At 53.8% G+C, this 57,671-nt stretch carries 49 protein-coding genes, 1 pseudogene and 1 other annotated feature (2 of these 51 running past the window's edge); of the genes and pseudogenes, 44 read left to right on the plus strand and 6 right to left on the minus strand.

The features are described from left to right. The 3 genes from MKY58_RS11370 to MKY58_RS11380 all read left to right on the plus strand — a co-directional run. Positions 1–4,666, plus strand: the 3' portion of a protein-coding gene (locus MKY58_RS11370) for a discoidin domain-containing protein (protein ID WP_339324612.1). It extends 983 nt beyond the left edge of the window; only the last 4,666 of its 5,649 coding nucleotides appear in the window; its start codon lies off the left edge, out of view; its stop codon occupies positions 4,664–4,666. 152 nt (positions 4,667–4,818) lie between these two features. After that, positions 4,819–7,146, plus strand: coding sequence for a helix-turn-helix domain-containing protein (locus tag MKY58_RS11375; protein WP_339325124.1), 2,328 nt, complete (start codon positions 4,819–4,821; stop codon positions 7,144–7,146). Positions 7,147–7,297: 151 nt separating this feature from the next. After that, on the plus strand, positions 7,298–8,095 hold the full coding sequence (locus MKY58_RS11380; protein ID WP_036714044.1) for a polysaccharide deacetylase family protein: 798 nt from the start codon (positions 7,298–7,300) through the stop codon (positions 8,093–8,095). A gap of 44 nt (positions 8,096–8,139) precedes the next feature. On the opposite strand, the gene MKY58_RS11385 is transcribed toward MKY58_RS11380, so the two are convergent. Then, the gene (locus tag MKY58_RS11385; protein WP_212950721.1) at positions 8,140–9,186 is read right to left on the minus strand and encodes a PocR ligand-binding domain-containing protein; all 1,047 of its coding nucleotides are present in this window, start codon (positions 9,184–9,186) and stop codon (positions 8,140–8,142) included. A 260-nt stretch (positions 9,187–9,446) separates the two neighbouring features. Here MKY58_RS11385 and MKY58_RS11390 point away from each other — a divergent pair, with 260 nt between their 5' ends. From MKY58_RS11390 to MKY58_RS11490, 21 genes and pseudogenes are all read left to right on the plus strand, one after another. After that, a complete protein-coding gene (locus MKY58_RS11390; protein WP_339324613.1) occupies positions 9,447–10,592 on the plus strand; it encodes a glycerol dehydrogenase in 1,146 nt (381 codons plus the stop codon). Further along, on the plus strand, positions 10,589–12,349 hold the full coding sequence (gene dhaK, locus MKY58_RS11395; RefSeq protein ID WP_339324614.1) for a dihydroxyacetone kinase subunit DhaK: 1,761 nt from the start codon (positions 10,589–10,591) through the stop codon (positions 12,347–12,349). Before MKY58_RS11390 ends, dhaK begins: the two co-directional genes overlap by 4 nt. Before the next feature lie 209 nt (positions 12,350–12,558). Next, a complete protein-coding gene (locus tag MKY58_RS11400; RefSeq protein WP_339324615.1) occupies positions 12,559–13,236 on the plus strand; it encodes a response regulator transcription factor in 678 nt (225 codons plus the stop codon). Further along, the gene (locus tag MKY58_RS11405; RefSeq protein ID WP_339324616.1) at positions 13,233–15,059 is read left to right on the plus strand and encodes a HAMP domain-containing sensor histidine kinase; all 1,827 of its coding nucleotides are present in this window, start codon (positions 13,233–13,235) and stop codon (positions 15,057–15,059) included. Before MKY58_RS11400 ends, MKY58_RS11405 begins: the two co-directional genes overlap by 4 nt. A gap of 39 nt (positions 15,060–15,098) precedes the next feature. After that, positions 15,099–15,260, plus strand: a pseudogene (locus tag MKY58_RS11410) (polysaccharide deacetylase); the annotation flags it as partial. 201 nt (positions 15,261–15,461) lie between these two features. Next, complete coding sequence (locus MKY58_RS11415) at positions 15,462–16,169, plus strand: N-acetylmuramoyl-L-alanine amidase (protein WP_339324617.1); 708 nt, start codon at positions 15,462–15,464, stop codon at positions 16,167–16,169. Between the two features lie 33 nt (positions 16,170–16,202). Next, the gene (locus tag MKY58_RS11420) at positions 16,203–16,889 is read left to right on the plus strand and encodes a GDSL-type esterase/lipase family protein (protein WP_339324618.1); all 687 of its coding nucleotides are present in this window, start codon (positions 16,203–16,205) and stop codon (positions 16,887–16,889) included. A gap of 38 nt (positions 16,890–16,927) precedes the next feature. Beyond that, positions 16,928–18,334 carry an MBOAT family protein gene (locus MKY58_RS11425; RefSeq protein ID WP_339324619.1) on the plus strand — a complete coding sequence of 469 codons (1,407 nt, stop codon included), beginning with the start codon at positions 16,928–16,930 and terminating at the stop codon, positions 18,332–18,334. A 12-nt stretch (positions 18,335–18,346) separates the two neighbouring features. Further along, positions 18,347–19,486, plus strand: a complete 1,140-nt coding sequence (locus MKY58_RS11430; protein ID WP_339324620.1) for a DHHW family protein — start codon at positions 18,347–18,349, stop codon at positions 19,484–19,486. 4 nt (positions 19,487–19,490) lie between these two features. After that, on the plus strand, positions 19,491–19,988 hold the full coding sequence (locus tag MKY58_RS11435) for a DUF4358 domain-containing protein (RefSeq protein ID WP_339324621.1): 498 nt from the start codon (positions 19,491–19,493) through the stop codon (positions 19,986–19,988). Between the two features lie 583 nt (positions 19,989–20,571). Further along, complete coding sequence (locus MKY58_RS11440) at positions 20,572–21,384, plus strand: VOC family protein (protein ID WP_339324622.1); 813 nt, start codon at positions 20,572–20,574, stop codon at positions 21,382–21,384. A 21-nt stretch (positions 21,385–21,405) separates the two neighbouring features. Further along, positions 21,406–22,191 (plus strand): VOC family protein, encoded by a 786-nt coding sequence (locus MKY58_RS11445; RefSeq protein ID WP_339324623.1) that lies wholly within the window; start codon positions 21,406–21,408, stop codon positions 22,189–22,191. Positions 22,192–22,258: 67 nt separating this feature from the next. Then, the gene (locus MKY58_RS11450; protein ID WP_339324624.1) at positions 22,259–22,516 is read left to right on the plus strand and encodes a hypothetical protein; all 258 of its coding nucleotides are present in this window, start codon (positions 22,259–22,261) and stop codon (positions 22,514–22,516) included. A gap of 1 nt (position 22,517) precedes the next feature. After that, positions 22,518–22,616 carry a hypothetical protein gene (locus MKY58_RS11455; protein ID WP_339325125.1) on the plus strand — a complete coding sequence of 33 codons (99 nt, stop codon included), beginning with the start codon at positions 22,518–22,520 and terminating at the stop codon, positions 22,614–22,616. 204 nt (positions 22,617–22,820) lie between these two features. Then, positions 22,821–23,228, plus strand: coding sequence for a DoxX family protein (locus MKY58_RS11460; protein ID WP_339324625.1), 408 nt, complete (start codon positions 22,821–22,823; stop codon positions 23,226–23,228). Between the two features lie 25 nt (positions 23,229–23,253). Further along, positions 23,254–24,105, plus strand: coding sequence for a VOC family protein (locus tag MKY58_RS11465; RefSeq protein WP_339324626.1), 852 nt, complete (start codon positions 23,254–23,256; stop codon positions 24,103–24,105). 283 nt (positions 24,106–24,388) lie between these two features. Further along, positions 24,389–25,189, plus strand: coding sequence for a Nif3-like dinuclear metal center hexameric protein (locus MKY58_RS11470; RefSeq protein WP_339324627.1), 801 nt, complete (start codon positions 24,389–24,391; stop codon positions 25,187–25,189). Between the two features lie 39 nt (positions 25,190–25,228). Next, positions 25,229–25,903, plus strand: coding sequence for a GntR family transcriptional regulator (locus MKY58_RS11475; protein ID WP_339324628.1), 675 nt, complete (start codon positions 25,229–25,231; stop codon positions 25,901–25,903). A 37-nt stretch (positions 25,904–25,940) separates the two neighbouring features. After that, positions 25,941–28,019: an alpha-glucuronidase family glycosyl hydrolase gene (locus MKY58_RS11480; RefSeq protein WP_339324629.1), complete on the plus strand. Its 2,079-nt coding sequence runs from the start codon at positions 25,941–25,943 to the stop codon at positions 28,017–28,019. Positions 28,020–28,204: 185 nt separating this feature from the next. After that, a complete protein-coding gene (locus MKY58_RS11485) occupies positions 28,205–30,277 on the plus strand; it encodes a serine hydrolase domain-containing protein (RefSeq protein ID WP_339324630.1) in 2,073 nt (690 codons plus the stop codon). 294 nt (positions 30,278–30,571) lie between these two features. Continuing rightward, positions 30,572–31,408 (plus strand): hypothetical protein, encoded by an 837-nt coding sequence (locus tag MKY58_RS11490; protein WP_339324631.1) that lies wholly within the window; start codon positions 30,572–30,574, stop codon positions 31,406–31,408. 194 nt (positions 31,409–31,602) lie between these two features. Here the strand turns inward: MKY58_RS11490 and MKY58_RS11495 are convergent, their stop codons facing one another. Further along, positions 31,603–31,992, minus strand: a complete 390-nt coding sequence (locus MKY58_RS11495) for a hypothetical protein (protein ID WP_339324632.1) — start codon at positions 31,990–31,992, stop codon at positions 31,603–31,605. A 363-nt stretch (positions 31,993–32,355) separates the two neighbouring features. On the opposite strand from MKY58_RS11495, the gene pepF reads away from it, so the two are divergent. Beyond that, positions 32,356–34,155 (plus strand): oligoendopeptidase F, encoded by a 1,800-nt coding sequence (pepF, locus tag MKY58_RS11500; RefSeq protein ID WP_339324633.1) that lies wholly within the window; start codon positions 32,356–32,358, stop codon positions 34,153–34,155. Between the two features lie 126 nt (positions 34,156–34,281). Here the strand turns inward: pepF and MKY58_RS11505 are convergent, their stop codons facing one another. Continuing rightward, complete coding sequence (locus MKY58_RS11505) at positions 34,282–35,565, minus strand: MFS transporter (protein WP_339324634.1); 1,284 nt, start codon at positions 35,563–35,565, stop codon at positions 34,282–34,284. A gap of 15 nt (positions 35,566–35,580) precedes the next feature. Then, positions 35,581–36,396: an MBL fold metallo-hydrolase gene (locus tag MKY58_RS11510; protein WP_339324635.1), complete on the minus strand. Its 816-nt coding sequence runs from the start codon at positions 36,394–36,396 to the stop codon at positions 35,581–35,583. A gap of 182 nt (positions 36,397–36,578) precedes the next feature. Then, positions 36,579–36,829, plus strand: a binding site (T-box leader). A gap of 56 nt (positions 36,830–36,885) precedes the next feature. On the opposite strand from MKY58_RS11510, the gene tyrS reads away from it, so the two are divergent. The 7 genes from tyrS to MKY58_RS11545 all read left to right on the plus strand — a co-directional run bounded on the left by tyrS (position 36,886) and on the right by MKY58_RS11545 (position 43,223). Then, entirely contained in the window at positions 36,886–38,157 is a 1,272-nt protein-coding gene (gene tyrS, locus MKY58_RS11515) for a tyrosine--tRNA ligase (RefSeq protein ID WP_339324636.1), read from the plus strand. Between the two features lie 31 nt (positions 38,158–38,188). Further along, positions 38,189–38,659, plus strand: a complete 471-nt coding sequence (locus tag MKY58_RS11520; protein WP_339324637.1) for an ankyrin repeat domain-containing protein — start codon at positions 38,189–38,191, stop codon at positions 38,657–38,659. A gap of 193 nt (positions 38,660–38,852) precedes the next feature. Next, positions 38,853–39,266 (plus strand): GNAT family N-acetyltransferase, encoded by a 414-nt coding sequence (locus tag MKY58_RS11525; RefSeq protein WP_339324638.1) that lies wholly within the window; start codon positions 38,853–38,855, stop codon positions 39,264–39,266. 183 nt (positions 39,267–39,449) lie between these two features. Then, positions 39,450–40,034, plus strand: coding sequence for a TetR/AcrR family transcriptional regulator (locus MKY58_RS11530; protein ID WP_339324639.1), 585 nt, complete (start codon positions 39,450–39,452; stop codon positions 40,032–40,034). A gap of 112 nt (positions 40,035–40,146) precedes the next feature. After that, positions 40,147–41,625: an MFS transporter gene (locus MKY58_RS11535; protein ID WP_339324640.1), complete on the plus strand. Its 1,479-nt coding sequence runs from the start codon at positions 40,147–40,149 to the stop codon at positions 41,623–41,625. Beyond that, complete coding sequence (locus MKY58_RS11540) at positions 41,615–42,472, plus strand: NAD-dependent epimerase/dehydratase family protein (protein ID WP_339324641.1); 858 nt, start codon at positions 41,615–41,617, stop codon at positions 42,470–42,472. The genes MKY58_RS11535 and MKY58_RS11540 overlap by 11 nt, the downstream gene beginning before the upstream one ends. Before the next feature lie 175 nt (positions 42,473–42,647). Continuing rightward, positions 42,648–43,223: a YdhK family protein gene (locus MKY58_RS11545; protein ID WP_339324642.1), complete on the plus strand. Its 576-nt coding sequence runs from the start codon at positions 42,648–42,650 to the stop codon at positions 43,221–43,223. A gap of 157 nt (positions 43,224–43,380) precedes the next feature. Here the strand turns inward: MKY58_RS11545 and MKY58_RS11550 are convergent, their stop codons facing one another. Continuing rightward, positions 43,381–44,790, minus strand: a complete 1,410-nt coding sequence (locus MKY58_RS11550; RefSeq protein WP_339324643.1) for an amino acid permease — start codon at positions 44,788–44,790, stop codon at positions 43,381–43,383. Between the two features lie 214 nt (positions 44,791–45,004). Here MKY58_RS11550 and MKY58_RS11555 point away from each other — a divergent pair, with 214 nt between their 5' ends. The 10 genes from MKY58_RS11555 (at position 45,005) to MKY58_RS11600 (ending at position 54,915) form a co-directional block, all read left to right on the plus strand. Continuing rightward, a complete protein-coding gene (locus MKY58_RS11555; protein ID WP_339324644.1) occupies positions 45,005–45,292 on the plus strand; it encodes a GNAT family N-acetyltransferase in 288 nt (95 codons plus the stop codon). A gap of 23 nt (positions 45,293–45,315) precedes the next feature. Next, positions 45,316–46,122 carry an NAD(P)-dependent oxidoreductase gene (locus MKY58_RS11560; RefSeq protein WP_339324645.1) on the plus strand — a complete coding sequence of 269 codons (807 nt, stop codon included), beginning with the start codon at positions 45,316–45,318 and terminating at the stop codon, positions 46,120–46,122. 155 nt (positions 46,123–46,277) lie between these two features. Beyond that, positions 46,278–46,613, plus strand: coding sequence for a zf-TFIIB domain-containing protein (locus MKY58_RS11565; protein WP_339324646.1), 336 nt, complete (start codon positions 46,278–46,280; stop codon positions 46,611–46,613). A gap of 272 nt (positions 46,614–46,885) precedes the next feature. After that, the gene (locus MKY58_RS11570; RefSeq protein ID WP_339324647.1) at positions 46,886–48,013 is read left to right on the plus strand and encodes a glycoside hydrolase family 88 protein; all 1,128 of its coding nucleotides are present in this window, start codon (positions 46,886–46,888) and stop codon (positions 48,011–48,013) included. 97 nt (positions 48,014–48,110) lie between these two features. Beyond that, on the plus strand, positions 48,111–49,835 hold the full coding sequence (locus tag MKY58_RS11575) for a histidine kinase (RefSeq protein ID WP_339324648.1): 1,725 nt from the start codon (positions 48,111–48,113) through the stop codon (positions 49,833–49,835). Next, positions 49,835–51,280 (plus strand): response regulator, encoded by a 1,446-nt coding sequence (locus tag MKY58_RS11580; protein WP_339324649.1) that lies wholly within the window; start codon positions 49,835–49,837, stop codon positions 51,278–51,280. The genes MKY58_RS11575 and MKY58_RS11580 overlap by 1 nt, the downstream gene beginning before the upstream one ends. Beyond that, positions 51,259–51,429 (plus strand): AraC family transcriptional regulator, encoded by a 171-nt coding sequence (locus MKY58_RS11585; protein ID WP_339324650.1) that lies wholly within the window; start codon positions 51,259–51,261, stop codon positions 51,427–51,429. The genes MKY58_RS11580 and MKY58_RS11585 overlap by 22 nt, the downstream gene beginning before the upstream one ends. Before the next feature lie 186 nt (positions 51,430–51,615). Next, positions 51,616–52,554 carry a sugar ABC transporter permease gene (locus tag MKY58_RS11590; protein WP_339325126.1) on the plus strand — a complete coding sequence of 313 codons (939 nt, stop codon included), beginning with the start codon at positions 51,616–51,618 and terminating at the stop codon, positions 52,552–52,554. 18 nt (positions 52,555–52,572) lie between these two features. Then, a complete protein-coding gene (locus MKY58_RS11595; protein WP_212950785.1) occupies positions 52,573–53,409 on the plus strand; it encodes a carbohydrate ABC transporter permease in 837 nt (278 codons plus the stop codon). 135 nt (positions 53,410–53,544) lie between these two features. Further along, on the plus strand, positions 53,545–54,915 hold the full coding sequence (locus MKY58_RS11600) for an extracellular solute-binding protein (protein ID WP_339324651.1): 1,371 nt from the start codon (positions 53,545–53,547) through the stop codon (positions 54,913–54,915). Between the two features lie 97 nt (positions 54,916–55,012). Here MKY58_RS11600 and MKY58_RS11605 read toward each other — a convergent pair whose 3' ends face one another. Further along, on the minus strand, positions 55,013–56,341 hold the full coding sequence (locus MKY58_RS11605) for an NCS2 family permease (protein ID WP_339324652.1): 1,329 nt from the start codon (positions 56,339–56,341) through the stop codon (positions 55,013–55,015). A gap of 285 nt (positions 56,342–56,626) precedes the next feature. On the opposite strand from MKY58_RS11605, the gene MKY58_RS11610 reads away from it, so the two are divergent. Together MKY58_RS11610 and MKY58_RS11615 are read left to right on the plus strand one after the other, a co-directional pair. After that, on the plus strand, positions 56,627–57,193 hold the full coding sequence (locus MKY58_RS11610; RefSeq protein WP_339324653.1) for a SurA N-terminal domain-containing protein: 567 nt from the start codon (positions 56,627–56,629) through the stop codon (positions 57,191–57,193). Beyond that, on the plus strand, positions 57,154–57,671 hold the 5' portion of the coding sequence (locus MKY58_RS11615; protein WP_339324654.1) for a peptidylprolyl isomerase. Its footprint extends 37 nt past the window's final position; only the first 518 of its 555 coding nucleotides appear in the window; it begins with the start codon at positions 57,154–57,156; its stop codon lies beyond the right edge, outside the window. The genes MKY58_RS11610 and MKY58_RS11615 overlap by 40 nt, the downstream gene beginning before the upstream one ends.

A 57,671-nucleotide genomic window follows, 5' to 3' on the forward strand; every position in this document is an offset into this window, starting at 1 on the left:
TGCCGTCGACGAAAAGGGAGGGGGCGTCAGCGAGGTCGGAAGCTTTGAATACCGGGTTCCCAAGGAGGATTTGTCCCAATATCCGAACCTCGCGCTGACGGCCACGGCGGAAATGTCGTCCCCGGCAGGCTGGGGCAATGTCGCCGGACGCGCCATTGACGGCAACCCCGGGACGTATGCCCAACCGGAACAAAACGTGCTGTGGGATTTGACCGTCGATCTGGGCAGCAGCCAGCCGGTCAATTATGCGGTCCTTCGCAAAAATCCGGATCACGTCAACTACGTGACGAAATTTACGATCGACGTATCGGAAGATGGGGAGCGCTGGACGACGGTGGCCGAAGAAACCGGCAATGACGACTCCAAGGATCAGATATACGGTTTCGCCCCGGCGAAGGCGCGTTACGTCAGGCTTCATCAGTTGGACAAAACCGGCATCGCCGCGGCCATATGGGAGTTCGAGCTGTACAATACGGCCGTCGCGCTGCCTGTGGAAACCAGCGTCAAGCCGGGACCGGTGATTGACGGCACGGCCGTCGAGCTGTTCGGCGGGCAGCCTGGAGCCGCGATTTATTATACGACGGACGGCACCGATCCAAAGACATCGGAGACCAAGACCGTGTATAAGGAACCGATCATCCTGCACGGCGGGAGCATCGGCGCCGCAACCAAACTGCAAGCTTACGCCGCCATGGAGGGAAAAGAGGACAGCGAGGTCAAAACGTTCGAATATCAGGTCATACCGTTGTCGGCTACCCCGCCGCCGGGGGACGTGGCTGCAGGGACGGCCGTTGCATTGTCCAGCTCCATTCCGGGCGCTTCCATTTTCTATACGCTGGATGGAACGGATCCGCTGACATCGGTCTCCAAACGCCTGTATACGGAGCCGCTGATCGTGGAAGAGGACGTCACGATCCGCGCCTACGTATCGGACGGGGCGAATGCAAGCCCTTCGGCTTCCATTCCGTACAGCATCATGCGGGATGAAACCAACGTCGCGCTGAGCAAAGAGGCGTCGGCATCGTCGTCGCAGCCGGCAGCCAAACCGGGTAATGCCGTCGACGGCGATCAAGATACCGCGTGGATCGCCGGCAGCTCGGAACCCAACGGCTGGCTTCAGGTCGATCTCGGCGGCGATTACGACCTGACAGGCACGCAAATCGCCTGGAATGAAGCAAAAAATTACAAATACAAAATCGAAGTGTCCGCCGACGCCCTTCACTGGTATTCGGTTGCGGACAGGACCGATCTTACCGGCCGGGACCAGGTCCGAAAAGATCGCTTCCTGGAAACGGCGCGGCGTTATGTCCGGGTGACCGTCACGGGGCTGGAGCCCGGCACCAAGCCGGGCATCCGCGAGTTGGCGGTTTGGGGAACGCCAAGCGAACCGATGCCTCTCGTTCCGGTAGGTCCGGCAACGAATGGTTGGCCGCGGCCGGTGATCGTTCCGCTTCCTGCTTCGGTCAGCGGCGTACCCGAGCCGGTCGTCAGTCTGGACGGCACGTGGAAATTCAAGCTGAATCCCGGACAGGGCTTCTGGAGAAACGGCACCGATACGTCCGGGTGGAAAGAGGTCCGGGTCCCGGCCAACATCGAGGTGCTCGGCTTCGATATCCGCGGCCAGCAGGGCGGCGATTGGTTCCCGGACCGCAATATTGAACACGCGTACCAGAAAACGGTAAACATTCCGTCTTCCTATGATGGAAGCAGGGTGATGCTCCGCTTCGAAGCGGCGTTCAACTTCGCCCGCGTCTGGGTCAACGGCCATTTGGTCCGCCAGCACCGCGGAGGTTTTACGACGTTTGACGCCGACGTTACGGAATACGTTGCCCCGGGCGAAGACGCCACGATCACCGTCGGGATTACGGCAGAAACCGGGTTTGTCGAATACCAGCATGTCCGGGGACTGATCGGCCAGGTGAAGCTGTTTGCGCTGCCCGTCGATCACATCACCCGCCTGCACGCCGAAACCGAGTTCGACGCCGCGTATTCGGACGCGACGTTGAAGGTATCGGCCGGCATGGCGTTAGAGGAGGCGATGCAGGGGGAAATCGAGCTGCAGCTTACCGATCCGGACGGAAACGACGTACCGATCGAGCCGGCTGCAATTTCGTTGACGGGCAGTCAGCCGGAAGCGTCGATCCAAATCCCGGTCGCAAAACCCGTGAAATGGGATGCCGAGCATCCGCGGCTGTACACGCTGAAAGCTACGGCGAAAGCAGACGGCAAATCCGTGCAAACCGTGATCCGCAAAATAGGCTTCCGGTCGATCCGAATGGAGGGCAACCAGATGCTGGTGAACGGGAAAGTCGTGAAGCTGCGCGGCGTCGATTGGCATCAGTCGTCCCCGCTTATCGGTGTCGCCGCCGATCCGGAACATGACCGCGAGTCGCTGATCAAGCTCAAGGAAGCCAACGTCAACTACATTCGCGCTTCCCATTGGCCGCAGTACGAATACGTGCTGGATTTGGCCGATGAACTCGGCTTTTACGTCGAACAGGAGAACTCGGTGATGTTCGTCAGCGACGGCAGGGCCAGCGATCCGAAATATTTAAACAACTATATGGGCCAATTCTCCGAAACGATCGAGAAGGACCGCAGCCATCCAAGCATCGTCATCTGGTCCATCGGCAATGAAAGCGCGTGGGGAAGCAACGTGGCGGCAACCCATGATTACGTCAAGGCGGTTGATCCGTCCCGCCCCGTGAAATTCAGTTGGGGATTCAACGCTCCTGCCGGGTATACCGACTTGTTCAGCATTCATTACACCCCATACGGCCATACTTTCGGCACGCATGACAAGCCGGAGCTGTACGACGAATATGCCCACGGTTACGTCTATTACGGCGACTGGATCGACGACGATCCGGCCTACAGGGATTTTTACGGCACCGCTCTTCACCGGCTGTGGGATGATCTGTACGAGACGCCGGGCGTTCTGGGCGGAGCCATCTGGCACTCCCGCGACCTGCGCTTTTACGGTCCGGACGGGATCTGGCAGGGCTTCCTGGTCAACTGGGGCATCCTTGACGAATGGAACCGGGAAAAGCCGGAATATTGGAACGTCAAAAAAGCTTATTCGCCCGTAAGAATCGGGGCCGATTCGCTTCCGAACCCGGGAGCGGGCCAACCGCTGACGATACCGATCGAAAACCGTTATAATCATACAAATTTGAGCGAGGTTACCATCGAGTGGAGCGTCGGCCAAGAAAAAGGAAAGCTCCAAGGCTCTTCCGTGGAGCCCATGAGCAAAGGGCAGCTTACGCTTCCTGCAAGAAAGTGGAAAAACGGAGATGCCGTCCGCCTGAAAATTTACCGGGACGACCATACCGCTGCCGATTCGCTCGTGGACGAATACCTGCTAGTCGTCGGCCAGCGAACGATCGTGCCGTGGAAGCCGCAAGGGAAAGCCCCGGATATCCGGGAAACCGGCAGCCAAATCATCGTTTCCGGCAATGATTTCCGCCTAACGTTCAGCAAAACGACGGGCATGATCCAAACCGGCGAATACAAAGGGAAAACGATGATCACCGGCGGGCCGTACCTCGATATGGGCTATACGTCGAAGCTTGGGGCATGGACGCTCTCCGGCATCAGCCAAAGCCGCTCGGGCAAGGAAGCCGTCATCCGCATATCGGGCCAATACGGCAAGACGGGCGTCCATTTCGAGGTTCGCGTGGACGGCAAGGGGCTCATCTCCACCACGTATACCGTCACCGACCCGCCGGAAACTTACGACGCCGTCGGCGTATCCTTTGATGCAGCCGCGGATGCCGACCGGATCACCTGGGATCGGAACGGGGAATGGAACGAATATCCGGCAAACCATATTGGCAGACTCACCGGGACCGCTTATAAGAAGCGTTCCAAAGGTGAAGAGAAGTACGGCGTCAAGCCGGATTGGCCGTGGATGGAGGATGAGAAGGAGGGCCTCGGGACGGCGGATTTCCGCGCCTCCAAGACGAACGTGAATTACGCTTCCCTCCTGTTCGGCAAATCCCGAAACCGGATTTCGGTGCAGGGGGACGGCTCGGGGGCGGTCAAAGCTTCGCTGAACGCTGACGGATCGGTCCGCCTGCACATCCGGAACGAATGGTCCCATCCCGCAGGCTTCCCGGGTTGGGTCGAGGCCAATCCGGTGCAAAAGCCGATCGCGATCGATTCCGGCTATACCGGCACCGTCCGAATGAAGCTCGCTGCCCATGACGATTTCGATTTCACATTCGCGGACGCGCCGCAGTATTTAAGCGACATGCAGTGGTCGGACGCGACCAGCGGCTGGAGCCGGGTGAAAAAGGATTGGAGCGTCGGCGGAAACGTGCTGACCTTGTATGACGGAAAAGGAAGCCGTTCGTACGACAAGGGCTTGGGCACCCGTGCCTCCTCGGAAATCCGCTATTCCATCGGGGGCAAAGGCTATAAGCGGTTTACCGCCGCGGCGGGGATCGATCTGGAGAGCCCTGGTGGTTCGGCCGTGTTCCAGGTGTGGGCGGACGGCGTCAAACTGTTCGACAGCGGCACGATGAACCGAAACACGCCTGCCCGCCAAGTCGATGTCGACATTTCCGGCAAAAACGAGCTTACACTCGTGGTTCTGGACGGCGGAGACGGAAACGCCGAAGACCATGCCGATTGGGCCGATGCCAAACTTGAGCCGGCTCGTTAAAATACACATTCCAGCAGGCCTTCCCTCAGGGGAAGGCCTGCATCATCGATCAAGCCCGATTCGGCTGCCTTTGAACAGGGAGGATTCAGCCGATCGACGGCCAATATATTTAGGATTCCAGAGTGACAGGATGTGAAATGCCGGTGAACCCGATGAAATGGAGATGGCATGTACCGACCCGAAGCTTTTTGTTCAGATTGATCGCGGCCAACACGATCGTTTTTGGCCTGAGCCTGCTCATGCTTTCGGCCGTGAACTATACGTTTACCAATATGATCAGCGAGAAGCAGATCTCGGAAACGACCCGGAAGCTGCTCCATCAAACCGATGCCAGCATCGAGATGCTGTATGAAAGGGCGTTCCGGGCCGGGGAACAGCTCCTGAACGACAAGGACGTCATCCAAAGCCTGTACGCGCCAAACCTTGATCCGGTCGACTCGCTTGCGCTGGACCGAAAGCTCCATGAAATCGTCAATGCGAATGATTTTATCGATTCCGTTTATTTGCGCAACGGCGCGACGGGACAATTCATCCATTCGATTCCGCGGGACGTCGAGATCGCCGACATCGATCCGGAAGCGCGCAAGCTGGTTCAGGTCCGCAACGGACTGGGCAAAATGATTTTCCTCCCCCACAGGCAGCAGTACGTCTATTCGGGCAAGCGATACGACAACCCGATTCTTTCCCTTATCTTTATTCCGTCCGACGCGAGGTCGGAGTATGCGATCTTTATTAATCTGAAATTGTCCGCGCTCCAGGATTTATTTGATAAAATGGGCAATTCCCCGGAATCCAGCTTCATGGTCACGAACAAAAACGGGATTCTGATCACCCGCAGCGACAAGCCCGATGCCTTTATGGATGCGGCTTCCGGCGCCGAATTCATGGGCAAGGTGATGAATTCGGGCACCGATTCCGGCAGCTTCGTCGCTTCGATGAACGGTTCAAAATCCCTGATCACCTATACCTACAACGACAAGCTTGAGTGGTATTTGGTCAATGCGACAAGCTATGCTTATTTGGCCCAAGGGAGCTTTATTCTCCAGCGAAACATCATCATCGTATCCTTGCTGATGCTTTTGGCATGCTTTGCGGCAACGATCCTGATGAACCGTAAAATTTACGGCCCGATCGGGAACGTCGTTCAAATGGTGCGAGGAAGCCAGCCGGCGAATGCATCCGGGGAGGCCCGCAACGGATCGGCCGATGAAGCGGCGTATTTAAGCGACGTATTCAAAAGTTTGATCGGCAAGGTGACGTCCCTTGAAGATTCGGCGGTCAAAAGCAGGGAGAAGCTGAAAGAAAGCTACCTTAAAGATCTTCTTTTTAGCGGTATTTCTGCCGGCGATCTGCATGAAGAGCTGCATGCCGCGCAGCATGGCATATTATTGCGCACAGGACCGATGCGAACCTTGACGGTGGTCTTAGAGGACTCGCTTCAAAGGGAAGGCAACGTGACGGACACAGGGATCCGATTGGTCAAAGATACCGTATTCGAGCTGGCCCGCCGCATTTTTCCCGAACGGGACGAGATGGAAAAGGTCGACGTTGGGCGGCAGTCGCTGGCCATTTTGATGCGGGAGCCTGAAGATCATCCTTCGATCCATCGGCTGAACAGGATGGTGCAGCAAGCCGAACGGGTGACGGGTTTCCAGATGAAAATCGGCGTGGGCGGCCGTGCGGAGTCGATCGGGGAACTGGGACGGTCTTTTGAGGAGGCGAGGGCAGCGTTGGAGTACAGTTTCGTGGATAATCGCCGAACGGTCTATGATTTTGAGGGGGTTCGCGCTGTAACCGGCACTCCGTTCCGATATCCCGCCAAATTGGAAAGGGCTTTGTTTGATGCCGTCAAAGTCAACGACCGAAAAGAGGCAAGAAGGATTCTCGGCGAATGGTTCGAAGCATTGCGGGGCAATGCCCCGGCAGATATCCGTGCCGCGTTGCGGCAATCGGTGACGACGATTGAACATGAATTTGGGACGATGACGGATTTTACGCCGCTGCTGATGGATCGTGGAGAAGATTCGCTTTACGGGATCGTGCAGCGCTTTGCGGAGCTGGAACGGGTCGAGGCATTTTACGGGGAGCTGGTAGATTTTATCATCGGACAGTTGCAAACGAACCGGCACCAAGATCGCGGCGAACTCGTAAAAACCGCTTGCGGATTTATCCGAAACCATTACCGGAGCAGCGGTCTTTCGGCCGAACTTGTCGCTTCCGAACTCGACATTTCCGTGCCTTATTTCAGCAAGCTGTTCAATGAAGCCATGGGCGTGTCCTTTACGCAATACGTGACCGATTTGCGGCTGTACGATGCCGAACAACTGCTGCTGACGACAACATTAAACGTAAAAGAAATCGGGGAGCGGATCGGCTTTCAAAACAGCTCCTATTTTATTACGGTATTCAAAAAGAAAAACGGCACTTCGCCCAACCAGTTCAGAAAGTTAAACAAAGCCGGCCGTACGGCGGAGCCATGATCACACTTGTTCACTTTATGGGCGCTGGGTTCGCGCCATGGCGCTGGAACGGAATGGAACGTTCCTTGGCCGGGCAGGACCGATTTACTTCCCGGCGCGAATTGAATATAGTATTGGACGAGAACATCATTTTGGGGGAGGCAAATTTTGAATGCGCATTCAATTGGACCGGTTTCCGAACGGCCTGCATAAGGCCTTGACGCTCAGCTTCGACGACGGGAGGGACCATGACCGCAGATTCGTCCGCATGCTAAACGGCTACGGTATCAAAGCGACGTTTCATTTAAACAGCGGTTTTTTGGGCAAAGAAGGATACATCGGCAAGGAAGAGGCAGGGACGTTGTACCGCGGGCATGAGGTATCGGCGCATACGGTAAGCCATCCGTTTTTGGAGCAGTCCCCGCCGGAGCAGGTCGTATCGCAAGTCGTGGAGGACCGGAAGGCGCTAGAAGCTCTCGTTCACGTGCCGATCAAAGGAATGAGTTATCCGTTCGGGACCTACAACGATCAGGTGGTAAGCCTTCTTCGCGCCGTCGGCATCGAATATGCCCGGACGGTCAACAGCCACGGCTCGTTCCATATGCCCGAAGATTGGCTCCGCTGGCATCCGACCTGCCACCACAAACAAATGGTGGAATTCGCGGAGCAGTTCGTCCGTTTGGAAGAGCGGTTTTCGCGCATGGCGCTTTTGTACGTATGGGGACACAGCTATGAATTCGAAAACGACGGGAATTGGGATCTGATCGAACGGTTCGGCGAAACCGTCGGCGGACGGGAGGACATCTGGTACGCGACCAACGCCGAAATTTATGCCTATGCGGACGCATTAAAACGGCTTCGTTTCTCTGCGGACAGCCGCATCGTCCATAACCCGTCGGCCTTGTCCGTCTGGATCAGCGCGGAAGGCGACCCGGTCGAGATCCCCGCGGGGCAAACGGTACGATTATAATCCGTGCGGGAAAAGAACAAGCCGGGTGTTTACGCACGGGGGCTTTAATCGGCAGAGTTTCGGCGCTGCTCACGAGAATAGATTTTTCGGTATACGGCCGGCGTCAAGCTTTCGAACTTTTTGAACGTTTTGATAAAATAACCGGGATCCGCGAAGCCGAGTTCATCGCCGATGTGGTTCACGGATAAATCGGTCGTCTCGAGCAGCTGCTTGGCCCATTCGATTTTCAGGCGGGGGACGAACACCGAAAAGTTTTCTCCCGTTTCCCGGGTGAAGACGCGGCTGAAATAACTCGGACTGACGTGGCACAGCGCGGCCATATCCTGCAGGCGCACGTTTTCGTTTTTATGCCGGTACATGTAATCAAAAGCGGGCTGCAGCAGCGGGTTCGCCGCGCGATATGCGCGTTCCGTGCCCTGCTTGATTTTCGCTTCGATCAGCGTGCTGGACAGCTCGTGCTGCATGGCCTGGATCTGCTCGTAGGCTTGCGGCGCGGCACTGACCGGATCGGGAGCGGCCGGCTCCGCGGTCAATACCTTTTTGTACATGTCGACCGTCGCATGTTTTTGGATCGCTTCCCCGACGATGTAGTTGCACAAATGAAACAGCATGTCCGCAATGGCCGACACCTCCTCGGAGGACAACTCGGGGAGCGCGCGGTATTCGGGTTCCAGCTCCTTGAACTTCCGGTCCGTTTCAGCGTTCGGCGGACGGGTTACGATTTGTTCGAGGGGCAAGTCCGCATCGCGAAGCTTGATTTGCCCCGCCATGATGGCGCCGATATATTGGCCTTCGACGATGATGGGCACGGCGATGTCGACGATGCCGAAATGGCAGCGGTAAACGTACGGCTTATTGGTGCGTACCGCCTCGAGGCCGCCGCGGGCATCGCATTTTTGGCAGTAGGAGGACAGGTTGCCGTCCTTGCGAACTCCCTGGCAAAAGGCTTGGCAGCGGCTGTGTTTGGTGACCGGGACGCCCTTGTAATCGACGGTGATGATCGCCATTCGGGTGACGAGGGAGAGGGAATCCTGCAGCTTGTGCCATTTTTCGATATCGATGATTCGTTTCAAGTCGTAGCGCGGGTTCATGTGCATCGTCTCCAAATATTATTCATTCCCTAAGGGCAGTGCAGGGTGCGGCTGCAGCGAATCTGTATTTTGAGCGCAACGTTGCTTGTTCTATTATACTAAAAACCCGGTTTGAATGAACAAGATAGTACAATTTTACAGGCAAAAGGACAAAAAAACACCATCGGAAAGCGCTTTAAAAGGCGGTTTGAGTGCCATGATTTCCGCTGGTCCCCGCGCGTATAATGGACATGAGATTACGGCGGAGGGGAAAAGAGATCATGAGAAAAGCGTTTATCAGTCCAAGCAAATATGTCCAAGGCGAAAACGAACTGCTGAATTTGGGATATTTTATTCGAACTTACGGCGAGTCCGCGCTGCTGATTGCCCATCCGGAGGACGTCAAACGGGTGAAGGACAAGCTTGATTTTACATCAAAAAAATTCAATGTTACGCTGGTTGAAAGCGAATTCCGCGGGGAGTGCTCCCGCGAAGAAGTGCAGCGCCTGCAGGATCTGGCGCGGGAAAAGCAATGTTCGTGCACGATCGGGCTCGGCGGGGGCAAAGCGATCGACACGGCCAAATGCGTCGCGGAAGGCGACGCGCTGATCATCGTGCCGACGATCGCCGCCACGGACGCGCCGACCAGCCATTCGGCGGTTATATATACCGGGGAGGGGGCATTTGAGGATTATGCTTATTTCAAGCAAAGTCCAAGCGTGGTGATGATCGATACGACCGTCATTGCCAATGCGCCGACCCGATTCCTCGTATCCGGGATGGGCGATGCCCTGTCGACGTATTTCGAAGCCCGAGCCACATCCCGCTCCTTTTCGAAAGTGAATGCGGGTTTGCCCTGCGGCGTCCATGAAGGTGCGGCGCCCGCGGCGGGAGGAACCAAGGCGGCCCTGGCGCTGGCCAAGCTGTGCTACGAAACGCTGCTGGAAGACGGAGTGCGGGCCAAAATCGCCTGCGATGCCAACCAAGTGACGCCGGCGCTGGAGAACATCATCGAGACCAACATCCTGCTGTCCGGCCTGGGCTTCGAAAGCGGCGGTTTGGCCGCCGCGCACGCGATCCACAACGGCCTGACGGTTCTGCCGGGCACTCATCATTATTTTCACGGGGAAAAAGTGGCGTTCAGCACCATCGCCCAACTCGTGCTCGAAAACGCGCCCAAGGCGGAAATCGACGAAGTGCTGGAATTTTGCTTCTCGGTCGGCCTGCCGGTATGCTTGGCGGACATCGGCGTAGATGCCGTTACAGCGGACGAGCTGCGTCTGGTGGCTGAAACGGCCTGCATTCCGGAGGAATCCATCCATGCGATGCCGTTCCCGATCACGGAGGAAGCCGTGATTTCGGCGATCGTAGTCGCGGACCGAATCGGCTGGGACTTTAAACTAAGCAAAAAGGATGCGATACGATGAAAAAAATCATGAACAAACCGGAGACGCTTGTCAGGGAAATGCTTAGCGGTCTCGTCATGGCGCATCCGGAACTCGAATTCGACAGCAAATATAAAATCGTCAAGAAAAAGGACATCAATCCGCAAAAGGTCACCCTGATCAGCGGCGGCGGCAGCGGCCACGAGCCGGCTCACGCCGGGTTTGTGGGCAAAGGGATGCTTGACGTCGCGGTCTGCGGCGACGTGTTCGCTTCGCCGTCGCAAATCCAGGTCTACCAAGCCATCCGCTCGTCGGCGAGCGAAAAAGGGACGCTGCTCATCATCAAAAACTACAGCGGCGACATCATGAACTTTAAAAACGCGGCGCATCTTGCCGGCGAAGACGGCATTCAGGTCGATTACGTCAAAGTCGACGACGACATCGCGGTGGAGGACAGCCTTTACACCGTCGGGCGCAGAGGCGTCGCAGGCACGGTGCTCGTGCATAAAATCGCAGGGGCCGCCGCCGAAGCGGGCATGTCCTTGGAAGAGGTCAAAGCTTGCGCCCAACATGCGATCGACAACGTAAAAAGCATCGGTTTTGCGCTGACGTCCTGTACCGTGCCGGCCAAAGGCACGCCCACCTTCGAAATCGGCGAAGGGGAAATGGAATACGGCGTGGGCATCCACGGCGAACCGGGCATCCGGCGCGAACCGATGATCCCGGCGGACGTCCTGGCTGCCCGGATGGTGGCGCAGCTGCTGGAAAGCCTGCAGATGAACGGGAAGGCCGCCGAAGAGGTTGCCGTATTGGTCAACGGCTTCGGGGGCACGCCGCTGCAGGAGCTTTATCTGCTGAATCATGCCGTCATGCGGGAGCTGGACGCACGCGGAATCGCCGTATACAAAGTGTTTGTCGGCAACTACATGACAAGCATCGACATGGCCGGCGCATCCGTCTCGATCATGAAGCTGGACGACCGGCTGAAGCGGCTGCTTGCCGCCGAATGCGAGACGCCGGCGCTGGCCGTGCGGGGCCCGTTCGAACCGGTGCGCTATCGCAACGGCGCCGTTGAAGAGAGCGGCAAAAAGCCGGCTTCCTTCGGCCTGACGACCGGCGAAGAGCATGCGGTCATTCGCGACGGGAAGCTTTCGCTAGATAACCTGATTTATGTGGTCGATAAAATGAGCGCCATCATCATCGAAAACGAAGTGCCCTTCTGCGAACTGGACTCCCATGCGGGGGACGGGGACTTCGGCATGAGCGTGGCGAAAGGATTCAAGCAGCTCAAAGCGGAATGGGACGAAGTGACCGCCCAAGCAAAAGACATCGGTTCGTTCCTGGACGCGTGCTCGCTGGTGATCATGGAGCATTGCGGCGGAGCCTCCGGACCGATCTGGGGTTCGGCGTTCCGGGCGGCGGGCAAATATGCGGGCGAGCGGAAAGAGCTGTCCGTGCCGGAAATCGCCGAAATGATGACCGACGTGGTCAAAGGCGTTCAGGATACCGGCGAACGTTCTTTCGGCAGGGGGGCCGTCGTCGGCGACAAAACGCTGGTCGACGCGCTGGCGCCTTACGCGGATGCGTGGGCAGCGGCCGCTGAAGACGGCGCTGACCTGATTGCCGCCGGCATCCAGGCAGCGGAGGCGGCGGTCGAAGGCGCCAAAAAAACCGAAGCCATTGCCGCCCGGATGGGACGAGCGGGAACGGTCGGCGACCGGAGCATCGGGTACCCCGATGCCGGAGCGTATGCGCTGGGCGTCATTTTTACCGGAATTGCCCAGTCGCTTAGATCGTAACGGACGGATGATTGCATAAGATGCCGGATGCCGCATGTTCAACGCGAACATGCGGCATCTTTTTTTCATGGATTCAATGGGGTAAGGGGTTTGTCTGCAAGATGCAAACATGCTAGGATAACGAATACATACGTTGCCGGGACTCCTTTCGGAACATCAGGGAACCCGCGCCGCAGCCATAGGCAAGAAACATGCAGAGAGGTTGTCATATGCCGAATACGATATTCATTGTGGAAGACGAACCTATTTTACGGGAAATCATGAAGGATTATCTGCTTGAGGAAGGATACGAGGTGCTCGAAGCTGCCGACGGCAAACAAGCGCTTGCGTTATTCCAGGAACATGAGGTCGATTTGATCATTTTGGACATCATGCTGCCGGAATTGGACGGCTGGTCCGTGTGCAAGAGGATCCGCAAGGCTTCGAACGTCCCGATCATCATGCTCACCGCCCGCTCGGACGAAGACGATACGCTCCTCGGATTCGAGCTCGGCGCCGACGATTACGTCACCAAGCCGTACAGCCCGCCGATCCTGCTTGCACGGGCGAAGCGGCTTTTGGACCGCAGGCAGGTTCGCGAACAGGATAAAGATACGCTGTCTGGCAGCGGCATTACGATTCATTTTCCGTCCCGCACCGTATCGGTCGAGGGGGAAAACTGCAGCTTAACGCATACCGAATTCGAGATTTTGGCCCATCTCATGAAAAACAAAGGAATTATCATCACCCGGGAGCAGCTGATCACGAAAATTTGGGGATATGATTTCGCAGGCGACGACCGCACGGTAAACAGCCATATCCGCAATTTGCGTTCCAAGCTGGGGGAGCATGCCAAACATATCGTCACGGTCGTACGTTCGGGGTATAAATTCGAGGAGCAGCCATGAAAAGGAGCATCGTGCTTAAGCTGTTCTTATTGACTGCGGGGTTGTGCCTGTTCCTGATCGCCGTGATTTTCGCATTGCAAACCGTGTTTTTCAAACAATTTTATGCCCATCAAAAGGTAAAGGATGTTCAGTCGGCGCTGCAGGCTTACGGACAGGACTACGTGAAACATGCCGCGAACGCGCAGCGGACGGCGAAGCTGGAGCAAGATTTTTACCAAAAGTATAATACATGGATCACGGAATTGGACTCCTTTGGAAATTTGCAACATACCGACGATTACTTTATGGAGATCAAGCTGGACCGTATGGACGACTACCCTGAGTTCTCCGGTCGCACGATAAAAGTCCCGCTCTACAGCTTTATTCACGTGGAAGATTTTTATAGCGATAACCTATTTATCACGCCTTGGATCAAGGAGGGCGAACCCATCGCCTTTGAAGGATTGATCATGAAAAAGCAGCTGGTTATCCAGCGGATGGCGAAATACAAATCGGGACTGCGGGAGGAAGGCCAGTTGGAAAATCGGCAAATGGTCAACAAGGAGTACGAGGTCGTCAACCGGTACCCGAGCCCCCCGACCCAATATCATGAAACTTATCCCAGCATTTTGTTCACCGGGATGATTACGAAAGTAGAAATACCGGAAGGCGCAGGAAGCTCGCGCTACACGAACCGCTTGTTTCTGGAGCGCATCAAAGCATTCCAGGCCGATTTGCTTTACGGGGATTATGATCAATCGGCGGAAGCGAATCCATTGCTGAATTACGAAGAAAACGGCGTGAATTACAAAATATTCATCGACCCGCTCCAAGACGAGAAAGGGAAAACCGGATACCTGTTTGCGGTCACGTCGCTGCAGCCGGTGAACGAAGCAGCGGGGATGATCCGTCATTATTACGCCTACATAGCGGCCGCCGCGCTGCTGCTCGCGCTGCTTGCGTCGTTCTATTATTCGCGCCGGATCGCCCGGCCGCTGCTCCGCATCAACCGAACCGCGCAGCAAATGGCGGCGCTCGATTTCTCCGAAAAAATACCGGCGGAGACCAAAGACGAAATCGGCGATTTGTCGCGCAGCATCAACGAGCTTTCCGAGAAGCTGCACAGCCATATCGTCAGGCTGGAACGGGACATCGAAAAGGAAAAGCAGCTCGAGCATACGCGGAAGGAATTTATCTCCGGGGTGTCGCATGAACTGAAGACTCCGCTGAGCGTCATCCAAAGCTGCTTGTCCGTGCTGAAGGACGGGATTGCCAGCCATAAGCGGGATCATTATTTTGCGGCGATGGAAGACGAAGTGAACCGGATGAACCTGCTGATCGGGGACATGCTGGAATTGGCCAAATACGAGTCCGGCACGTACAAAATGGAGATGGGACCGTTTGACATCGGCGCTGCCGTCGGGCGGATTTGCGCCAAATTGGCGCCGGATATGGAGCAAAAACGGCTTCGCCTGCACGTGACGCTTCAACCGGCCGAAGTCGTCGGCAATGAGCTCCGGATCGGTCAGGTCCTGGTCAATTTCTTGACGAACGCGATCCGTTATACGCCCGAGGAAGGGGCCGTTTTCGTCGCCGTCACGGAAGAAAAGGAACGTGTAAAAATAGGCATCGAAAACAAAGGCGCCCATATCCCGGAGGAGCAGCTGGGAAAAATATGGGACCGTTTCTACCGCGGGGAACCCTCCCGCCAGCGGTCGACCGGAGGTACCGGGCTCGGCCTGGCCATCTCCAAAAAAATCCTGGAAATGCACGGCGTCCCTTACGGCGTAACCAACACGGAGGACGGGGTCCTGTTCTATTTTTATTTGGATAAAAAAACGTAAGATGAAGGAGCGAACTTCGGTTCTGTAGATCCCCATCAGGCGCTCATCCATGAGCTCACAGGCGAACATCCGCATTTGGTGCGGCCGCCGTACGGCTCGGCACCGGGGTGCGAAGACCGTAAGCTTCGCGATCAAATCGCCGAGGAAGGCATCAAAATCCGGGATTGGACGATCGATTCGAACGATTGGAAACTGAAGGATCGCAATTTATAGCCGCAGGGCGGCGTTAAAAAGGAAGATTTGACGGAAGGAGCTATCTCTATGGGCCGATCGGTTCTTGGAGACAGCTCCTTTTTATCGTTTCGCATCGCAGCCCTCCGGAATCTATAAATCGTTTTGATGCCATCTGCACTTGATCTTTATTTCGCGCGATTAAACTATTTTTCGGAAGGAGGAGAGAGAATGAGAAAATCCGTGCTGATCGTGACATGCCTGCTGTCCGTCGCGCTGATCGTCCTGCTTAATGGCTTCCGTTCGGCAGGGTCAAGCCGCGGCAGCATCGATCTAAACCATCGAATGATAAGCTTTTTGGGCCAAAACGGTGCCGCCTCCCATCCGCCGGGGACGCCTTATAAAGTCGTCATCGATCCCGGACACGGGGGCAAAGACCGCGGCGCGACCGGGGCGAGCGGAAATTTCGAGAAGGATTTTACGCTGCGGCTGGCGCTTAAAGTGGAGGAATTAGCGAAGAAGGAGAAGGAAATCGAGGTTCATCTGACCCGGACGGATGACCGGTTCATATCTTCGGCGGACCGCGAAAGGCCGACATTCGCCAACGATCTGGGGGCCGATTTGTTTATATCCATTCACGGCAATACGTACGAGGACGCAAACGTTTCGGGGACGGAAACTTACTATTATCACGACGATTCCCTCCCTTTGGCCGAAATCATGCAAAAGCATGTCCTCCAAGGGAGCGGGTTTCGGGACCGGGGCGTCAAGAAAGAGGATTACTTCGTCGTGAAGGATACGGAGATGCCGGCCGTTCTGATTGAGACGGGGTATCTAACGAACCCGCAAGAAGAAGCGCAAATGCTGAGCGACGAGGCGCAGTACCGGATGGCCGGGTCCATCCTGGACGGTATCAAGGAATATCTGAAACTGGATTAAACCATAGATGGAAATTCGATTCTAGGAAGGTAGATGGACATGAACAAAAAAATCGTAACGACGATACTTATGGGGAGCTTCGCGCTGGCATTGGCGGCTTGCGGAAACGATTCAACGAACAAGCAGGCCCAACAACAGACAACGCAAGTGCAGGAACTGGGGGGTGCTGCGGTGACGGAAACGACCGCCGATACGTATCAGCGGATCTTTCAAGACAGCGTATTTCTGGGGGATTCCATTACGGAGGGGTTGTCCTTCCACGAGGTGCTGGACGAGAAAAACGTGCTGGCAGGCGCCGGGAAAACGGCGGAATTCGCGCTGAAAGACATCGACGAGCTCACGAAGCGAAACCCGAAAAAGGTCTTTATCCAATTGGGCTCTGACGACATTTTATGGCCGACGGACGACCCGAAGGCGCACTCCATGAAAAACTACGCCAAACTGATTGGCATGATCAAGGACAAGCTTCCGCAAGCCAATATCACGCTTTTGACGGTTACCCCAGTTACGGAGGAAGCCGTCAAAGAAGAACCGCGTTATAAAAACATCGCCGATTACAATCAAGCGGTCAAAGCGCTGGCCGACAAGGAAGGCATCGGCTTCGTCGATTTGGCTCCAATCTTTGCTGGCAGCTCTGACTTCTATGATGCGGATGGCATTCATTTTAAACCGGACTATTATGCGAAATTGCTGGAGTTTCTCAAGGAGCAGGCGAAATAACATGGCGGCGGTTCAGTCCCTTTTGGAGGTGACGCGGGTTGGTTTTTAGCAGTCTGATCTTTTTGTTTATTTTTCTGCCCGTCACCCTGCTGGTTTATTATGCGTCGCCTAGGAAGCTGCGGAATGCCATCCTCTTTGTCGCAAGCTTGATTTTTTATGCCTGGGGCGAGCCCGTATACATTTTGATCATGGTATTTTCCACGGTGTTCGATTACTTCAACGGTCTGCTGATCGATAAGTACCGGCATCGGAAATGGATCGCCAGATCCGTATTTTTCTGCTCGATGGTCGGCAGCTTAGGCATTCTCGGGTTCTTTAAATATGCCGGATTTCTCGCGGATAACATCAACGGGCTGTTTCATCTGCATCTGCAAACGGCAGATCTGCCGCTGCCGGTGGGCATCTCCTTTTATACGTTCCAAACGATGTCGTATGTCGTGGACGTATATCTTGGAAAAGTGCCTGCACAGAAAAATATCGTTGCTTTCGGGGCGTACGTGACGATGTTTCCCCAGCTTGTCGCGGGTCCGATCGTCAAATACGGCGACATCGCCGGGCAGCTTGCTTCGCGCAGCGTCAGCTTGGCCCGTTTCGGCGAAGGGGCGGAGCTGTTCATGAGAGGCCTCGCCAAAAAAGTGCTCCTGGCCAACAACATCGGGTTGCTGTGGACAAGCGTCAAAGCGGAGCCTTTCGCCGAGCTTTCCGTCCTGTCCGCCTGGCTTGGGATCATCGCGTTTACGCTGCAAATTTATTTCGATTTCGGCGGGTATTCCGATATGGCGCGCGGCCTTGGCAAAATGTTCGGTTTCGATTTCATGGAAAACTTCCGCTACCCCTATATATCCAAAAGCGTCACGGAGTTTTGGCGCAGATGGCATATTTCGCTTGGCGCCTGGTTCCGGGAATACGTGTATATTCCGCTTGGCGGCAACCGGCAGGGCATGGCGAAGCAGCTTCGGAATGTGCTGGCCGTGTGGTTTTTGACCGGTCTTTGGCATGGCGCCAGCTGGAATTTTATCGTCTGGGGATTGTATTTCGGGTTTTTCGTCATGATCGAAAAGCTGTTCCTGCTGCGGTGGCTAAGCCGTTGTCCGGCATGGTTCGGGCATGTCTATACGCTGCTCATCGTCATCGTCGGCTGGGTATGGTTCGAAATGGAGCATTTGGCGGCCGCCATGCAATTCATCGGCGTGCTGTTCGGCTTCGGCGGGCACGGTTTTGCGGATCGTCAAGCGCTTTACGCGCTGTCCACGAACGCTGCGCTGCTGGTCGTATTAGCTTTTTGCGCGACTCCGTTTCCGAGCAAAATGCTCGCGTACGTGAAAACGAAATGGAAAACGGCCGGCGCCATCGCCGTTCCGCTCCTGTATCTCGTGTTCATGGCTTTGTCGACGGCTTACCTGGTCAACGCAACGTACAATCCGTTTTTATACTTTCGATTTTAAAGGAGGGCGGCCATGGACAAGTTCGAAAATGTCAACAAAAAAACGCCGGCGGTATTGCTGCTGCTGTTTATCGGCATCATACTCGCCCTGAATCTGGCTGCGCCGGACCGGACCTTTTCGGAAACGGAGAACCGCATGCTGAAGCAGATGCCGCATTTTACGTTCGCATCGCTGCTTTCGGGCGACTTTACTTCCGATTTCGAGGCTTACGTGTCCGATCAATTTGCCCTACGCGACTTATGGATCGGAGCGAAAACCGACGCGGACCGCGCCATGGGAAAAAAAGAAAGCAACGGCGTTTACCTTGGAAAAGGCGGTTACCTGATCCAGAAGTTCGTCCCTCCGGCGGAAGGGGATTTGGAAGCCAAAATGCAAGCCATCCATGCGTTTGACCAAGCGACGCCAGGCTTACGCAAATATGCGATGATCGTGCCGACGGCAGCGGCCGTGCTTCAAGACAAGCTGCCGAAATACGCCGAAACCGGCGTCGAAGAAGCTTATGTGGGGCTGATCCGGGAGAAGCTGCCTGCCGGCATCCGTTTTGTCGATGTATTCCCCGCGTTATACGCCGAACGGGAGCAGTCCGTTTTTTATAAAACCGACCATCACTGGACGACGAAAGGCGCTTTTGCCGCCTATCTGGAGCTGTGCAAGGAAATGGGGTTGAATCCGCAAAAAGAGGAGGAGTTTCAAATCCGGCAGGTGACCGACGCCTTCTTTGGTTCGCTATATTCCAAAAGCGGGTTCAGGCATGTGAAGCCCGACCCCATCCAGCTCTATCTGCCAAAGCATCCGGAAGCCTATACCGTCTCGTATGTCGACGAAGGGCTGACCACCGATTCGTTGTATGCGATGGATCAGCTGCAGAAGAAGGATAAATATGCGGTCTTTTTGAACGGCAACCACGCGCTGATTCGGATCCAAACGGGTCAGAAGAACGGGAGAAAGCTGCTGGTCGTCAAGGATTCGTACGCAAACAGCTTCATTCCGTTTTTGCTGAGGCATTTCGGCGAAATTGACGTGGTGGATTTTCGTTATTACGAGGACGATCTGGCGGCTTTGGTGAAGGAACGCGGCATTCGGGAGATGCTGTTGTTATACAACGCAATCACGTTTTGCGAAGACCCATCCATCAAACACATATCGGAGTGATTTTATGAGTACGTCATGGAAAGGAAAAGCATGGGGCTGGCTTGCTGCCATCCTCGCAATCGCCGTCGTCATCGGTCTGTTATCCGGGTGCGCATGGGGGAGGGGTGAAGGAACCGCCGCGACGTCCCTCGATGAAATCGGGGAAAAGGTCGGACAGGCGGCAGATTTGAAAGAAATGAAAAAGGGAGACATGAAAAAGCTGCAGAAATTGTACAATATCGATCCGGACGCCGTCGAGGGCTTCATCCTTTACACGTCGAACTCGAACGTAAGAGCGGATGAATGGGCAGTGATCCAACTGAAGGATCCGCAGCAGGCGGAAAACGTCAAAGCCAGCATCGGGCAGCGGATTGCCGCGCAAAAAAACAAATTCAAGGACTACCGCCCCAACGAGTTTTTTCTGGTCGAAAACCATGTGCTGAAAACCAAAGGTTCGTTCGTCTTTTTCGCTGTATCCCAGGAAGCGGAGCAAATGGAAAAAGCGTTCGACGATGCGTTTTGATGCTTTTTGGCTGGATAGATGCACAGATAGATATCAAATGATCATAGTTTGCTGCCAAAGGGCCAGCGATAAAACGCAATTGCAACGAAGCCGCGAAACCGCGCGGCTTTTTTTCATGGGAGCCGAGATTCAGGAACCTGACGACAGCGATTCGGAACGTTTCCTGCCCGGTTCACAATACCTGTTTGACAGGCTGCACGGTTTCTGACTGATTTTTTTGCATTGCAAGGAAAAGTATGGAAAATGGGAACAAATGTGTGGTAAAATCAGATCGATTTAAAAGCATCGTTATTCATATGAAGTAAGCAGATCCGATCGAAAGGAGGAACTCCACGCCGCCCGAGCTAACGATGCTGGAGCGTATCGGCAGGGTGATTCTTTCCGGTCCCGGATGCCAGGCTGGCAGCGGACTGGTACGCTGGCGAATTCGAATTTCAAATCGTGCGGCGGGGCAGCAAAGAAATCGATTGAATGCTCGGCGAGGGAGAAACATCAATTACCATAGTCCGCATGGAGGAAAGGACGCATCGCTTAACGTTGCAAGGTATGACGCTTCAAATTTCGGAAAGGGAGTTGGTTCTTATTGGTTAATCATGGCAATGGCGTTCAGGCTGCTGCCGGCATCCCGCTTGCGAACCGGGTAGCGAGCGTGTTCGTGCACGTGACGGATCTGCGCACGTCGGCGGAATGGTACAGCCGTTTATTGGGACTGCCGCTGATGGAGGAACGGCTGAACGGAGGACCCGTCTATTGGTTTGATTTTCAAGGCACGCATTTGATTCTCGATTCGAACCGCGTGAACCGGCAAAACCCCGATTGGGACAAAGGGATGATGCCTCGCATCATGTTCGCAGCGCAGGAGATCGACGAAGCCTTTAGGCATGTACGGGAGAAAGGCGGCGAACCGATCGATGAGCCGGAAAGGCACGGCACGATGGCCTTCTTCAATTTCCGCGATCCGGAGGGGAACGTCCATATGGCGTGCTGGGCTGAGCACGCGGGAGAGGCATTGCCAACCGAGCCGAGCAACGTTAGTCCGATTTTGCCGCGCGTCGGAGGCGTGTTCGTCGACGTGAAGAACATGCCGGAGGCTGCGCGCTGGTATTCCGATCTTTTGGGCGTGCCTTTTGACGGATCGGCTGCAGAGGAACGCATCTATTCCGTGCCGACGGATTCCGGCGCCGCGCTGCTGCTCGATCATAACCGTTATTTAAATCAGGAGTCTTTTACGGAAGTGTTTTATTTCGAGACGGACGATTTTGATGCCGCCTTCGCATTCGCCCGGGATCAGGGGTTTCAGATTGCGGGGGAACCCTGCCGTTTTCCGGATCTGAGCGAGTTTGCCCTCGTGGATCCCGACGGCAACCGCATCGTCGTCGCGCATATGCATATTTAATCGAAAAGGAGAAGTGAAACCGTGTCCAGGCAAATCAGCAGTTCATTAACCGTATTGTCCGTATCCGATTTGGCACGCTCCAGGCAGTATTACCGGGAGGTTCTTGGTTTCGACGTGACGGACTGGTGGGCGGAACGCGACGGACTCACCGGGCTTGCGCTCAAACTTCATCAGGCTCCGGACCCGACCGCCGTACATCCGAACCCGCCTGAACCGGGAGCGGAGCTTGGAATCGATGTTTCCGCCTATGTCGATACATGGGCCGCGCTGGACAACCTCTACGAAGAATTCAAGTCCAAAGGCGCCATCATCGCTCAAGAACCGGTCATCTACGCAGAAGGCGGTCCCTGGAAGGAATTCGTGATCGCCGATCCGGACGGGTATCATCTGGCGTTCGGCGGAATCGACGGCAGCCGGGCCCATTGCAGCATCGATCCGCATATTCAAGCCGCATTTTTGTGGGTGCGGGACTTGAACAGCGCAGTGGAGCGGTATGCCAAGCTGATGGGGCTGGAGGTCAGGGCTGAGGACCGTTTCGATCATCTGCACGTGTTTCATCTGGATAACGGGGCGGAACTCATTTTGGATTCCAACGGGATGGAGGACGTGCCCATTCCCGAGCGGGGGCCGGTTCTTTTTCAATTGGGCACGTACAATATCGAAAAAGCCGCAAAAGAAGCGGAGGAAATCGGCTTCGAGATCGTTTACGGCATTCAAAGGCTGCCCCGCGTGTCGTTTTTCAACATTCGGGACGAGGACGGGAATATCGTGATGGTTTGCCAGCGGCATGCGGGGTCGGCGTCGTGAACGTGGAAATCGTAGAAATCCCCGAAATCATTTTGACGGGCTGCCTGACGAACTCGAGGCGATCACCATGCCTGCCAAGCGGTTTGCGAAAATGACCGTTCAGGGAAACCGAACCCGAATGGAGGAGGCTTACGACGCCCTGTTCAAATGGTTTGCAGAGGGCGCATATGTAAGGGATACGCGCGATGGTTCCTTCGGGTTCGAAATGAACCGTCTGCATCCGTTGAATCCTTTTGACATTCCGGCGGACGAAATCGACGACTTTGATTTCGACATTTTTGCGCCGATTTTGACCGAACAACGCGGCCCGATTCAAAGGATGTAACCTGAGCGAGGTGAACATGAGCAACTGCCGCCTTGACGGCATGACGATCGACGGGATCCCGGTCATGGCGCGGCTGGAGCATTATTTGAAGACAAAATAGAAAGGACGATTTCCAAGGTCAATCAACTTGCCCGGAATATCGTCCTTTTGTTTTCCGTCCAAGGTTTCTTTCTACTGAAAAACTCACAAAAAACATTAGTTTACTTGACATTAATCGCTAGTCAAAATATAATCACAAACATAAAGTAATTAACTTACAAAAATAACGCTATGTCCAATAGGTTATCAGGGAGGAATTCTTTTCATGTCAAGAAAACAAGACATCGGCGCGTTGTTGTTGAGGATTTTTTTAGGCGCTGCCTTTTTCGCCCACGGTTTGGCTAAGTTCCAAGGAGGCATCGGCAACACGGCCGCATTTTTTGAAAGCCTGGGTCTGCCGGGTTTTGCGGCTTACATCGTGGCGACGATCGAGCTCATCGGCGGAGCTGCCATGATTCTCGGGATTGGAACGCGGGTGATCGCGTGCTTGTTTGTCTTGATTATGGCCGGAGCGATCTTCAAGGTAAAACTGGCCGCAGGTTTTTTGGGGAGCAACCAATCTCCGGGATACGAAATCGACCTGGCGCTGCTGATCATTTCCGTGTACTTCATCATCGGCAACCGCTCATCGCTCGCATTGGACAATCTTATTGTTCGATCGAAACAACAATAAATCAAAACGGAGGACTCGGCGTAACATGAACTTTCATCGTAAACCGCACACCTTTATCGGCCAGGTGGACTTAAAAGTTTCCAATTTGAAGCGTTCGCTTGCCTTTTATCAATATGTGATCGGATTTCGCGTTTTGGAGCAGTCAGGCCGAAAAGCGATCTTGACGGCGGACGGCAAAACCCCGCTGTTATCGATCGAACAACCCGAACAGGTTTCGCCGAAACAGCCGCGTACGACAGGCCTGTACCATTTTGCGCTCCTGCTGCCGAAGCGGTCCAATTTGGCCCGCGTGCTGCAGCATTTTATCCAGCACCAGATTCCGCTTCAAGGGGCGTCGGATCATTTGGTCAGCGAAGCCCTGTATCTGGCGGACCCGGACGGCAACGGCATCGAAATATATGCCGACCGGCCGTCATCGTCATGGGCGTGGGCCAACGGGCAGGTCGTGATGGATACCCGAGCCCTTGATATTCGCGATCTTTTGCAGGAAGGGGAGGGAGCCCAATGGGACGGCCTTCCTGCGGAGACGTTGATGGGGCACATCCACCTGCATGTCTCTTCCTTGCAAGAGGCCGAATCATTTTATGGCCATGGACTGGGATTCGATGTCGTCAGCCGGCTTGGCAACCAGGCGTTATTTATCTCGACGGGCCGGTATCATCATCACATCGGGTTAAATACCTGGAACGGGGTAGGCGCTCCTGCGCCCGCGGAAAACAGCGCCGGGTTGGCTTCCTTCGATATTGTATTTCCGGACGAGGAAGCGAGAAAAGGCGCCGTTCAGCGGCTGAAGGCCATGGGTGTTACCGTCCATGAGAGCCAAGCTGCCTGGATTACGGAAGATCCGTCCCATAACCGGATCCGGCTGTTGATTTAAACCGGCCAATACGGATTGATTCAAGCCCATTTGCAGGCATTAGGCCATGCGATGGGTTTTTTGCTGATTTTGCCTGAGTAAATGAGCTTCGAGGATATCGCTTCCACGATGGTTCGACCAGATGCTGATATAAAAATCCGGTTTCTAACATTTATCAGCCAAGTGATTAAATTCAATGATTGTATTGATGAACATTGTCCATTACAATAAGACAAACCAAACTACCATACTAGTTATACTAGTGTGCCTTTGATGGAGCATGCGCCATGGGGAGGGGAAACGTTTGAGCATCACCGTACAGAATGTGATCGACAAACTGCATCGTGCATTCGGACCATACGAAACCACGGTGGACGGCATCGTTGCGGGAAGCGGCCAAACGGCCGTCCGCGGCATCGCGGTATCGTTTGTCGCCTCTTACGAAGCGATCAAGGAAGCGGCGGCGCTTGGCGCCAATTTGCTGATTACCCATGAAGGGGCGTTTTACCGCCATCAGGAAGGCGGGACGGGGACGGCCGATCCCAATCGGGTTCGACTCATGAAGGAAAGTTTCATTGAATCGGCAGGAATGGCGATCTATCGGTATCATGACCATCCGCACCGGACAAATCCCGATTTGATCACCCGGGGACTGCTTCGCGCATTGGAGTGGGAACGGTATGAGCACAACTATTCAGATGCCGCGGTTGTGGTTACCCTGCCGGAAGCGCGCCGAGTTCGCGAGATCGCGTCCCATGTCAAAAGCAAACTTCATCTTCCCTACCTGCGCGCGGCAGGGAGCATGGAAACCGCCTGTCAAACCATCGGCATCGCCGTAGGATACCGGGGGGGCGGCGAGGTAGCCATTCCTTTGTACGAGAAGGCGGAAGTCGATCTCCTGCTCGCCGGGGAAGGTCCCGAATGGGAAACGCCGGAATACGTCCGGGATGCGGCCGCCCAAGGCATCGGCCGTTCGTTGTTCGTATTGGGTCATGCGGCCAGCGAAGAGCCGGGCATGGAACTGCTGGCGGAACTGATCGGGGATCTGGTCCCGGGCATGCCGGTTCATTTCGTCCGGACGCCGTCGCCGCTGCAAATCATATGAATGACTACCCTAGAAGCGAATGCAGAAAGAGGTTGCCGTATGTCAATGGAACAAAAGATCAAAGGATCAACCCGGGATTACTCCTATCAATTGTTGAGGAATAAAATCTTGCATCTGGAGCTTGAGCCGGGAACGAAAATTTCGGAAAAAGAGATCGCCAGCGAGCTGAACGTCAGCCGGACGCCCGTTCGGGAAGCCTTCATGAAACTGGCGGAGGAGGAGCTGCTCGACATCATCCCGCAGAGCGGCACCATCGTTTCCCGAATCAATCTGAGGCATGTCGAGGAAGGCCGTTTTATCCGGGAAAAAATCGAAAAAGAGATCGTGGCGCTGGCTTGCGGACAGCTCGGGGATGATTTTCGCTTTCGCATGGAAGCCAACATCGCGATGCAGGAGGTTTGCGCCTCCCAAAACAATGTTGGCAAGCTGTACGAATTGGATGAGGAATTCCATCAAATTTTGTTTGAAGCTTCGGGGAAGCAACGAACCTGGAAAATGCTGCAGCAGCTGAATATCCATTTCAACCGGCTCCGGCTGCTGCGTCTGTCGAAGGACTCCAATTGGGAGCATATCATCCAGCAGCATAAAGAAATGTACCAGCTCATTATACGGCAGGAGAAGGAGCAAGTCGTGCAAATCATGGAAAACCATCTGCGGCTCGTCGTAATCGAACAGGACATGTTGAAGGAAAAGTACCCGCACTACTTTATCTAAAGCAATGCATAGAGGAGAAACGAAAGGGGAAACGAAAATGACGCTTGATAAAATCGATAAGCTTCCTTATTCGGATGCCGATCCGTGCTGGTTGAGGTATACGAAAAATGAATCCCTTGAAGACATCCCGCGTTTGACCAAAATTACCGTCCATGGCTCGTCGGAACAAATCCATTCGGCACTGGCGGAGCTTGTTTACGGCATGACGGAGATGACCGGGACGGTGCCGGAAACGGGGGAAGATCCAAATGGCCTTGAAGCGAACGTCGTCCGGCTCGTCCAATTCGACGAGGCATTGCCGGAACGGTTACGGGAACTAGCGCCATTCCACGATTTGCACGAGGAAGGTTATGTCATCCGGTCCGTCCCGGAAAACGGGGGAGAGTCGATTCTCGTAGCGGGCAAATCCGGCAAAGGCGTACTGTACGGCACGTTTCATTTATTGAGGCTGATGCAAACCGGAGATTTGCCGAGCGGACTGCAAATTCTGGAAAATCCGCGGAACGGGCTCCGCATGATGAACCACTGGGACAACATGGACGGCTCGATCGAACGCGGATACGCCGGGCAATCGATCTTTTTCAAGGATAACGAGTTTGTTCGGGACCAGGCTCGGATCAAGGATTATGCGAGGCTGATGGCTTCCGTCGGCATTAACGGCGTGGCCATTAACAACGTGAATGTTCACAAGACCGAAACGCAGCTGATCACGTCCCGGTTTTTGCCGGACGTGGCGGAGGTGGCCGGGATTTTCCGCCGGTACGGAATCGCCTTGTTCCTCAGCGTCAATTATGCGAGCCCGATCGAGCTGGGAGGACTGGATACGGCCGATCCTCTCGACCCCCGCGTGCGGGCATGGTGGAAGGAAAAGGCCGCCGAAATTTACGGGTACATCCCCGATTTCGGAGGATTTGTGGTGAAAGCGGATTCGGAGCACCGGCCCGGCCCCTTTACTTACAACCGGACGCATGCGGACGGCTCGAACATGCTTGCGGAGGCGCTCGAACCGTACGGCGGCATCGTGGTCTGGAGATGTTTTGTCTATAACTGCCTGCAGGACTGGAGAGACCGCACGACCGACCGGGCCAGAGCCGCCTATGACCACTTCAAGCCGCTGGACGGCCAGTTCAAGCAAAACGTCGTTTTGCAAATCAAAAACGGGCCGATGGATTTTCAGGTCAGGGAGCCGGTTTCCCCGCTATTAGGCGCGATGCCGGAGACCAACCAAATGGCGGAGTTTCAAATCACGCAGGAATACACGGGCCAGCAAAAACATTTATGTTATCTCGTTCCGCAGTGGAAGGAGGTGCTTGACTTTGATACCTTTGCACGGGGCAAAGGTTCCGAAGTAAAAAAGATCGTCGCCGGAGAAACGTACCCTTATGCGCATTCCGGAATGGCGGCAGTCATCAACGTGGGAGACGATCCGAATTGGACCGGGCATACGTTAGCGCAGGCCAATCTTTACGGCTTCGGGCGGTTGGCGTGGAATCCGGACCTTTCGGAAGAGGCGATCACGGCGGAGTGGATCCGGCTCACTTTCGGCAAAGATGAGAAGGTTTATCAAGTCTTGCGTTCCATGCTTGCCGAATCCTGGCGGGTATACGAAAGTTATACGTCGCCGCTCGGGATCGGATGGATGGTGAATCCGGGGCATCATTACGGGCCGAACGTCGACGGTTACGAATATTCCGTGTGGGGGACGTATCATTATGCCGATTGCCGCGGCATGGGCGTGAATCGGACTGTGAAGGACGGAACGGGGTACACGGCGCAGTATTTTCCCGAAAATATGGAGCGTTACGAATCGCCGGAGACTTGTCCGGACGAGCTGCTGCTTTTTTTCCATCACGTGCCGTACACCCAGACGCTGCATTCAGGCAAAACGGTCATTCAACATATTTATGACAGCCACTTCGAAGGAGTGGAAGGCGTGGAGGCTTTCATCGAACGTTGGCAAGGACTCGAAGGGCGAATCGATGCGAAACGCCATGCACAGGTGATGGAACGGCTTCAGATTCAGCTCGCGCATGCGAGGGAGTGGAGAGATGTCGTCAACACGTACTTTTTCCGGAAGTCGGGAATCGAAGACCGTCACGGCCGCCCGATCTATTAAGCTTCGGACCGCAGGCCGCAGGACTAGACCGATCTGCAAAAGGTAAGGAACTTTCAGGATGCAGGATATTTGCGCTATGCCGCAAGTCTCCTGCATTTTTTATTGTTTTTCAGTGGAAAGTTGAACCATTTTTGCTAGTAATACGTACTAACTTATGAGATTCCTACTCCAAGGAGGTACGTTATATGAGGAAAAAGAAGTTCATCTGGCTGCTGGCCGCCGCTCTTGCGCTGACTCCGCTGGTGCCGACCGGGGCGCATGCATCCGAAAGCAAGGCTGTCGTTGCGGTTCAAGGGCTTGAGCAATTCGCTGCCGAAAAAGCCGCGCTGCTTACCGAAAAATACGGGACGACCAGCGTCCAATATGCGCTCATCGACGGCGGCACGATATTGGCTTCGGGGCAAACGGGCCTCAACGATCCGGCAGGGAAGATTCCGCTGACCAAGGATACGATGTACGGCATCGGTTCCACCAGCAAGATGTTTACGGCAGCGGCCGTTATGAAGCTGGTCGACGAGGGCAAAATCGATCTGGATACCCCGGTTGTGAAGTACATAACCGATTTTACAATGAAGGACGAGCGGTATAAGCAAATTACGCCGCGCATGCTGCTCAACCATTCTTCGGGCCTGCAGGGGTCCAGCCTGGGCAATGCTTTTCTGTTCAACGATCAAGACACGTATGCGCATGACACGCTGCTTAAACAGCTGGCATCGCAACGGCTCAAGGCCGATCCGGGCGCCTTTTCCGTATACTGCAACGACGGGTTCACACTGGCCGAAATTCTCGTCGAAAGAGTCAGCGGCATGAATTTTACCGCATTCATCCATCAGCATTTTACCGGCCCGCTGTCCATGGATCATACGAAAACTTCGCAGGATCCCCTGGGGCAAGGCAAGTTTGCCGGGCTTTATTACCCAGGATTTGACACGCAGCTTCCCAATGTAACGGTGAACGTGATCGGCACGGGCGGAATCTACTCGACGGCGGAGGATCTGGCGCGATTTTCGCAGCTGTTTACGGGACAACAACAAGGAATTTTATCTGAAAAGTCGATTCAATCCATGCAGCAGGAGGAATACAAAAAAGGACTGTGGCCTAAAGAAGCCGACAGTTCCGTCGGTTACGGGCTCGGCTGGGACAGCGTAAGGCTGTATCCGTTTAACGACTATGGCATCAAGGCTTTGGTCAAGGGCGGGGACATCATTTTGTACCATGCTTCGTTGGTCGTGCTTCCGGAGCAGAACATGGCAGCTGCCGTCTTGTCTTCCGGGGGGAGCAGTGCGACGAACCAGATGCTGGCCACCGAACTGCTGCTGCAAGCGTTGAAGGAAAAGGGAGCGATCCAAGCGATCAAGCCCGAGAAATCGTTCGGCAAGCCGGTAAAGGCCGACATGCCAAGCGAAGTGAAGAATTACGCAGGATATTATGGTGCTTTGGGCCAACAAATCCACGTCGCCATCCAAAACGGGGAGCTTACGCTGGCAATGCCAGGCGCGTTCGGGGTTCCGGAACAAAAATTCGTCTACACGGCGGACGGGACATTCGTGAACGCGGAAGGAACCGCGAAGCTTGCTTTCGTCAAGGAGAAAAACGGACGCACGTACCTGTGGGACCGGGAATACACCAGCATACCGGGTTTAGGGCAAATCGCCGTATCCCAGTACATGGCGGAAAAGCTTGAAAAGCACCCGATCTCCAAGGAAGCCGAAAAAGCGTGGTCGAAACGCGAAGGCCAAACGTACTATCCGATCAACGAGAAATTCGATTCGCTGATGTACATGATGAAGCCTTCGCTCGAAATCACCCGGACCGATGATTTGAAAGGATACTTCGGAGACAGGCAAATTACCGGCCCCGACACGGCGGCAAGCCAGCTGCAGATTCCAACCATGAGCGGCCGGGATCAGGCGGAATTCCATTTTTATAAGGAGAACGGCACGGAGTACCTGGAGGCAGCCGGGGGACTTTACGTCAGCGGGGAAAAGGTAAAAACGCTCTATAAAGGGAAACAGTCCACGGTGACGATCCAGCCTGACGGCTATGCCAAGTGGTTCACCATTCCGGAAGGGGCGGCCGGAAAACGAATGACGGTCAACATGCCGGCACGGGGTTCGTATGCGGTGTATGACGAAAAGGGAACCTGCGTGAACTTCACCGTCGCCAGCGGGAAAAACGACGTCGTTCTGCCGAAGAACGGAACCGTCGTTTTTGCCGGGGAAGCGGGTTCGACCTTCGGCATTACGTTAAAAAAGTAGTCCATCTTTAACTGGTTTATGCGCAAAAAGGCGGGACACCGGAATACATACCGGGATGTCCGCCTTTTTTTGGCTTCAAACGTCATTGCTTTAATGTTTGTTTTATGGGATAAAACGGGGGGAACGGTGCTAAACGCCCCGCTGCCGGAAAACAGCCCGAGCGAAAGGCAGAAACAGACGAAGGCTAACAGGCTGACCGACATAAATGCTCGCGTACGAAACCGGCTGCTGAAGAAAACGTATAAGATAACGACAAAAGTTTGCGGGCAGCAAATAGGGGAAGGAGCGGCATTTTTGGCACCAAAACATGTATACCAGTACAGCCATGCGCGCAAAAAGAAAGCATCCAAAAACAAAAACAAGCGCAAAACCCCCAAGGAAAGCTGGGGATCCAGGTTCTGGTTCGGATTTTTAAAAGCGCTTGGATTCGTGGTTTTATTGGGCATGATTCTGCTTTATGGGGATTCGGCCCGGCTGACGTCGATCATATTAAACGCGACACCGGTCGATCAACTGACCGACGAGACGACAGGCATGGTCAAGCTTGAAGGCCAGGCCGAGGGCACGGCCGCCTTCACGGACGAAGGCAAGCTTGGGGCTCACTTCGCGTTGATCCAAAAGGAAACGTTCTACTGGCAGTGCAGCAAAAGCGGATGCTCCTATAAGCGAAATGAAGACCGGAAGCCCGAGGTTTCGGGTTTGATAGGGGTAAACGGGGCCATCGTGGAATCGGATTGGTTCCGGTTTTACTCGGACTGGCTCCCCTTGAATGCTTCTACGGTTGATGCGGATGATATACCGAATATTTATGAAGGCGATTCTTCCCGTCCGCTTTTGGTCGAAAGCCCGAAAGAAAAGGCCTACGGCTATTATGCCGTTTCGCCGGGCGAACACGTGGCTGTCATCGGTTTGGCGCGCGATGGGCGGCTGGAGCCGTTTGCGTTGCCGGGGGAGGATGAGAAGCGCGTCATTTTGATCGGAACAAGCGTGGAACGCATGGTGTCGGAGGAACGGAAAAGCCAAATCGTGTATTTGATCATCGGGGTCGTCGTCGCTCTGATGCTGCTGCCAACGGTCATTCGATGGGTTCGGGGTTTGTACCGGAAGATCCTTGGCGTTTTCCATCGTTAATGCAGACGATCCGGATGGAGCATCATCCATTTGGCCATTAATGTCCATCATCGCCTGATGCACGAATAAGGACTTTCTCCCGCCGGAAGGAGCGGTAATCGCCGCAACGTTCCGATGGAGAGAAAGTCCCTATTGGTTTTCGGAGCAGAATTTCAAATTTAGGCACGGAGCATCTGCTTCTTATGTACCTTCCGTCAGCCGAAGGAGGTATAGACGCTCTGTTCTACGAGTTCCCTGATTTCGGCTTTATGCGCGGCATGCCGCTCTGGTGTTATGCTTCCGCTTCGGAGCCGGTCATCCAGCTGTTTCGAAAGCTGGGCAACCTGGAGCTCGATGACGTTTTCGATATCGCCGCCTTGTTCTGACGCAATGTCATGCAGGGATTTGCCTTCGTATAAAGATTGAACCAATTCCTCGTCGGACGTCTGGTTGAGTGCCTTCAAAAAATCGTCTTTTTCCGGAGCATCCGTGGAGGACCACTTCGGCGCCGGGCATGCGCTTGTGATGGAGCCGCTTAACGCGGTGTTTCCAAAGGACAATATGACTACCATCGTTCCGACAATCATCACTCGCTTTATGTTCATGGTGAAAATCCTCTTTTCTTGTTTTATCGTGCGTATGGTCTGCGTAAAGTTTCGGGAAGCGGGTTACCAGCCTAATGTCATTGTAAACGGCAAACCTGAGGGGAACCTTAATCGTTCTTTAAAAAATCCTAAAGTTTGGCTGGGACCCGGAGCTTCCGCGCTCGGAAGCCGGAGCGTTTGGCGTCCGGAGCGGATCTGACATGACATCGAGCATAACCTAAATAGTATGGTTATGTAAAAATTACCATTTTCACTATCTATAGGTACAAATCTTCCGGGTGACGGCGTAAAAAAGTATGATACAATGGGATTTATTGGAGCTAAACATTGGTCAATTCATATCATGGGAGAGGTGCTTAGCGTATGGCGAAAATTTTGACCCGGTCCGAAGTGGCCGTGGAATCCACATGGAATTTGGACGATATTTTTGCGACCCCGGAGGCATGGGAACAGGAACTGAAGGCGATTGAGCAGGATATTGCTTCCGTTACCCGGTTCGAAGGGAAACTCGGCGAGGGGGCGGATACGCTGCTGGCTTGTTTGGTTGCGCAGGAAGAACTCCTGAGCAGAACCAACCGCACCGCCGCTTATGCTCACCTGCTTCAGTCGGGGGACAGCATCAATCCGGACAATCAGATCAAAGCGGCCAAAGCCCGGGATGTATCTTCGTTGGTCAGCACCGCATTGTCTTTCATCAAATCGGAAATCATCGCGCTGCCTGACGGAACGATCGAGCAGTACATAAAAGAACAACCTGCCCTTGAGGATTTCAAGCGCAGCCTGCAGCTGCTTTTGCAAACCAAGCCGCATCGATTGACGGCAGAAACCGAAAAGGTACTGGCTTCGTTCGGCGAAATTTTGGGAGCGCCTTATCGCATCTATGAACGCAGCAAGCTGGCAGACATGACGTTCCCGTCCGCCCTAAACGGCGAAGGGGAGGAGGTACCGGTGTCGTTTGCGCTTTATGAAAACAAATACGTCGAATCATCGGATACCGCTTTGCGCCGCAATTCATTCAAAGTTTTCAGCGAAACGCTGCACAAATACCGCAATACGTTTGCCGAAACGTACGGCACCGAAGTGAAACGGCAAATGATCGAATCGCGCCTGCGCGGATACGACTCCGTCACGGACATGCTGCTCACGCCTCAGCAGGTCACGAAAGAAATGTATAACAATATTTTGGATATTTTGCAGGAAGAACTTGCGCCGCATATGCGAAAGTACGCCGCCCTTAAGAAACGGGTGCTGGGTTTGGACGAAATGACGTTTGCGGATTTGAAGGCTCCCCTTGATCCCGAGTTCAATCCAAGCATTTCTTTTCAGGAGGCAGGCGAGCTGATCAAGGAAGCTTTATCGATTCTGGGTCCGGAATACGGGGATATCGTGTCGGCCGCTTTCCGCGACCGTTGGGTGGACTATGCGGATAATGCCGGAAAGAGAACAGGAGCTTTTTGCAGCTCCATTCCGGGAGTGCATTCCTATATTTTGATCAGCTGGGCGGACAGCATGAGAGGCGCCTTTACGCTCGCGCATGAAGTCGGTCATGCAGGCCACCTCATGCTCGCAAGCAAATACCAGCGTTTGACGAATTACAGACCGTCCTTGTATTTCATCGAAGCGCCGTCGACGATGAACGAACTTCTGCTTGCGGATCATTTGCTGTCCCGTTCCGATGATCCTAGGATGCGCCGCTGGGTCATTTCCCAGCTGCTCGGCACCTACTACCACAATTTCGTCACCCATTTGCTTGAAGGAGAGCTTCAGCGCCGGGTGTACGATCTGGCTATGGCCAACGTTCCGATCACGGCCGTGAAGCTGTGCGACCTGAAAGGGGATATCCTGTCCTCGTTCTGGGGAGAGGATGTGGTCATCGATGATCATGCCAAGTTGACCTGGATGCGCCAGCCGCATTACTATATGAGCTTGTACCCGTATACTTACGCTGCCGGGCTTACCGCATCCACGGCGGTAGCCAAACTCATCCGGGAGGAAGGGCAGCCAGCCGTGAACCGCTGGCTCGACGTCCTTAAAGCCGGGGGCTCCATGAGCCCGCTGGACTTGATGAAGCTGGCCGGCGTGGACATGTCCCAGCCCGATCCGATCCGCAGCGCGGCTGCTTATGTCGGATCGCTTATCGATGAGCTGGAAAGCTTGTATTAAGCCGTTTGCGGCAAACGTTCAAAGAAGCCGAATCCAACAACGGCAGTCTCCGATGCACACCATCGGAGACTGCCGTTTTTCGTTCATGTCGTCCGGAACGTGAAAGGGTTCCAAGCTTTTCATTCATCATTGGGATTTTTCGAATGGGCCCAAGTTTTTTTGTGAGGCCTCGTTAACCAACTGCGCATTTGACCGATGCCATATCGCCAGCACGACCAAAACGATGGCGCTTCCCATATAGGTGTACATGATACCGTGAGGCAGGTTGAGGATCAAATACGTCAGCATCGGGCCCATAGCCGATCCCAAATCCGCAGCAACCGAAAAAGCGGTCATGACGGCGATGACGGAAGAAAGACGGGCGACATCCGAAGCCAAAGCATCCAGTAACGTGGTGATGGCCGTACTGGCTGCCATGACGAACAAGATGGCCGCGCACCAAACGTAGACGGGAAGCTGCCACGGAATCAGGGCATATCCCGCCGCCGAAACGATCAATGCCATACGGAAAAGAGGCAGTCTCCCCTTGACTCCGTCCGACCATCGGCCGAACAAAGAAGCGAGAAACGGCTCCCAGGCCCAGCGAACCGCTTGCAGCACGCCCGACAGCATCGTGCTTGTCACGATCATGCCGATGAGCATCATCGGTTGCGCATAGTGGGTTTCGATCAGAAGACTTAACGTAGAAGTTAATACCGTTTGGATGAGAAATAAGAGCAAGCCGGTAGCGATGATTTTCATTACGGGTTTCGTCCAGACGGTCTCGCGCAGGTTGCCGCGACCCTTTTGCCGGTATGAATTGTCGCCGCCATTTGCCGTTCGATCGGTGGTGCCGGTGATATGTAACGCAACATAAGGAAGTCCCGCCAGCATAAACAACCCGAATGCGACGGAGACGGCATCCATGCCGGTAAACGGAACCAAAATGCCTCCGGCCAACATGCCGACCAGGCTTCCGAGGCGTGAAATTCCGTTAAACCGCCCCATGAGATGGCCCCGGTTCGAATCGTCGGAATAGCGGATGACCGTTAAATAACTGCCCATGCGGAGAAAGGACCACGCAATCCCCCATAAGCACCGGAGCACGAGCCACGCGGCGAACCCGTTCAACACGCCGTAACCGACCGTTGTCATGGATGCCAGCAGGACGGCAAAAGCAAGGCCGGCCCGGAGCGGCAGTTTTCGATAGAGCAGTCCGATCAGCGGCGTGATGGGCAAGCGGACAAACCGGTTGAACGAAAGGAGGAGGCCGACCTCCCAAAGGGCCGTGAGACCGGCCTCCTTCCAGTAAATCGGCAAAACGATGTAGAGCATCGAATCCCCGAGCAGACAGAGCGCCGTAACGATGGCAATGACGGTGACCGGCTGCTGGCGATTACCTTGATAACCTTTTCGCAGAGTAAAGTTCATGGTTTCTCCTGAAAGTCAGACATGGAGGATCAGGCCGTCGTATGCCACTCCGATGCCGTGAGGCTCGAATATTCGGACCCAGTCCTCGTGAAGCAGGCCGGCGTTGTGCGTGAAGTGGGTAACGTAGATCAGATCGTTTTCGGTCAGGATCTTTTCCTGCAGAAATTTGCTTTGAACATCGAGGATGGTATCTGCGCTCATATGTCCGGATTGGCGGTTGTTTCCCGTCAAGCCATGGGTGCAGTCCAGGATCGCGATATCGGCTTTTTTTCCCTGCAGCCATTCCCAGGTCGCATCCGGAAACCATCCGGTATCATTGCCGTAGAGCAGCGTTTTGCCGTCTTTCTCCACGAAATAAAGCAAGCAGGTTTCCATGGGGTCGTGGTCCGCAAGGAGCGGCGTCACGGTTGCGGAGCCGATCGGCACCGGTTGAAACGGTTTCATGCGATGGAAAGCAAAACGGTTTTTGAAGTGTCCGAGGGCTTGGCGGGAATGAAACATGACAAGATCGTTGCCGTAAATCCGTAGCGGGTGCTCGATGCCGTGCGCGAAACCTTCGATCCGGCTGATGAGATCCTGCGGCTGAAAATGATCATAATGCGTGTGGGTGACAAGCAGATGCTCAATTTGGCCCAGATCGATATCGTCACGCAGAGCCTGCATTTGCGAATCGGCCGAATAATCGAATTTCCAAGTGTCGTCGAGGATGACGGAAGCACGCGTGCGGACGTTTTTCCCGCCGAGCTTCCTCGACTGCAAGCATGTATCGCAGCGGCAAAACACGTTTGGCACGCCTTCGGCGGCCGCCGTTCCCAAAAAGTGAATTTTCATCGTTTACAGATCACGCTCCTATGGATGGATTAACCATTTCTCCCCGCTCTTTTCATATACCGGAACGGATCCGATTTGTAAATGGATAATTGTTAGATCCATGTCGGACATAGACCATGCCGGTGAAAGAGAGGCGTTGACATCCATGGCATTTTTTGATTAAATGGAAAAAATTGAATATCAGGAAAGCGATGATGGATAGGGTGTACACCTTCAGTAAGGAGCTTGAATGGACGTCTGCAGAGAGCCGGTGGCTGGTGTGAACCGGTGCGATCATGTTCCCGAATTACGATCCGGAGCTGGAAAAGCGAAATGCGCGCACAGTAGCTTTTACCCGGCATGTCCAGATGCCGTTATGACAAATAAGCGAAAGAGGTTATTCCAAACTTCTTTAATTAGGGTGGTACCGCGAGACAGCCTTCTCGTCCCTTGATGGGAGAGAGGGCTGTTTTTTTATTATTTCTGGTTGAGTTTAAGGGGGAGACACACATGGAATCGTGGATACGACAGTTGACGGATGAGCAAAAACGAGAGCTGGACCGGCAGCTGAACATCATTCGCAGAGGAACGGCGGACATCGTTCCGGAAGAAGCGTTGGCGCAAAAAATCGCGTCGTCGATCGTTACGGGAAAACCGCTGAAAGTGAAGCTCGGGCTGGATCCGTCCGCCCCGGACATCCATATCGGTCACACCGTCGTCCTGCACAAGCTGAGGCAGTTTCAGGATTTGGGACATGAGGTTCAGCTGATCATCGGCGACTTTACGGGGAGGATCGGCGATCCGACGGGAAAATCCGAAACGAGGAAGCAACTGACGGAAGAGGATGTCAAACGTAACGCCGCCACGTATGAAAAGCAGCTGTATAAACTTCTTGACCCTCAAAAGACCCAATTTTATTTTAATTCCGCATGGCTTCAAAAGTTGAATTTCGAAGATGCGCTGCAGTTGGCGGGGAAGGTGACGGTGGCGCGCATGCTGGAGCGGGATGATTTTGCGAAACGTTACGCGAATCGTCAGCCCATTCACATCCATGAGTTTTTTTATCCGCTCATGCAAGGGTTCGACTCGGTTTCGCTGGAAAGCGACATCGAGCTCGGAGGCACGGATCAGACGTTTAACATTTTGATGGGGAGGACGCTCCAAAGCGCACTTGGTTGCAGCAGCAGCCAAATCGCCATCCTGATGCCTATTTTGGAAGGGCTTGACGGTTCGCAAAAAATGAGCAAAAGCCTCAGCAATTACATCGGCATCGACGATTCGCCGAATGATATGTTCGGAAAAGCGATGTCGATCCCGGATGAACTCATGTTAAAATACTACGAATTGAGTACGCCGATCTCGAACGGCGACCTGCTTCTGCTGAAGAAAGGGCTTGAAAACGGAGAGATCCATCCCCGCGACGCGAAAGTCCGATTAGCCAAAACGTATGTTCAGATGTACCATGGCGAGCAGGCGGCAGAACAAGCGGAAAGGCATTTTGCCTCCGTATTCCAGCATCGCTCGCTTCCGGAAGATATTGAGGAATTTTCGTTAAGCCGCGAGCATTTGGAGGAAGGAAGCATTCCGGCCGGCAAGCTGCCGGTCGTGCTCGGGTTCGCGGCGTCCAACAGCGAAGCGAGGCGCAGCGTAACGCAAGGCGCGGTCAGAATCAACGGGAAAAAGCTGTCGGACCCGTACGAGCCGATCCGGATCCAACATGGCGACATCGTGCAGTCAGGCAAAAGGAAATTTGTTAAAATCGTGATTGACCAAGGACATTAAAACGTTTTATCGAGGACAGGAAGGGGCCACAATGACCTATACGTTCGAAGATTTGTACGAAGCGGCGGAGATCGATGATTTTACGGCCGTGAAACGGATTTTGCAAGCGGACCCGTCGTTGATTCACGGGAAAGACGAATACGAATTTTCAGTGCTCCATGGCGCCGTTTCGACGGATAACGAGGAAATGGTCGAATATTTGATTCGGCAGGGGGCGGACATCCATGCCAGGAATGAGGATGGGATTACGCCTCTGCATATCGCACTGTATCCCGAAATTGCTTCGCTTCTGGTCCGCCATGGGGCGGACGTCAACGCGGCAGCGGAGGACGGAAGCACGCCGCTCCACACGCAGGTTTCTGACGGCGAGGAAAGGCTGGATGTCATCGAAGCGCTGCTGCGCCTGGGGGCCGACAAAACGCGAAAAAACCGGAGCGGCCAGACCCCGATCGACATCTCCAGAAGCCGCGAAGAACTGGAAATGATAGAATTGTTACGGTAAGCAACTGCCGGCGGATGTACCAACGGAGGGGAAAGCCGAGCGGCTTTCCTCTTCATTTTTGGAATGAGTATATTATTAATTTGAGGAACCGGAGAAACGCATTTCAGTGAAATGAACACCTGAGAGATGATGACAAATGGACTTGGGGTGATTTATGATTAGTTATGACCTAAAAGAAAGGATGTACAACGCCATGAATGAGCAGATCCAGATCGGATATGAGCCTCCTGAAGCGGAGGAATACGTCAATTTGCGGCTAAAGGCCGGCCTCAGCGGCAAGGATATCGAAGCTTCGCGCAGAGGACTGAAAAATTCGCTGTTTGCGGTAACGATTCGGCTTGACGGGGAATTGATCGGCATGGGCAGGGTGATCGGCGACGGCGGATGCATGTTTCATGTCGTGGATATTGCCGTTTCCCCCGAACATCAGGGACAAGGGCTCGGCAAAAAAATCATGTCCGAGGTGACGGCTTACCTGGATCGGCATGCCACGAAAGGGGCTTACGTCAGTCTGATGGCCGATGTTCCGGCAGACCGGTTGTACCGGCAGTTCGGTTTTGAATACGGAGCTCCTGCTTCCGTCGGCATGTACAAAAAATACGATTGACGTGGGAACTGGCCGGTAACGGCGGTTCGGAGATTTTTATTATTATTGACTGAACGATCCGGAAATGATAATATACGTTCATGAAAAGGAAGGAGGTTTGGATTCGCATGTTTTAGACTGAATGGTCCGATAAAAAATCGAATTGCTGGCCGCAGAAGAGGCCTGGAAAAGAGGTATCGTTAGATGGCAAGGAACAAAGAATTCGATACGACCCTTGTCCTGCATAAGGCGATGGAAGTGTTCGGACATTACGGTTATGATGGCACATCGCTCCAAACGCTGCTTGATGAACTGGGCATCGCCCGCCAGAGTCTGTACGACACGTACGGGACGAAAAGGGATTTGTTTATCAAGGCCGCCAAACATTACTTACACGAAAAATCCTCGTCGGTTGTCGCCAAACTGGAGCAAGCGGAATCGGTGAAACAAACGATCAGCGACATTTTTCGGATCATCGTGTCCACGCTTCAGGATGAGGAACGGAAAAAGGAATGCATGATTTTGCACAGCGCGATTGACCAGATCCCCCATGATCCGGAAATGGCGGCGCTGTTCGAGCAAGATCGGACACGGCTTGAAAAAGCTTTTTACGAAGCGCTCGTTCGGGCTCAGAAGCAGGGAGAAGTCGGGGCGGGCAAAGATCTGCATGTGCTGGCGCGGTATTTGTACCATGTCAGGTATTCGATGACGCAAGCGGCGAAGCTGTCCAATAACCCGAAAGAGCTGGAAGAAATCGCAGCCGTCGCGCTGTCGGTTCTCGATTGTTGATGGAGCGTTCGTTGACGCTTCTTCATTTTGATCATTCTAGATTAAATGGTCAAAAATATCTTTGTTCAAATTAGACCGTTTGGTCTGTAAATTGCGAAAAGGAGAGATATCCATGAACAAAAGCAGGCATAAAGGCTTGGCGCTCATTCTTCTTGCCGTTTCCCAATTGATATTGGCGCTGGATTATACCATCGTCTTTGTCGCCATGCCTTCGATTGGAGCGGATTTGGGGTTTTCGGCCAATCATTTGCAGTGGGTGGTTAGCGCATACTCGCTCGTTTTCGGCGGATTTTTGCTGATTGGTGGAAGATTGTCCGACCTGATGGGAAGGCGGCGAATGTTTATCATCGCCATCGCTCTTTTCGGCGCCGGTTCGCTTCTTGGCGGATTGGCGGATTCGCAAGTGGTGCTGATCGCGGCGAGAGGATTGCAAGGCCTGGGCGGGGCGCTGCTGTCGCCTTCCACGTTGTCGCTGATCATGTCCAATTTTGACGAAGGCGCCGAACGTAACCGGGCGATGGGCATTTGGGCGTCGATGGGGGGCGTCGGATTGTCGCTTGGATTGCTTCTTGGCGGAGTTTTGACCAGTTATTTAGGCTGGGAGTTCACGTTTTTCGTGAATGTGCCGATCGCCCTGATCACGCTTATTCTTGCCCCGTTCGTGCTGGCGGAAAACAAAGCGGCTTCTGGACCGAAGCGTTATGACGCCTTGGGAACGATATCGGTGACGGCGGGGATGATCCTTATCGTATATTATTTGATCCAATCCCCGGTCGAAGGATGGCTAAGCCTCGGAACCTTGCCGTTTGGACTGCTCAGCGCGTTATTGCTCGTTTTGTTTGTCGTGATCGAACAGCGCACGGAAGAACCGTTAATCCCGTTCAGGCTGTTCCGCAACCGCAATTTAACCGGAGCGGCGCTCATTGCTGCCCTATTTTCGGCCTCCTTTGGTTCGCTGTATTATTTTCTAACCCTGTATACGCAGGAGGTACTGCACTACTCGGCCATTCAATCCGGGCTCAGCTTCCTGCCGCTGACGATCAGCGCTTTTTTGGGCGGAAGGCTCATTAATAAAATGCTGTCCATAGCAGGCGTGGCCGGTACGGTCGCCATCGGGATGATTCTGGGAGGCAGCGGTTTTTTGGTGCTCACACAGTTATCCGAGAATGGCTCCGCCTGGGGGATCATTCCAGGTACCGTCATCGTCGGGCTGGGCCAAGCGCTCGTATTTACGACCATGTTCATTGCGGGAAGCACGGGCATCGATCCCAAGGAGCAAGGAGTCGCGTCGGCCATCATTTCGACCGGCCAGCAAATAGGCAGTGCGGTAGGTTTGGCCGCCATCATGGCGATCATCTCCGCCAACCACAGATCGGGCCTGAAGTTGGAAGCCTTGGAATCAAGCGATTTGAATCATGCCGTTCATATATCTTTTTTCGCGGCCTCCGTCACGACGCTGCTGGGCGTAGCCGTTACTTTTATCACCCTCAAACGAAAAAAACAGCCATCCAAGATGGAGAAAAAAGAGATGGCTTCGCATTTACATTTTAGACCAATCAATCTGAAAAGGGGAAACAGACATGAACAATGACAGCAAAATTTTAATAACAGGCGCGAGCGGCAAAACGGGTAGCCGCATTACGAAACGGCTTATCGAGTTAGGATACGGCGTTCGAACCGCGAGCCGGGGGCAAACGGCTACACTCGGGGCAGGCGAGCAAGTGACATTTGACTGGTTCGACGAATCAACGCATGCACCCGCTTTAAAAAACGTCGATAAGCTGTATTTGGTCAGTCCGGTTGGGATGATGGATCCTTCACCAATCGTGCTTCCTTTTCTGGAAAAAGCTTTAAGGGAAGGCGTACGCAGGGTCGTTTTTCTCGGCAGCGCTTCGATCCCCGAAGGCGGCCCGGTTTTTGGCAAGATACATCAGGCCATACGCCAGCGCGTTCCGGAATGGTCGGTGCTGCGACCGTCCTATTTCATGCAAAATTTCACCGAAGGCCATCATGGGGCCCAAATCATCCGTGAAGGGACCATGATCACCGCCACCGGGTCGGGCAGAGTCGGGTTCGTGGACGCCGACGATATTGCAGAAGTGGGGGTGAGGGCTTTGATCGATCATCAGCCCCACAACACCGATCATATCATCACGGGTCCGCATTCCCTGACCTACGCGGAAGCAGGTGAAATCATCGGCGCGTCGGCCGGCCGGACGGTCCGTCATATGCATGTAAGCACGGAGGAGCTGGCGAACCGGTTGACGTCTTTTGGCATGGCGGAAGATTATGCCCGGTTTCTTGCCGGAATGGATGAAGACATCAAGCTCCATGGCAAGGAGGATTTGGCAACCGATACGGTCGAGCGCATCACCGGACGCCCTCCAAAGTCGCTGGAACAGTTTGCCCGCGAGCATGCTTCCGTTTGGAAACCGTAATACAACAAAAAACCGCGGATACCGCGGTTTTTTGCCTTTTTGGGCAGGACGGCATTAGCCTGAAAAAATAATATATCTTCATCGGCATCTCATATCTCGGCGATTTTGGGTAAAAATGTTAAGGCATAGGGGGTTCCCGGGCAAAACCAAAAAAACGCAAAGGTGTGTGACATCGATGAACAAAAGAATCGTCTCTCTGTGCCTTGCAGCCGTGCTCATGACAAGCGGTTGCGACCGTGGTGCCAACGGCCATGCGGAAACCGCCGCGGAAAGGGAAAATGCGGAAATGGGCATGATGAGCATGCATCATCACTCCGATTCGGGAGAAGTACCGAAAGGGTTAAAAGAAGCCGAACATCCGACATACCATGTGGGAGATACCGTGGTCATCCACGCGAAACATATGGCTGGCATGGACGGGGCCACGGGAAAAGTGGTCGGCGCTTATGATACCGTAGCCTATTCCGTTACGTACACCCCGACGGACGGAGGCAGCCCTGTGCGCAACCATAAGTGGGTCATTCAGGAAGAAATCAAGGATGCAGGCAATCAACCCTTGGAGCCAGGACAGAACGTAATATTGGAAGCCGATCATATGGAAGGCATGATGGGGGCTCAGGCCACGATCGAAACGGCCGACCGGACGACGGTATATATGGTGGATTACATCCCGACAAACGGGGGAACCCCGGTAACAAACCATAAATGGGTCGTGGAAAGGGAGCTTTCCGAAAGATTATATAAAAGATAACTCCCCGTACCCGGACCAATCAGCCTCTTTCGTCCTATTTCCCCGGAGCGGCTGCCGATGACGATGCCCGTTTCTCCATCTTCCACTTGCGTAAAACAAGGCGCCCATCGAAAGATGGACGCCTGATTTGCATTTGGACACACGACTTTTTATGGCTTTATGTGGTTTTGTTTCCGGTTTTCCGATGGCGCCGCAGCAGCGGATAAAACAGAATGCCGCTGACGATCAGCGCAACTCCGAGCAGGAACGTCTTGAGATCCGCCGTCCCCGCGATGATCACCCACAGCGAATAGATCGCCGCCAATCCGGCAATGATTCCCTCGCTTACGCGCTCCTTCCGCAGCGTGTAGGTTTCGCCGGTCCAGATCAGCTTCAGGTGATAAAGCGAAGCGATCAGGTAAGGCACCAAATAAGCGAGCGTAGCGATATAGATGATAAAATCGAATGCGGCCGAAATGGAGCCGGAAACCGTGGACAGCAGCAAAATCTGGCCGAGCGCGTTGGAGACCCAGAGGGAAACCTTAGGCATGCCTTTGTCGTTTTCCTTGGAAAACGACGGGAGGAACACGCCCAGCTTGGCCGCTTGAAAAGGCACCTCGGCGCTGAGCAGCACCCAGCCGATCGTGGAGCCGAGCAAACTGATCAGCCCAAGACCCGCCAAAAGCTTGCCCCCGATCGGGCCCGTCACGGCGGAAATGCCGTCGACTAACGGATTCTGGGAAGCCATCAGCTGCTCCTGCGTCAAGAGGCCCATCGTCAGCATGCTGATGCCGACATACAGCACGATCGAAATCAGCAGCCCCGCGATGGTCGCGCGGCGGATATCCTGCTTCCGGCGGGCGCGGGCGGCAAAGACCATCGCGGATTCGACGCCGATGAAAGCCCACAGCGTCGCGACCGCAGCCGCATTCACCTGGGAAAGCAGGCCGAGCGTCTCGCCGCCGTCGTTGGTGCGCGGAGCCAGAAACGGCCCGATGTTGCTTTGCTGGAACGCGAATAACGCAATCACGATGAACAGGACAAAGCCGATGACCTTGGTTGCCGTCGCGATGAAATTGAGGCGTCCTGCGCCTTTCATTCCTTTCAGGCAGATGGCATGCGTCCCCCACAGCAGCAAAGAGCAGACGAGGAACGTCAGGACATTGCCTGCTTTTAACGTAAAACCTCCGAAATCCACCCAAACCTTGCCGCTCGTAAGCATCGGGAAAAAGGCGGAAAGGTAGCTGGCGAACGTCGTGATCACCGCCACAAAACCCGCAATATTGCCGACCCAATATCCCCAAGTGGACATAAACCCGGCAATAAGCGAGCCTGGCGAGCCTTCGCGGAAAAGTTCCTTCGCATAAATTTGCGGACCGCCGCTGAGTTCAGGTTTGCGGACGGCAAGGCTTCCGAAGACAAGCGCGAGCGTAAGCACGCCCAGCCCGGTAGCAATCCAGGCCAGAATGACGCCCGCAGGGCTTGCCGCTGCCGACAGGGAGCGGGGAAGCATGAAAATTCCGGAACCGACCATGTTGCCGACGACAAGTGCGGTCAGGATCCAGAAGCCCAATTTGTGTCTGGTCATGATGACAAACTCCTTTAGTCGAATGATGAAGTCGCAAGTTAAATGAATAAAAAACACTGACAGGTATTAATCATACACTTTCTTCTGGTAAAGCACCAGAGTAAATTTCAGGAGAGAGCTTTTTTCGGTTTGATATTTTTGTTAAACGTTTCGGCAGACTCCGCGACGGGGAAGAATAGAAGAGACGGAAAAAAGCGAGATGGGGTGTGTGGCAATGAGAGAAATTCGTGAGATCGGCGGAGGATTCGTCCTGGCGGAGGATGGACGGGAGGTCGCGGAAATCACTTTCCAGCCGGTGGATGAACATACGATCATGATTGACCATACGTTCGTTTCGGAAGAGCTAAGGGGCCAGAAAATCGGCGATCAGCTGGTGAAGGCCGTCGTGGATCTGGCACGCAAGGAAGGCAAGAAGATCGTTCCCGCATGTTCGTTCGCATTGGTCCAATTTAAACGGCATAAGGATTACCAGGATGTGTGGCAGCAGGGCGAAGAAGAATAGGTCATGATGGAGGACACTCGTCAATGAACAAAAAAATTTTGATCACCGGAGCCGCCGGGCGGATCGGGAGCTGTTTGGCCGAAGGCTTGCGGGCCGCCGGGCGGTACGACGTCATCGCTACCGACATCGCTCCCGATCCGGACCGCGGCATCGAAAAGCTGGACGTCACGGACGCGCAAGCCGTCGAAACAGCGCTGCAGGGCGTGGATACGGTGCTTCATTTCGGCTGGGCGAAGGATGAGGACGATTTCCTCGGCAAGGTGCTCCCCGTTAACGTGACCGGAGCCTATCATGTATACGAAGGCGCCCGCAAAGGGGGCGTCTCGCGGGTGATCTTCGCCAGTTCGAACCACGCGACGGGTTTTTACCGGGTAGGCGAACAAGTGACCCCCAAGGACCACCGCCCCGACAGTTTTTATGGACTAAGCAAAAGCTATATTGAACTGCTGGGCCGGTTATATTCGGATCAATACGGGATCTCTTCCTTCAACATCCGGATCGGCAACTTTCCGGGCGACGACCGTCCGCATTCTGAACGGGCCGCGCATATCTGGATTTCTCGCCGCGATATGGTGCACCTGGTGATGTGCTGCATTGAGGCCGACCCCTCATTGACGTATCTCACCTTATACGGGACATCGGCCAATGCAGACAATTACTACGACATCGGGTATCTGAGCGAGCTGATCGGCTACCGGCCAAGGGATGATGCGGCAGAGGTGTTGGCGAGCCAAAAATACGGAGGAGAAGACATCCGGCATGATCTCGGCGAGTTTCAAGGCGGTCCGGGGGTCCGGAAGGCGGGGCGGAGAGAACGGGAGCCGCAGTGAAGCCGTCGTGGTGAAGCGACGATGATGTCTTTAGCCGAAGACCAAGCGAAATTTTGGCCGCTGAAAATCATGGAGCTTTGAAACCATTCCTGCATTGATCCGTAACATGCGTTAAGACGTGAAATTTGTAAATGGATCCCAAGGAGGAATTCAATATGAATTGCCCGATTTGCGAAGGTTCTCGCATGAAGGAAGTGGAGAAGGACGGTATCCTGATCGACATTTGCCCGAACTGCAAAGGGGTGTGGTTGGATCGGGGGGAACTGGACAAGCTGATGGCGAACGTCCGGGAAGAGCGTCCGAAATATAACGAATGGTATTACGGGGATTCCGATGAGCATCGCGTTCCCAGGGGACACCAGCCAAGCGGACAGCATTACCCGCCGCCGAAGCAGCACGACTCCGGATATGACAAGCACGGCCATTCCTCGTACCCTTACAAGAAAAAGAAAAAAAGCGTGCTGGACGTGTTCGGGGACTTGTTCGACTGATTCTAACCATGGGACGCCAAGACATGCATATGCGATATACGAAAATGAAAGCCTGGCTTATCTTAGGATAAATGCCGGGCTTTTTGCGTTGGATCCGGCCAACGATTGATGGTCCGGATTCGCCGGCGCTGTGCTTTCGAAACGCGTTCGTTTCCTTGGATAAAAAGTCAAAATTGTGCACATCACTGAACAAATTCACACGCCTGGCGAGCCCTTGAATCCGATATGATGGTTCTAAAATCGTAAACCAATCAGGATAGGGGATGTATCATATGTGGACCCAAGCGATTGAGGATGCCGTGGCCAAAACGTTAAAAAATATCGACCGGTTCGGACCGAAATTCCCTCATGTAAGCCGAAACGGAACGTACGAGCTTAATGATAACGACGACTGGACCGACGGATTTTGGTCGGGGATGCTGTGGCTGTGTTACGAATATTCCGGAGACGAGCGGTTCCGCCAGGCCGCCGAAGCGACGGTCGCGAGCTTTCGCAAACGTCTGGAGGACCATGTGGTGCTGGATCATCATGATATCGGGTTTTTGTATTCGTTATCGGCCAAAGCCCAGTGGATCATCTTGAAGGACGAATCCGCCCGGCAGTTAACCCTGCAAGCGGCGGAAGTGCTGATGAAGCGGTGGCGGGAACCCGGCGGTTACATCCAGGCATGGGGCAGGAAGGACGACGCCAAGGAAGCGGGACGGATCATCATCGACTGTTTGCTGAACCTTCCGCTATTGTATTGGGCAAGCGAACAAACGGGCGACCCGGTTTATCGGGACGCTGCGGCCGCGCAGGCGGAGAAATCCAGGCGGTATCTTGTCAGGGGCGATGACAGTTCGTATCATACATTCTTTTTTAACCCGGAGACGGGGGAACCCATTGGAGGGGCGACGCATCAAGGGTATTCGAACGGTTCTACCTGGACCCGAGGTCAGGCCTGGGGCATCTACGGATTCGCGTTATCTTACCGGTATACCCAAAACCCGCGGTTCCTGGAAACTTCAAAACGCCTTGCCCGTTATTTCCTGGAACATCTGCCTGAGGATCATGTCGCTTATTGGGATTTTAACGCACCTGTAAAAGCCGACACCTACCGGGACAGCTCGGCGTCCGCCATCGCGGCCGCAGGCCTGCTGGAGCTGATCTCCCATCTGGATGCACAGGACCCGGACCGGAGCTATTTTCAGGACATGCTCATCAAATCGATGACAAGCCTGGTCGAGCGGTATGCCACCATCGGGGATGAAGACGCGGAGGGGCTGCTGAAGCACGGATCGTATCACGTCAACGGAGGCATCTCTCCCGACGATTACATGATTTGGGGCGATTATTATTACCTGGAGGCGCTCATGCGATTGGAGAAGGGAATCTCGGGATATTGGCATGAACGCAAATGACCGGGATTCGACAAAAAGGAATGACAACTTGTCCGAGACGAGATACGATACGGGTAGCATGATCATCTTAGAAGCATGAAAGAGGCGAAAGTCACCCATGTTCAAGCTGAACTATTACCGCAGAATCCAGCTGTCATTCCTGTTGTTCATTATCGTGCCAATCATCACCGTTTCAGTGATTTCCTTTGCGCTCATCAAAGAAACGATGGTAGAGAAGCTGCAATTGACGAACGACAATTTTTTGAAGGTCATGACCGACGAAATCGGCAAAACCATAGACGACGCATCGTTTGCCTCCCATTTCATGGTGAACGATACAAGCTTCAAAAAATACCTGAAAAACTTCGCCGATACGGACCGTCTTCGTTCTTACGACGATTACACCAACTTCACCGAGATTAAAGGCGTCTTTTCCCTGATCACGTCCAAGCCTTTGAACAACAACACCCGGATGTATCTGGTAAACCGTAAGCGCTTTATCATTCCTTCGAGCGAAGACGATATGACAAGCGTCAACAAGCACTTGGACGAACTGTACGGCAAAATCGATTTCAACCAGCCGGAAACGTTGCAGTGGCTCGGCATGGTGAGGGACAACCCCGGCAAAGCCGGAACCTATTACATCGCCAGGGTCATCCACGACAAACACGAGAAGCAGTATTTATCGGTTCTTCTGATCGGGATTTCCCAATCGTATTTCGAAAAGCTTCTCAAGCCGGTCGAGTTCGGCAAGGTGGCCTTGTTTGATGCAAAACAGAACCGCATAGCCGGAAGCGCGGATCTTTCCGCGCCCGATCCGGCAGCCCCTCCGTCCAACCTGCGCTCGGAAGTGACGCTCGACAAAGCGGATTGGACCTTGGTTTATGAGGCCAGCAAAGAGGCGTTTACCGGGAAAATTTCGCGGACCTTTTACGCGGGGATCGGGGGCGTCGTTTTGTTTTTCGTCATTTTTTCGATTTCGTCGATGTTTATCGCCAAAAGGCTGCACAGGCCGATCCAAAAGCTGCAGCGCGTCGTCCGGCAGTTCGGCATGGGAAATTTGGACGCCAGGCTGGAAGTGAAGGGAAGGGACGACATCGCCGAGCTGAGCCGCACGCTGAATACGATGCTCGATCAGCTTCAGGGACTGATTCACGATATCGAACAAGAGCAGGAGCAAAAGCGGGTCATGGAGCTGGAGGCGCTGTTCATGCAGATTCGCCCGCATTTTCTGATCAATACGCTCAATTCGGTCAAGTGCAGCCTGATCCTGCAGCAAGATCATCTGCACAGCGGCATTATCGATTCCTTGATGAGCCTGCTCCGCGCGTACATGAAATTTAACGAACCGGCGACGCTGCAGGAAGAATGCGAATTGATGCGCCATTACGTCGATATCATGAAAATCCGGAACGACATCCCGGTGCAGCTTACGATCGAGTTGGAACCCGGTTTAGCGTCTTGGGCCATGCCCAAGCTGATGCTGCAGCCTTTGATCGAAAATGCGATCGTGCACGGACTGATGGATCATCCGGATGCCTGCATTCGGATCCGCGCCCAACGAAAACAGGGATTCGTCACGATCGAAATCGAGGATAACGGCGACGGCATCGAAGAAGAACGGCTCTTGATGGTGAACGATCGGCTGCAAATCCCCGATTCCGGCCCGGATACCCCTTATGACAGGGTGGGGCTGATCAACGTGGCCCAGCGGCTCCGGTTATCCTTCGGTTCGGAGGCGGGAATCGCGCTGGTTCCGAACAAGCGGCGGGGGATCACCGCCGTGCTGCGAATTCCGGATCGGGATACCTGCAATACTCTTCCAGGGAGGTATGTTATCTGATGTTTAAAGTCATGTTGATCGACGATGACGTTCCGATGCTGAAGGTGCTGAGGCAAATGATCGATTGGGATGCGCTCCAACTCCATATCGTCGGTTCGACCTATTCGAGCGCCAAAGCGCTGCATATGTTCCAGGAGACTTGGCCGGACATTGTCGTAACCGACATCGGACTCCCGCAAAAAAACGGGATTGAGCTCGCCGAAGCCTTCCGCGGCATGAAACCCGACACCCGTGTCATTTTCTTGACCTGCCATGAAGATTTTCATTATGCCCAGCAGGCAATCAAGCTGAACGCGGACGATTACCTGCTTAAGGATCAGTTGACCGCGGCGCAGCTGGAGCAAAGTTTGCAAAAATCGATCCGGCTCCTCCGCTCCAAAGGAACTCCTTTGGTTCAGAGAAGCTCCAATTATAACAGCGATTTGTTCAAGCAGGGTCTCATCCAACGGGTGCTGGACGGAGCGCATCCCGAAACGACGCGCGAGTACGCGGCCGGGCTCGGGATTTCATGGCAATATCCTTGGTTCATGATGGGGATCGCGCATTTGCATTATGCGACCTTTGAAAGGCTGTACGTGCAAGGCAACGTCCCGTTGATCGCTTACGCCGTATACAATATCGCCGTCGAGCTCGCTTCCTCGTACGAAGGGATTACGCCGTTCATGGAGCAGGATCATTTAATCATTTTATATAATTACAGGTTGAATTTGGCCGGCAACGCCTACTCCCATTTTCGGGATTATTTGCGGGAGCTGCGGTCCCGAACGGAGCAATTCTTGAAATTGCGGTTAAACGTCTCGGCCGTGACGGACAAAATGGAGCTTGCGGCCCTGGGTTCCTGCTATCATCAGATGATTCGGCATAAATACGAGTTTTACGAGAATGGTGATTTTACGGCTGCCGACATGCAGCTTCTCGTTCAAAACGTGTTTTTGCCTTTGCCGCAAGGGACGTTGGACGGAATGAAAGCGGAGCTTGAGCGTGCGGTGTTGGGAAACGATCTCTCCGCCATTTGCGAGTTGGCCGCTTCCATCGGGCATATGGCTAAAGAGAAGCGTTTTGAACCGGCCGAGTTCATTCAGGAAATTACGATGCTGCTGCGCCGCATGGACGTCATCTTTGCGGGGAAAAAGACGGACGAGACAAGATACGTTTACCTCCGTGCGGCGAGAACCTTGGACGATTGCATGGAGCTTGCGGAAAGGCAGCTTGCGCATATCGCGCAGCATCAGCAGAAGGGAGCGGCCCGGGCCATCCAAGAGCCGAAGCTGCAGGTGATTCAGCAATTTATCGACCAGCACCTGGCCGACAATATCACTTCGATCGACATCGCCCGGTATTTATATTTGAATTCCAGTTATTTTTCCCGCTATTCAAGCGGCTCACCGGCGTCAATTTTACGGATTACGTCCATCAATACAAAATGGGCATCGCGGCCAAAATGATGAAAAGCTCCGCGCAGACCTTGGAATCGCTCGCCATGGGGCTGGGCTATTCCGATCGCACTTACTTTTCCAAAGTGTTCAAGAAATACATCGGGATGACGCCCAGCGAATACAAAGCGAAGCATGCCGTAAGCAAAACCGCAAGATGAAGCGCTTGCAGCCACGGCGGCTGGCCAACATCGGCTCCGTGTGGAAAAAGTCAAAATATTACCCATACCAGGTCAGAATCCATCCTTCGAGCAGGATGGATTTTTTTTAAGATATAAGCAAGCTCAAATCTCTGGATTTTGCAAATCGTACACGCGGCCTTGAGGCCAACTAATCATGTTGAGGTGATACAAGTGGAAGCTGCCAAACCAACTCTGAAGGCCGAGAAACATCAGAAAGCCCGCAAATTTTGGACGCCCAAGCGGAAGGAGGCCCTCCTCGGCTGGTTGTTCCTTGCTCCCGAAATCGTCGGGATGCTGCTGCTCAATGTTTTTGCGCTTGGATTTTCCCTGTATTTAAGCTTTACTTCCTGGAACCTTTTGTCCGGGATTTCGGGGATCAAATTCGCGGGGCTCGAAAATTACATTCACATGTTTCAGGATCCGACGATCCTGAAGGCGCTGAAAAACAATTTGATTTATACCGTCCTGACGGTTCCGGTTCCGATCGCGATCGCGCTCGTGCTCGCCGTTTTGATCCATAACAAGGTGTTCTGGAAGGACTATTTTAAGGTCGTGTTTTTTATACCGTATATCTCGTCCATCATTGCCGTTGCGGCGGTATGGAGCGCATTGTTCCATCCTTCCTTGGGGCCGGTGAACCAGTTCCTGATGGACCTGGGCATCTCCAACCCGCCGAAATGGCTCGTGGATCCCAAAACGTCGCTCATTTCGATCGCCATCATCAGCTCCTGGGCCGGACTCGGATATACGATCATCATTTATCTGGCCGGACTTACGAACATATCGAGCGAACTGTATGAAGCCGCGGAAATCGATGGCGCTACGGCCCTGACGAAATTTGTTAAAATTACGGTTCCGCTGCTTCGCCCGACAACCTTTTTCCTGCTCATCACGATGCTGATCGGCTCCTTTAAAGTGTTCGATATCATTTCCTACCTGACGGAAGGAGGGCCGGACAATTCCTCGACGGTCATCGTGTTCCGGATCTACGAGGAAGGGTTCGTGAACTACAACATGGGTTATGCCTCCGCGATTTCCTGGCTGCTGTTCGCCATCATTGCGGTCATTACGGCGGCAACCTGGAAATTGAGAAAAGAAGAGTAGAAGGAGGAGAGGACGACCATGCCGTTTATTCGCAGAAATATTTCAAAGCTCATTACGACGGTGCTAATGGGGGCTTTATCCGTATTTTTCCTGATTCCGTTCGTGTGGATGGTCTCGTCGGCGTTTAAATTCGAAAAGGACGTCATGCGTTTTCCCATTGAGTGGATTCCTAAATCGATAAATGTGGTGTACAATTTCAAAGCGGTTTGGATGGGGAAAGTCCCCTTCCTGCACATTTATTTCAACTCGATCAAGGTTGCCGTCATCGTTACGTTCATCACCTTGCTCGTGTCGACCATGGCGGCCTATTCGTTCACGAAGCTTAAATTTCGCGGGAGAAACCTGGTGTTTACGGCTCTGCTCGCCTTCATGATCATCCCGGACCAAGCAACGCTGATTCCGCGGTTCATGCTCATCCGCTGGATGGGGCTTTATGATACGCATGTTGCGCTGATTTTCATGAGCATGTTTTCGATTTATTTTACGTTCCTGTTGCGCCAGTTTATGGTGGGGATCAGCGATGAATACATCGAAGCGGCGAAAATCGACGGGGCAGGCCATTTCCGAACCTTCGCGTCGATCATCGTCCCGCTCTGCCGGCCGGTGCTTGCGACCGTGGCCATCATCAAATTCATCTGGTCGTGGAACGACTATCAGAACCCGCTCATCTTTTTGCAGACGAAGGACCTGTATACCATCCCGCTCGGCATGACCTTGTTCCGGGACGATTACACGACCAACGACGCCATCATGATGATGGCCTCGCTTTCCGCGATCGTGCCGCTGTTGATCGTATTCATCATTTTGCAAAAACAGGTCATCAACGGGATCGCCTTGGGCGGGGTCAAGGGCTGACGTTGATCGCGTATGCGGTTTCAAAAAGTCAAAAAAGTGATCGTTATACCTCAAAATTATGCACTTGCGAACCCCGGCCAGTGATTATACTGGGGTTGCAAGGATGAGGAACTTCCATATTTAGGGGGCAGAAAAATGAGAAGGAAAAGCAAACGGAATTTTGTGGCTTCACTTTGCCTGTTGTTGGCAGCGTTTACCGCGCTGAGCGGATGCGGCGGCAATTCCGGTTCGGCCGGCGGCAGCGGGAAATCGTCCGATGGACAAGTCACGATCAAGTACTACAACTGGGACAATGCCGATCAGGAAGCCGCGACGGACGCGATGCTCAAAGAATTCGAAGCGCAAAATCCGAACATCAAAGTAGAGCATGTCGTGCTGGTTCCCGGCAACTCGGTGGAAATGCTGAAAAAACTCGATTTCCTCATATCGTCCGGCGAAGCCGTCGATGTCGTCAACCTGCCGAGCTCAGGCGCCGTGATCGAACGGGCGGCCCGGGGGGCGCTTGCTCCGTTGAATGAATTTTACGACAAAGAAGGATTAAAGCCGGAAGACGAATATTACGTCAATCCGAAGGTAAGCGACAAATATTACGGCATGCAGATGACCGCGGGTTATCAGTTCGTGCTGCTCAACAAAAATGCGTTGGACGAAGCGGGGCTGCCCGTGCCGACCTATGGCTGGACATGGGACGATTTCCGCGATTACGCGAAAAAGCTGACCAAAGGCGAAGGCGTCGACAAACGTTACGGCACGTATTTCCATACGTGGGAGCTGTACATGAACGCACCGGCCCAGACGGTCATGAAAGACCCGTTCCGCTACGATGACGGCACCACCATCCTTTCGGACCCGACGTACAAGTACTTCTTCCAGCTTCGCAAGGACATGGAGAACATCGACAAATCCGCGAAGCCTTACGCCGATACGCTTGCCGCCAAGCTGAACTACCGAAGCGAATTTTTCAGCGGCGATGCCGCGATGCTGCTTTCGGGAAGCTTCATGATCCCGGATCCGGGGAACGTGGAACAGTATCCGCATGATTTCAAAACCGCGTTTGCGCCGGTACCGCTTCCGCCGCAGAATGCTTTGCCTAAAAACTACGAGGGCGGCAAATATTTCGTGGGCGGCGGCCAGCTGGCGATGGGGGCAACATCTAAACATAAAGAAGAAGCCTACAAGCTGATGCGCTTCATGACGACGACGGACTCGGAATCGAGAATGGAGTTCTCCGGCTGGAAAAAATCCGACCAAAACAAAGTGCTTGACCGTCTGGTCGGCAAAAACAAGGACATGTACGACGTGGATTCGTTGAAAAACACGCTGTTTGGTCCGGACATCAAATATTTGGACGCTTCGCCGATCGTGACGACAAGCTCTTCCGATCTGACCAAAGTCATCGATGACGGGTTCAGCAAATTCATGCTGAGCAACGAACCGATTGACGAGGTTCAGAAGTGGATGGTGGAGGAAGCGACCAAAATCATTAACGAAAAAGAAACAAAGTAGCTGGTTTTCGACTAACTCAAGCCAAAAGCAGCAAGCAGCGAAAAAGCCCGCCCGCACGCCAAAGCGTACGAAGCGGGCTTTTTTTCGTTTGTGCGGATCAAATCGCCTGCATCACGAAATAGATCACGAAGAGAAGCGACACGACATAAAAGAGGGGCTTCACTTCGCGCCATTTGCCGACCGCGATATGGAACAGGGCATAGCTGATGAAACCGATCGCAATCCCGTCCACGATGCTGTGCATCAGCGGGATAAACGCGATGATAAAAAACGCGGGAAACCCTTCTTCCAGCCGTTTAAAGGAAATATTGCGGACCGCCGGCATCATCAACCCCCCGATAAAAACGAGGATCGGCGCAACCGCCTGATCCGGGACGAGCATGATGACCGGCATCGCGATCAGTGAGAGCAAAAATAGCGTCCCCGTAACGATTGGGGTCCAGCCGGTTTTTCCTCCGGCGGAAATGCCGGCGGCAGCCTCCACGGTAGAGACCGTCGGGCTTGTGCCGAACAGGCCGCTCAAAAAGACGGTGAACGAAGTCGCCTGGATGGCGCGCTTAAAGCGCTCCTGTTTTCCGCTCATGTTCAACTGGGCGTTAATGAGTCCGACGTTCTCGAACACGATGACAAGCGTCAGCGAAAATACGGCGACGATCAACGTCGTTATTGAGGCGCCTTTCACCGACAGCTGCCCGAACACGTCTCCATAGGTAGACCAGGAGGACCCTCCAACATCCGCCGCCTTCGAAGGCGCGGCTCCGAGCAGATAAGCCAGCACCGTTCCTCCGATGATGGCCAGCAGCAAATTGCCGGGCACGTTGCGCATGTAGAGGATGCACGTCAAGGCCAACGTCGCAAGCGTTACAAGCACGCCCGGATCGGCGAACGATCGCATGGCAATCACCGAGGACGGATCCGAAGCGATCACGCCGCCTTTATGCAATCCGATCAGGACCAGCATGAGGCCGATGCCGACCGAGATGGCTTCCTGAAGCGAGGCCGGAATGGCCGACCGCAGCTTTTCGATGAAAGAGGTCATGCTGATGGCCAAAAAGCAGAGACCGGACATCATGCCGACCGCCAGCGCCTGCTGCCACGTCAACCCCATCCCTTGAACAAGCGTGTAGGTAAACATGGCGTTAATTCCCATCCCGGGTGCGATGATCAAGGGAGCTTTTCCCCAAATGCCCATGACGAAGCACCCGACCGCCGACGCCAGAACCGTGGCGATAATCCCGGCTTCCTGAGGGATGCCGGCATCCGCTAATATCGATGAATTCACAATAATAATGTAGACGATCGCAAAAAAAGATACGACTCCCGCTAACAGCTCCCGCCGCCAAGCGCTCGGGGCAAGGCGGGAAGCCGGACTAGGTGAAGCGTTCTCCTTCGTATGCGACGGTCCATGGTTTTCCTGGTGGACCAACCGAATACCTGCTTTCCATTGTAGCCCCTCACCCAACCCTTTCAATGGTATTGAAAGATATGGCGGCGCAAAACCGCCATGTGCATGATTGTATCACATTTATGTCAGCAATAAGGTAAAAAATATGAAACAAAAGTAAAGAACTTTAAATTGTAAGCGTTTTCTATCGAAATCTATAATGGATTTGCGAAGCATTTATAACATGATTTGGATATTTTCTTGCCCTATGATGCAGATCAAAGTTTTCATTGCCAAAATTCAAGGACGAGGGAGGTGCTTATGGCCATGACGACACGAAAATTAAGCAAATCCAGCGTATGGCTTATCGCCGGAATGACCGTCATTGCCGCCATTGCGTTCATCTTCGTTGAAAGGCCCGTTTTCTCCAAAACCAACCGATCCGACGATCCGATGGCAACCGTAAACGGCGAACCGATCCTCTTAAGCGAGTTTCAAAGAGCCGTACAAGCGAACAAAGCCCGCGTCATCGACTATTTTCACGAAAAATACGGCGCCGGGCAGTCGGCCTCCTTTTGGACCGAGACCTATGGTGGAGAAACGCCGCTTGAGCGTCTGAAGAAGACAGCGCTGGAGGAGAGCGTGAATCTGAAAGTCCAGCAGCTGATCGCCAAAGAACAGGGAGTGCTGACGGATATCCGTTACGACGTTTTTTTGCAAAATTTAGAGGGCGAAAATGAAAGAAGAGCAAAGGCCATCGAAAATCATGAGGTGGTGTTCGGGCCTGCCCAATATACCGAGGATGCTTATTTCGAATATGCGATGATGAATGCGGTATTGTCGGTCAAAAAAAATTGGCGGAACATGACTGGAAACCGGACGAACCGCAGCTGAAACGGTTTTACGAATCGAAAAAAAACGAGCTGTACCAAGCGCCCGAAGCCGTAAAGGTGAGGCAAATATCGATATCTTTTCTTGAAGCGGACGTGCATGCCGATGAACGCCGGAAGGCCCAGGCGAAACGAAAAATCGAGGCAGCGGCGGCGAACATCTCAAACGGCATGGCATTCGAGCAAGCGGCAAAGGAAATCGGTCCAGATGTACAAGTTGCGGAGCAGTCCTATCCCTTGGACGGCTTCAGGCATAACGCCAAAAGTCCGGTCGCTCAGGCGGCTTCGATGCTGCAGGCCGGAGAAATCAGCGGAATCATCGAAGAAAACGGCCGTTTTTACCTGATCCAAAGATTGGAGAACGTGAAGGCTGGCTCCCGGTATTTGTCTTTTGAAGCCGTAAAGGATCAGGTGTTCAAAGATTATATCGATGACCGCTATGCCGGTTACGTTCGTCAACGGATCGCAGATGCGCAGGTTGT

Origin of the sequence: Paenibacillus sp. FSL W8-0194, assembly GCF_037969745.1 — a bacterium.
GTDB lineage: Bacteria > Bacillota > Bacilli > Paenibacillales > Paenibacillaceae > Paenibacillus_AQ > Paenibacillus_AQ cookii.

Bases quoted from the DNA above. Each gene is read 5' to 3' on its own strand.
- MKY58_RS11555 (WP_339324644.1), top strand. From the start codon at position 45,005: ATGAGAGAAATTCGTGAGATCGGCGGAGGATTCGTCCTGGCGGAGGAT.
- MKY58_RS11585 (WP_339324650.1), top strand. From the start codon at position 51,259: ATGGGCATCGCGGCCAAAATGATGAAAAGCTCCGCGCAGACCTTGGAA.
- dhaK (WP_339324614.1), top strand. From the start codon at position 10,589: ATGAAAAAAATCATGAACAAACCGGAGACGCTTGTCAGGGAAATGCTT.
- MKY58_RS11595 (WP_212950785.1), top strand. From the start codon at position 52,573: ATGCCGTTTATTCGCAGAAATATTTCAAAGCTCATTACGACGGTGCTA.
- MKY58_RS11475 (WP_339324628.1), top strand. From the start codon at position 25,229: ATGTCAATGGAACAAAAGATCAAAGGATCAACCCGGGATTACTCCTAT.
- pepF (WP_339324633.1), top strand. From the start codon at position 32,356: ATGGCGAAAATTTTGACCCGGTCCGAAGTGGCCGTGGAATCCACATGG.
- MKY58_RS11565 (WP_339324646.1), top strand. From the start codon at position 46,278: ATGAATTGCCCGATTTGCGAAGGTTCTCGCATGAAGGAAGTGGAGAAG.
- MKY58_RS11610 (WP_339324653.1), top strand. From the start codon at position 56,627: ATGACGACACGAAAATTAAGCAAATCCAGCGTATGGCTTATCGCCGGA.
- MKY58_RS11385 (WP_212950721.1), bottom strand. From the start codon at position 9,186: ATGAACCCGCGCTACGACTTGAAACGAATCATCGATATCGAAAAATGG.
- MKY58_RS11505 (WP_339324634.1), bottom strand. From the start codon at position 35,565: ATGAACTTTACTCTGCGAAAAGGTTATCAAGGTAATCGCCAGCAGCCG.
- MKY58_RS11430 (WP_339324620.1), top strand. From the start codon at position 18,347: ATGGACAAGTTCGAAAATGTCAACAAAAAAACGCCGGCGGTATTGCTG.
- MKY58_RS11460 (WP_339324625.1), top strand. From the start codon at position 22,821: ATGTCAAGAAAACAAGACATCGGCGCGTTGTTGTTGAGGATTTTTTTA.
- MKY58_RS11480 (WP_339324629.1), top strand. From the start codon at position 25,941: ATGACGCTTGATAAAATCGATAAGCTTCCTTATTCGGATGCCGATCCG.
- MKY58_RS11570 (WP_339324647.1), top strand. From the start codon at position 46,886: ATGTGGACCCAAGCGATTGAGGATGCCGTGGCCAAAACGTTAAAAAAT.
- MKY58_RS11400 (WP_339324615.1), top strand. From the start codon at position 12,559: ATGCCGAATACGATATTCATTGTGGAAGACGAACCTATTTTACGGGAA.
- MKY58_RS11375 (WP_339325124.1), top strand. From the start codon at position 4,819: ATGAAATGGAGATGGCATGTACCGACCCGAAGCTTTTTGTTCAGATTG.
- MKY58_RS11405 (WP_339324616.1), top strand. From the start codon at position 13,233: ATGAAAAGGAGCATCGTGCTTAAGCTGTTCTTATTGACTGCGGGGTTG.
- MKY58_RS11420 (WP_339324618.1), top strand. From the start codon at position 16,203: ATGGACATGAACAAAAAAATCGTAACGACGATACTTATGGGGAGCTTC.
- MKY58_RS11545 (WP_339324642.1), top strand. From the start codon at position 42,648: ATGAACAAAAGAATCGTCTCTCTGTGCCTTGCAGCCGTGCTCATGACA.
- MKY58_RS11485 (WP_339324630.1), top strand. From the start codon at position 28,205: ATGAGGAAAAAGAAGTTCATCTGGCTGCTGGCCGCCGCTCTTGCGCTG.
- MKY58_RS11415 (WP_339324617.1), top strand. From the start codon at position 15,462: ATGAGAAAATCCGTGCTGATCGTGACATGCCTGCTGTCCGTCGCGCTG.
- MKY58_RS11560 (WP_339324645.1), top strand. From the start codon at position 45,316: ATGAACAAAAAAATTTTGATCACCGGAGCCGCCGGGCGGATCGGGAGC.
- MKY58_RS11550 (WP_339324643.1), bottom strand. From the start codon at position 44,790: ATGACCAGACACAAATTGGGCTTCTGGATCCTGACCGCACTTGTCGTC.
- MKY58_RS11525 (WP_339324638.1), top strand. From the start codon at position 38,853: ATGAATGAGCAGATCCAGATCGGATATGAGCCTCCTGAAGCGGAGGAA.
- MKY58_RS11495 (WP_339324632.1), bottom strand. From the start codon at position 31,992: ATGAACATAAAGCGAGTGATGATTGTCGGAACGATGGTAGTCATATTG.
- MKY58_RS11520 (WP_339324637.1), top strand. From the start codon at position 38,189: ATGACCTATACGTTCGAAGATTTGTACGAAGCGGCGGAGATCGATGAT.
- MKY58_RS11600 (WP_339324651.1), top strand. From the start codon at position 53,545: ATGAGAAGGAAAAGCAAACGGAATTTTGTGGCTTCACTTTGCCTGTTG.
- MKY58_RS11510 (WP_339324635.1), bottom strand. From the start codon at position 36,396: ATGAAAATTCACTTTTTGGGAACGGCGGCCGCCGAAGGCGTGCCAAAC.
- tyrS (WP_339324636.1), top strand. From the start codon at position 36,886: ATGGAATCGTGGATACGACAGTTGACGGATGAGCAAAAACGAGAGCTG.
- MKY58_RS11380 (WP_036714044.1), top strand. From the start codon at position 7,298: ATGCGCATTCAATTGGACCGGTTTCCGAACGGCCTGCATAAGGCCTTG.
- MKY58_RS11450 (WP_339324624.1), top strand. From the start codon at position 22,259: ATGCCTGCCAAGCGGTTTGCGAAAATGACCGTTCAGGGAAACCGAACC.
- MKY58_RS11465 (WP_339324626.1), top strand. From the start codon at position 23,254: ATGAACTTTCATCGTAAACCGCACACCTTTATCGGCCAGGTGGACTTA.
- MKY58_RS11580 (WP_339324649.1), top strand. From the start codon at position 49,835: ATGTTTAAAGTCATGTTGATCGACGATGACGTTCCGATGCTGAAGGTG.
- MKY58_RS11530 (WP_339324639.1), top strand. From the start codon at position 39,450: ATGGCAAGGAACAAAGAATTCGATACGACCCTTGTCCTGCATAAGGCG.
- MKY58_RS11575 (WP_339324648.1), top strand. From the start codon at position 48,111: ATGTTCAAGCTGAACTATTACCGCAGAATCCAGCTGTCATTCCTGTTG.
- MKY58_RS11435 (WP_339324621.1), top strand. From the start codon at position 19,491: ATGAGTACGTCATGGAAAGGAAAAGCATGGGGCTGGCTTGCTGCCATC.
- MKY58_RS11390 (WP_339324613.1), top strand. From the start codon at position 9,447: ATGAGAAAAGCGTTTATCAGTCCAAGCAAATATGTCCAAGGCGAAAAC.
- MKY58_RS11540 (WP_339324641.1), top strand. From the start codon at position 41,615: ATGAACAATGACAGCAAAATTTTAATAACAGGCGCGAGCGGCAAAACG.
- MKY58_RS11535 (WP_339324640.1), top strand. From the start codon at position 40,147: ATGAACAAAAGCAGGCATAAAGGCTTGGCGCTCATTCTTCTTGCCGTT.